The sequence below is a fragment of the Burkholderia sp. AU39826 genome, assembly GCF_020419965.1.
Lineage (GTDB): Bacteria > Pseudomonadota > Gammaproteobacteria > Burkholderiales > Burkholderiaceae > Burkholderia > Burkholderia semiarida.
This window is the reverse complement of the sequence record NZ_JAIZQG010000001.1, coordinates 626,033-683,703: the sequence shown is the minus strand read 5'-3', so window position 1 is coordinate 683,703 and position 57,671 is coordinate 626,033. Positions and strand designations below refer to the sequence as shown.

The following is a 57,671-nucleotide window of genomic DNA, read 5'->3' as shown; positions in this document are numbered from 1 at the left end:
CCCGTAAGCGCTGTCCACCAGATCGTAGCCGGCCTGTTCGATCCAGCGGCGCACGCGCGCCTCTTCCGGGTAGCCGATCTCGATCGCGAGCCGCGTGTGGCGAATGCGCTCGACGCGTTCGGCATCGAGCAGCGCCGATGCGATCGCATCGGTGTACGCACGCACCAGCCCGCCCGCGCCGAGTTTCACGCCGCCGTAGTAACGCACGACCGCGCCGAGCACGCCGTCGAGATCGTGATGGCGCAGCACTTCGAGGATCGGCCGGCCCGCCGTGCCGGACGGCTCGCCGTCGTCCGACATGCCCGACTGGCCGCCCGCCAGCAGCGCCCAGCACACATGGGTGGCCGCCGGATGCTCGTCGCGCAGGCGTTGCAGTACCTGCATCGCGGCATCGCGGTCGTCGACGGGAACCGCGTACGCGATGAAACGGCTCTTGCGGATCTCGAGTTCGCGGACGTAAGAGGTGGCGAGCGAGTAACTCATGCGTCGCGACGCGGAAAGTGTAGGGAAATCAAGGCGATGATGGCTGGTCGATGCGTTTGGCGTTGGCCTGCGGACGGACGGATATCGTCTGCATGAGCGGAGGGCGAAGACGGAATTTTACCGCGGCGCGCGCCGAAGCATTTCGGTGACGCGCGGCATCAACGTACGCCGATCGACGAGCGCAGCGCCGCGGCCAGCGTGCGCAGCGCCTGCCGGGCACGCGCATCGGTCAGGCTCGAGTAGAGCACCACGTCGCGCGTCGGCAACGGCGGGAGCCCGTAGCGCATCCCCACGTCGACGGTGCCGGCGGGCGCGACGCGATGCCCGAGCGCCGCGACGGCCAGGCCCGCGGACACCGCCGCGCCGATCGTCGCCACGCCGCCGCCGACAAAGACTTCCGTCCACGCGACGCCGGCTTCGTCCAGTGCGCCGACCGCCATGCGGCGCACGCTGCACGGTTCGGCCTGCGTGGCGAGCCGCAGCGGTTGCGGCGGATGGTACTCGAAATCGGCCGCCGCCATCCAGCCGAACGACTCCGACAGGATTGTTTCGCCGTCGAGCCGCCGGCTGTCGTGCTGCAATGCGACGGCCGCATCGAGCTGGCCGCGATCGAACGCATCGAGCACGTCGCGCGACGTGGCGACGCGAATCTCCAGCACGAGCGCCGGCTCCGCTTCGCTCATCCGCCGCAGCAGCATCGGGAGATCGGCGCCGACGACATGGTGACTGACGCCGATCACGAGCCGTCGCTGGCTCGTGCCGAACGCGCTGATCGCACCATGGTGAGCGGCCACCAGTTCGCGCGCCGGTTCCAGGAACGCGGTGCCGTCGGCCGACAGGCGAACCTGCCGCGGCGTGCGTTCCAGCAGGCGGCGGCCCAGCCCGTCTTCCAGCCGCTTGATCTTCAGGCTCACCGCCGACTGCGTCGTGTCCAGCGCTTGCGCGGCCCGCGTGAAGCTCCTGAGGTCGGCGGTCAGCACGAATGCCTGCACGGCTTCGATGTCGAGCGTTTTCATCGCACCCTTCTTCATTTCAGAATCGAATCATTGAAATATTCTGCCATCTACTTTTTAAATGATTCAAGGTCTTTTACGCTGGCTCCACGTCGTCCGGAATACCGTCCGTTTCTTTCGCCAGGAGTCGATCATGCTGACCGCGTACTACGTGCACCGCCTGCCGGCGGATTACGACCTCGACATCATCCGCCATCGCGTGCGCGAGCGCGGCCGGCTGTGGGACGACACGCCGGACCTGTTGTTCAAGGGCTTCCTGCTGCGCGAGGCCGGCCGCCACGGCGCGACGGAAAACGGCTACGCATCGTTTTATCTGTGGCGCAACGAACAGGCGTTCGCGCGGTTCGTGACGGACGGCCGCTATCGGGTCGTGACGGACAGCTTCGGCCGCGCGCCGATCGATACGCGGGTTGCGCTCGATGCACGCAAGGGCAGTGCGTCGGCGGGACGTTTCGCGCGTCTCGAAACCATCGAGATTCCGGCGGACGCCGATCTCGATGCGGCATTGGCGCGGGAGATCGCACGCAATCGCGAAGCGGCGGCTCGGCAGGGTGTGGTCGCGGCGGCCGTCAGTCTCGATCCGCTGTGCTGGCGGCTCACGCGTGCGCTCGTGACGGAACATGAGCCGGACGACGGCGGCGCGGGCACGGTGTACCAGGTCCTGCATCTGGCGACGCCGTTGCTCGACACGCTGGAAGCGGGCGGCGCGTGATGGCCGGCATCGCGTCGCGATTGCCGACCGGCGTGGTGATTGCCGCGCATCTGGCGGGTGTGGTGGCGGGCATCGCCGCGATTGCGGCGCTTGCGACGATGCTGGCGCTGCTGTTCAGATAACGCGCTTCAACGCAGTGGTGGTTCACGAGGGGCGCCGCGCTTGCGATGCACGGCGCCCCCGGTCGCTTCATCGCCGCTCGCTCAGTGGCCCTGCAAGCGGATATCGCGCGACGACGCGCCGACATACACGGTCCCGCCCGAGACGACCTTCCAGCCGTTGCGCGACGTATCCCATACGCTCTGCATCCGCGGCGACACGATCACGCGTACACGCCGCGCCTCGCCCGGATTCAGTCGGATCTTCTCCCAGCCGACCAGCCGCTTCGGCGGCTCGTCCTTGTACGGCACGCCGAGATAGACCTGTGGTGTTTCCGCGCCGGCGACGCGCCCGTCGTTGCGCACGGTGAATGCGACGCTCAGCGAGCCGTCCCATTGCTTCGACACCGACAGGCCCGAATACGTGAAGTGCGTATACGACAGGCCGTAGCCGAACTCGAACATCGGCTTGATGTTGCGCGCGTCATACCAGCGGTAGCCCATGTTCAGCTTTTCCGCGTACACCGGGTCGGTGTCGAACGCGCCGTTTTGCCCCCACGTCGGCGAATCCTGATCGCGCGCCGGGAACGTCACGGGCAGCTTGCCGGACGGATTGACCGCACCGAACAGCACGTTCGCGATCGCCTTGCCGCCGGCTTCGCCCGGATACCACGCCTCGACGATGGCCGACACGTTGTCCTTCCACGGCATCAGCACCGGGTTGCCGCTCTGGACGACGACGATCGTATGCGGATTCGCGCGCGCGACGGCTTCGACGAGCGCATCCTGGTTCGACGGGTTCGCGAGGCTCAGGCTCTGCAGATCGCCGAAATCCTCGCCGGCCGGCTGCGCGACCACGACGATCGCGACGTCCGAGCGGCCCGCGAGCGCCGCGGCCTGGTCGATTTCCTGCTGCGTGTACGCGCGGAACGGCGACTGCTGGTCGCTGTTGCCCGCATACGTGACCTGTGCGGCCGGCGCCAGCGCGCGAATCGCCGCGACGATCGGCACGTCGACCTTGAGCCACGGATTGCGCCACCAGCTGCACCCGGTCGACGACCCGAACGTCAGGCCGCCGCAACCGGCGAACGAACCCGATACCGGATCGCGCGTGTTACCCGAGCCGCCGCCGGACAGCACGGCCGAATCCGCATGGCCGCCGATCACGGCGATACGCGACAGCGCCGACGCGACGAGCGGCAACTGGTTTCCGTCGTTCTTCAGCAGAACGATCGATTGCTCGGCGGCCGCCTGCGCGAACCGGTTCCCGGCCGCGAAATCGATCGTGCCGCCGCCCTGGGCCGGATCGTCCATCACGCCGACGCGGATCATCACGGCGAGCTTGCGGCGCACCATGTCGTCGAGGCGCGCGGTCGACACCGAGCCGTTCGCGATCGCCTGCTTGACGGCCGCCGGCGTCAGGTACACGCTCGGCCCGACGTCTTCTTCCTCGTCGAGCCCGGCATTGATCGCGGCGGCGGTGCTGTGCGTGGCGCCCCAGTCGGACTGCACCTGGCCCTGGAAGCCCCATTCGTTCTTCAGCACGTCGTTCAGCAGGTGGGGGTTCTCGCACGCATAGGTGCCGTTCAGGCGGTTGTAGCTGCACATCACGCTGCCGGGACGGCCGCGCTTCGCGGCGATCTCGAACGGCAGCAGGTACAGCTCGCGCAGCGTGCGTTCGTCGATCTGCGTATTGCCGCCCATCCGGCCGTGCTCCTGCTCGTTGCCCGCGTAGTGCTTGATCGTGGCGATGACTTTCTGCCGCTGCGTGGCGAGCGTGCGTTCGGCGAGCAGGTCGCCGGCGAGCAGCGGATCCTCGCCGAGATACTCGAACAGGCGGCCGCCGCGCGGCTCGCGCGCGAGGTTGGTGCCGCCGGCCAGGCCCATGCCGAATCCTTGCGCACGCAACTGGATCGCGACCTGCTTGCCGTAGTCGTACGACAGCCGTCGATCCCAGCTCGCGGCGACCGCGATCGTGGCCGGGAACGTCGTGCTGGCCTGCGACGTGCTGCCGGAGCCGGTCGCCGAATCGACCATGTTGAGATCGGGAATGCCGAGCCGCGGCACGCCCTGGATGTAGCCGGCGCCGCCGCCCGGCACCTTGGACATTTCGTATTGCGAATGAATGAACTGGAGTTTTTCGTCGAGCGTCATCTTGCGCACGAGCAGGTCGGCGCGCCGTTGCGCGGCGGCTGACGCGAACGTGTCGGTCGCGTCAGCCTGCGCATTGAAATCGGCGTCGCCGGCGTAGGCGGTGGTGCAGAGGGTCGCTGCCAGCACGACGGCCGGCCAGAGTGTGTCCCGCATGTTGCTCTCCTGATCGTATTGCCGGTTGTTGGAATGATGTCTGGAGCTGCGTACGTCCGGCGGATTCGCACCGGACGCATTCGGCTGGCGATGCAGGGTGGTTGCGCGTCGGCATGCCAGCCAGGCGGGGAATCGTTACGGCCGGTTGGGCCCCGATCGAACCAGACGGACGGCGACGCGGACCGCCCGGCACTGTCGAATCGGATGTAGCGGTTCTCTGCTGCGGCTAATGGTATGAATGTAGTTTGACTACAGCATCGGTGTTTCTACCGATACGTGTGATCTTTATTTCGTAGGGGCGCGCGGCGGGGTGGAAAGGCGGTCATCGTTCCCGATCGGACATGCACGGCGGAGTAAGAAGTACCTGCGCGCGAGCGTTCCGACGGGCGGGAGGTCGGGAAGCGTGTGCCCGCGCGATACGGTTGGTTGCGCAAGCATCGAATGGAACGTCGGCGGATGCCGGCCGCGTCGGGGCGGAGCCGGGCAGCACCGACGGCGTGCTAGCCGCGTCGCGCGACCGGACTGCCGGGCATCGGAATTCCGGCGCGATAGACGACGGTCGCGAGTGCCGCGGCCACCGCGGCCTCGGCCGTCAGCACGGCGACGGCAGCGCCCAGCTCGGCGAAGTACTTTGCGAGCACGGGTACCAGCACGATGTTCAGAATACCCGATGACATCAGGATTCGCGTGAATGCCGACTTCATCCCGAGCGGCAGCATCGTCTGCACGCCGAACAGGTCCGTCATGCCGGCCATGAACGGAATGAAGGCCATCCAGCGCAGCACCTGGACCGTCGGTTCGTACGAAGGCCCATAAAGGATGCGCACGGCGAGCGGCGCACCGAAGAAGATCGCGAGCGAGATGCCGAGCACCATCGCGACCTGCACGACGAACAGCTTGCGCAGGAACGAGAACGCGTCGTTGCGCGCGTGCCGCATCAGGTAGCTGATGCGCGGATAGGTGGCGGCCTTCAGCGGCTGCAGCATGCTGAGCGCCGCGCGGATCAGCTTGTCGCCTGCGGCGAAGTAGCCGGCCGCGACGTTGCCCGAGACGAAGCCGAGCAGCACGGTGTTGGTCGACGCGTAGAAGGCGATCGACGTCGACGCGAGAAACACCTGCCAGCCGCCTTTCAGCGATTCGGCGATGTCGGCCGCGCCGACGCGCACGAAGTCGATTTCGCGGTTGAAATACAGATAGGCCGCCAGCGCGATCGCGGACAGCGTCGGCACCGCCGCGTTGACGATCATCGCACGGTCGATGTCCGCCGGGCTGTGCACGAGCGCGAACATGGCCGGCAGGCTCAGGATGCGCCCGATGAACAGGATCACGCTGAGCGCGCGCAGCTTTTCCATTCCCTGGAAATACCAGCCCGGCGTGAACGCCACGCCGGCGACCATCCCGAAGCCGATCAGCAACAGATCGCGGTCTTCGCCGAAGCGGCCGACCAGCATGATCAGCCCGACCAGCACGATGAAACAGATCACCGCGATGCCGATCTGCGCGTACAGCGTCGCCCAGAAGATGCGCGAGCGTTCGGCGCGGTTGTCGCGCGCGAGCGCGATGCGTGGCGTGGCGGTCAGGTCGAAGCTGTAGCTCGTGCAGTTGGTGAGATACGCAATGACGGCGAGCGAGAACGCGAGCTGCCCGTAGCCTTCGGGCCCGAGTGCGTGCGTCAGCAGCGGTGCGATCAGGAGCGGCACCGCGTACATCGAAATCTGCAACGTCAGCAGCAGCAGGAAATTCTTCTTGAGGTTTGACATTCGCTCGGTCGGCGCCGTGGGTGTCGCAGGGCGGCGGCATGGGGCCGCGGTGCGCGCGTGCATCCGGTCGGCGCTGACCCGGTTGCATGGGTGGGTGGCGCGTCCGGCGTCGCCCGGTATGGCCACATCGTATGGCGGCCATGATACGGGCCGCACGGGACGGCTCTGTTCGCGAGCCTACCGTTCGCGGATTCCGTTCGTGCGCGCGGCATGCATCCCGACACCGCGCGCCGTTGCCCGTCGTCGTACCGCGATAGCGATGAAGCTATTTGTAAGCTGGCGCACCGAAGGACGCTCGAACCGGGTGCTTTAATCGAGTGCACTGTTTTGGTTCACGGTGCGAGCCGTCCGATGGCGCCTCGGGCACGCAACGTCACCTCCCGCGGGCATGGGGAGCAGGGCAACACATGGAACCGGGCGGGAGCCGCGCAGGGGCGCGGCCGGGCCGCTGCCGCGCATTCGTCGAGCAGTCGCACGATCGTGGAATCGCTCGTTCCGGTGGAGCCGCCGGAACGCGTGTCCGCGTCCGATAAAAATACCGATCCGAGGAGTACCGATTGAAGCCCATTACGTTCGGCAGCTGCGTGGGGTGGCTGCACGAAGGACAGACGACACAAGGGGTGATCCTGTGCGAATCGTTGGGACACGAGGCATCGTGGACGCACAAGCTCATGCGGGCGATCGCCGAGCGCCTTGCCCGCCACGGCGTCACGGTGTTGCGATTCAACTATCCGTGCACCGGCGATTCCGCGGGCGACGATCGTGACGCCGATCGGCACGCCGCCACCCTCGGCAGCATTCACGATGCGATCGATCTGCTGCGCGACCAGGTCGGTGTCGCGTCGCTGACGCTCGTCGGCATCCGCGCGGGTGCGCTGTTCGCGATGCTGGCCGCCGCAGGCGACGGGCAGCACCCGTCGCCGCGCGTCGACGCCTTGGTGGCGCTCGCGCCGGTCGTGCGCGGGCGCGCTTATCTTCGCGAGCTGTCGTTCGTGCATCGCCAGTGGCTCGACGTCACGTCGCCTGCGATTCGCGCCGCACATCGCGACGAGCCGTGCATGAACGTGCTCGGGCACCGCTTTCCCGACGATTTCGTCGCTGCATTGAAGGCGGTCGATCTGTGCGACGTCGTGCGCGACGCACCGACGCTGCCTCGCGCGGTGCTGCTGATTCAGCCCGATCAGGACGAGCCCGCGTTGCGCGATGCGCTGCTTGCGCGGGGCGTGAACGTGGCGGCCGAACCGTTCCGCGAATGGCCCACGACGATGCTGGACGGTACACGCTCGCGCCTGCCGCGCGCGGCCATCGATACGCTCGCGAGCTGGATCGTCGAACGCGCGCCGCACACGGCCGCCGGCGTCGACCCGACGTGGCGGCCGGATCCGCCATGGAACGGCGAATCGGCCGCGGCGCTCGACATGATCGACATGACCGAGCAGGTCGTCGCGGTCGGGCCGGACCGGTTGGTCGGCGTGCTGTGCCGTCCCGCCGATACGGGGCCGGCGCATCCCGTCGCGCCGGCGCTCGTGATCGCGAACACGTCGACGAATCCGCGAAGTGGCGAAGGACGCTTCAGCGTGCGCCTCGCGCGGACGCTCGCGCGCGCCGGCGTCACGACGCTTCGCCTCGACGTGAACGGCGTCGGCGACAGCGGGGCCGCCGCGCCCGACGACCAGTCTCCCGTCGTGTATTCGGCGCGGTCAAGTGACGACGTGGCGGCCGCCGCCGACTGGCTGCGTGCGCTCGGTCATCCGGACGTGGTCGCGGCCGGCATCTGTTCCGGCGCCTATGCGGCATTGCATGCGGCCGTGAAGACGCCGTCGCTCGGCGGCGTGATCGCGATCAACCTGGCGCGCTTCGTGTGGCCGACCGGCCTCTCGCTGGACGCGGTGCAGAAGCAGCGGAACAACTCGGTGCGCGGCTACTGGCTGTCGGTACGCGACTGGCAGAAGTGGAAACGCCTCGTGCGAGAACGGCGCGATTTACGGCCGATCGTGCGGGCCGTCGCCGCCAATGCGATCGCGCGGGTCAGCGTACCGGTGAAGGAGGCGGCCGCGCGCGTCGGCTGGAAGCCGCGCGTGGGCACACCACGCGGCGTGATGCACGTGCTTGCGCAACGCGATGTCCGGACGACGCTCGTCTATGGCGCGCTCGATCCCGGCATCGACGATGTCCGCCGCCATTTCGGCGCGATCGAGCATGCGTTCAGGTGCTCGCGTCACGTACGGCTGCACCTCGAGCCGCAGGTCGATCACGCGGTATACGGCGCGGTCGGCACGGATATCGTGATCGAGCGGTGCTTGCAGGCGCTCGGTCGCGACTTGACGAGGCCGGTCGTGCACGCCGCCGATCCTGTCGCGCTCGAAGCGGCGGGCGGATCGTACGCAAACGTGTCGGTCGGCAGGCCGTGATGCGCGTCGTGCCGCATGCGTCGGCGCCGCGGGGCGCGATCCCGGCATCGTATGAAGATCGACGTTCGGTGGGGTCGCTCACAGACGCGCGGCTCGCCGTAGTGTCCAATCCCTTATCGATGCATGCACGGTTGTGCCCCGACCAGCCGGATGTGTCAGTTCCGATCGCCCGGCTCCGCATAGGGTGATTTCGCGTAGGGCGATGCGTACAACGTGTCGCTGCGCCATACGTCGTCGGTGGGCGCATTGGCCACCTGCGGGCGATGCGGTCTCGCCGGCACGAGCGGCCGGCGCAACGTGATGCGGGCCCGCGTGTCGGGCTGGGCGGCGGTGCTCGCGGCTGAACGAGCGAGCGCGGGCGCCACGGCCGCGGATGCGGTCGCGGCCGCGCCGACGGCTTGCGCCGAGCGTTGTGGCGGCACGGGCGCAACGAGTGTCGACGATGCGAGGAGCGGTGTGTCGGCCGGTGTGCCGGACAGCGTTTGCGCACCGGCGGCACAGACGAAGCCGGCCGACGCGATGTAGAGGAACGGCGCAAGCGACGAAGAGAAGTTCATGACGAATCGCAGGGAGTGACGTGCGGTGAAGAGGGTGGTGCGGCACTGCAATGCAAGCCGCGCTGGGCAAGCGTAATGCCGGAATTCGCCGCGTTCGGCGGGTTACCGCACAGTTTTGGAAGGACACCATGTCAATCACCACGCAACCGGAATCGACGCGCGGCACGCGGCGGCCATGCGGGGCCGGCGCCGGCCGTGCGCCGTGGCTGTCGCGCATGGCGATCGTGGCGGCCGCGTGCGCGCTGAGCGCATGTGCGCTGTCGCCCGGCATGACTTACCGCGCGCCGGCGGAGCGCGACGCGAATGCGCGCGTGAGCGCCGACGCATCGGGCTCGGGCGGCCTCGACGGCGTGCAGAACGTGTCGAGCGAGGATCTGATCGAGATCACGCCGGCATTCGTCGCACAGCACCATGCGGGGCGGCCGGCCAACGTCGACGCGGAGATCCGTCAGTTGTTCGGCAAGCCGACGCCGTACACGATCGGCCCCGGCGACGTGCTGAGCATCATCGTCTGGGATCACCCCGAATTGAACCTGCCGACGACGCAGACGGTCGGCGGCGGCGACGGCGTCGGCGCCAGCTCGGTCGCGACGGGCTACACGGTCGACGCGGCCGGCAACGTCCAGTTCGCGTATGCGGGCCTCGTGCACGTGGCAGGACTGACCGAGGCACAGGCGCGCGCGCTGCTGATGAAGCGGCTCGGCGAATACGTGCGCAAGCCGCAGCTCGCGCTGCGCGTGCAGAGCTACCGCAGCAAGCGCGTCTATCTCGACGGCGAAGTGCGCACGCCGGGTTTGCAGATCGTCAACGACATGCCGATGACGCTGCCCGAGGCGATCGACCGCGCGGGTGGCTTCACGCCGACGGCGGATCGCTCGCAGGTGTCGGTGACGCGCGGCGACACGACCGTGAACGTGAGCCTGCCCGCACTGATCGCGGCGGGCGTGAATCCGTCGAACATCCTGCTGCGCGACGGCGATCTCGTACGCGTGCGCGCGGCGAGCGACGCGAAGGTATTCGTGCTCGGCGAAGTATCGCGGCCCGCGACGCTGACGTTGACCGACGGCCGGATGAGCCTCGGCGAAGCGCTCGGCGACACGGGCGGCGTGAGCCAGTACACGTCGGACGCGCGCCAGGTGTTCGTCGTGCGCCGCGGCCCCGACAATCGTCCGCGGGTGTACCACCTCGACGGCAGCTCGCCCGCGTCGTTCGCGCTCGCCGACCAGTTTCCGCTCGAGCGGCGCGACGTCGTGTTCGTCGATGCGTCGTCGCTGGTGCGCTGGAGCCGCGTCGTGAACCTGCTGATTCCGTCGTCCGCGCAAGGTGCGCTGACGGCGAAAGCCATTTCGCCGTGATGCCCGAGGCGGATTTCGTGACCGCGACCGTGCGTCGCGCCATACGGGACTGATGCTGCATGAACACTTCGACCTTGCCTGAGCCGCCCAGCGGGCGCATTCCGCGGCCGTCCTATCCGGTGCGCCGCTACTGGAGCATGCTGTATGGCGGCCGGCGCCTGATCGCGTGCACGGCGCTCGTCGGCGCGCTCGCGGGCGGCCTGTATGCGCTGTTCGCGGCCCCCGTCTACCGCTCCGACATCCTGTTCCAGGTCGAGCAAAGCCAGACCGATTCGAAGCAGACGTCGCCGCCCGGCGATCCGTCGTCGGTGTTCGATCTGAAGACCGATGCATCGACCGAGATCGAGGTGCTCAAATCCCGTGCGGTGCTCGATCGCGCGATCGAGAGCACGAACCTCGCCCTCGACGCACGGCCGCATTACCTGCCGCTGATCGGCTGGCGGCTCGTGAACGCGGCCGACGGGCTGTCGTCGCCGTTGCCGGGCGGCTACGTGTATGGCACCGAGCGCATCGACGTGCCGACCTTCGACGTGCCGAAGCGGCTGCTCGGCAAGCGCTTCGCGCTGACCGTCGGCGACGACGGCGCCTACACGCTGCAGCGCACGGGCTTCTTCGGTCGGAAAGGGCCGGTATGGCGGGGCCGCATCGGCCAGCCGCTGCACATCGAGACGCCGCAGGGGCCGATCGACGTGTTCGTGCGCGACGTGGCCGGCCAGCCCGGCGCACGCTTCGATCTGACGCGCTACAGCGACGAGGAGGCGACGGCGTGGCTGCAGAAGAACGCGCTGATCTCGGAGCGCGGCAAGCAGTCGAACATGATCGGCGTGACGCTCGACGGCATCGATCCCGTGCATGACAGCCGTGTGCTGAACGCGATCGGAGATGCGTACCTCGCGCAGAACACGCAACGCAAATCCGAGGCGGCCGACAAGCTGATCCGTTACATGGACGGCCAGTTGCCGCAACTGAAGGCGCAACTGGAAGCGGCGGAGAACCGCTTCAACGCATTCCGTGCATCGCACGGGACGGTCAATACGAGCGACGAGGCACTGGCGTTGCGTCAACAGTCGGTCGACATCGAGACGCGTGTGCAGACGCTGCAGCAGCGTCGCGAGGAACTGCTCACGCGCTTCATGCCGAAGCATCCGGCCATCGTGGCCGTCGATGCGCAGCTCGCCGATGCGCAGCGCTCGCTCGACACGGCCCGCAAGCAGATCCAGCAACTGCCGACCGTCGAGCAGGGCGTGCTGCAACTGCAGCGCGACGTGGCCGTCGACACCGCGCTGTACACGAACCTGCTCAATACACGCCAGCAGATGGTCCTCGCGCGCGCCAGCAAGACGGGCACCGTGCGGATCGTCGATACGGCGAAGGTCGCCGAGCAGCCGATCGGGCCGCATCGCGGGGTCGCGGTGGTCGGCTTGCTGATGGTCGGCCTGCTGGCGGGCGCGGCGATCGTGATCGCCCGGCAACGCGTCGTCGGCACGATCGGCGACGCGGAGGAAATCGAATGGGCGACCGGGCTGCCCGTGTTCGCGACGGTCCCGCACAGCGCCGTCGCGGCGGCCGCTGAACCGAGGTCGAAGGGCGGCCGGCGCGGCCCGCGCATGTCGACGGCGCCGATCGACGTGCAGGACGCCGCGCTCGAAAGCCTGCGCAGTTTCCGCGCGTCGCTGCAATTGTCGATGCCGGCCGCATCGAATCCGGTCGTGCTGATCTCCGGGCCGACGACGGGCGTCGGCAAGTCGTTCGTCGCCGCGAACATCGCATCGCTCGTCGGCGCCGCGAAACGGCGCGTCCTGCTGATCGATGCCGATCTGCGCAAGGGTTCGCTGCACGACCGGTTCCGCTATAGCCGCGCGCCGGGGCTGGCGGACGTGGTGGCGGGCACTCACACGCTCGACGAGGCAATCAGGCGCGGCGTCGCACCGGGCCTCGATTTCATCGCGATGGGCCATGTCGTTCCCGATCCGGGCGAACTGCTGCTGCAACCCGCGCTCGCCGAACTGATCGCGCAGGCCGCGTCCCGCTACGACATGGTCGTGCTCGACGGCCCGCCGTTGCTGCCGGTGGCCGACGCGCTGGTGCTCGGCCGCCTCGCGGGTACCGTGTTCCTCGTCGCGCGTAGCGGCGTGACGACGTTGACGGAGCTCGACGAAAGCGCGCGGCGGCTCGAGCACGCGCATATCGATGTGCGCGGCGTGATCCTGAACGACTACAAGGGCGCGCCGGGACGGTACGACTACGGCTATACGGGCGCGAACACGCATCAGGCCGAGGCAGGGTTGACGGGGATGATCGCACCGCGGCAACGGGCGGAACGCGCGTCATGAATCGGAGAGCAGGCGGTGCCGGGCCGCGACCGGGCGCGGCGACGGCGCGCAGGATGGCACGCGTGCGCGGTGTCGCGGGCGGTTATGCAGGCTACTGGTGGGAGGATCCGGCACGGCTCGTGCCGATGTTCATCCTGCCGTTGTATGGATTGCTGTCGCTCAGCCTGCTGGGCGACCAGAAGTCGATCGCACGAATCTATTTCGACGGTTACTACGCATTTGCCGGCGCGTTGTTCCTGATGGTGGTGGCGGCGACGGCGTGGCTCGCGACGACCGAAGCGCGGACGCGGCGCGGGCCGGCTGAAACGCCCGTCGAGGTGCCGCCGCGCGTGCTCGATTGCCTGTTCGCGCTCGCGCTGTTCGGCAATCTCGTGATGATGAGCGGGATCATCGCGCGGCCGGCGCTGCTGATCGAATTCCTGCATGGCCAGGCTACCGCGTACGACATGCTCCAGCAGATCGGCCGCGTCACCGGGTTGAGTTCGTTCACGCAGGCGACGTCGCCGTTCGTCGCACTCTATTTCTACGTGTTCCGAACGCCGGTGAAAGGCCTGAACCGCTACAAGATCTACATCGCCGTGCTCGCGGTGCTGACGGTGCTGCGCAGCTTCCTCTTCGCGGAGCGCCTGGCGTTGATCGAGATGGTGATGCCGCTCGCGCTGATGGTCGTGCGGTTCCGGCTGCACGGCCGGTATGCGCGGCTGCTCACGCTTGGGCCGTACGCGGCGATCCCGCTGTTGTTCGCGCTGTTTATCGCGAACGAGTACAACCGGTCGTGGGAAGCCTATTACGTCAACATCTACGACAACATCTTCGACTTCGCGCTCGAACGGCTCGGCCTGTACTATTCGACGTCGTTGAACAACGGCGCCGGGATGCTTGCCGTGCTCGGCTGGGGGCAGGGCCATCCGATGTTCACGTTCGACTGGTTGATGCGCTTTCCGGTGATCGGCGAGACGTTCCGGCCGTGGATCGATTCGAGCGACAGCTTCAACCTGTTTCTGAACAGCTACGCAGACCCGGAATTCAACAATCCGTCCGGTATCTTCGTCCACTTCTACGAGTGGGGCTGGTTCGGGCTGCTCGACGCGGCCGTGCTCGGCTGGATGGTCGGCCGCAGCTATGCGGGCTGGCGCAGCGGCAACGGGTTCTGGTGCTGCGCGCACGCGGTGCTCTACGTGTCGTTGATGGAGATCATGCGTACGCCGAATCTGTTCAGCGGACGCAATTTCCTGCCGATCGTGCTGCCGATCATCGTGTTCCATTGGTTCGGGAACCGGCCGGCGAGCGTTGCGCCTTCCGCCACGCGTGCGGTATCCGGACCCGGGACGCGCGCCGCCGACACCAACGAGCGGGACGGCGGCGCGACGGCATGGCCACTCGCACCCGCACCGCATCGACGACGCACTATTCCACGCGCGACGCGAAATCCGGAACGGTAGGCTCGCGAACTGTGCGCGGCCGCGCGATCCGTATCATGACCAGGATTGTCCGCGCGCTGCTCGTCCGACTTCCGCACATGACCGACCTGACCATCGCAATTTGCAACTACAACCATGGTGCCTACCTGCGCGAAGCGATCGACTCGGCGCTCGCGCAGACCGTGCGCGACGTCCGCGTGCTGATCGTCGACGACGGGTCGACCGACGATTCGCGCGACATCATTCGCTCGTACGGCGAGCGCGTGACGGCGGTGTTCCAGGAGAATCGCGGCCAGGTAGCCGCGTACAACCGCGCGCTCGAGCATGTCGCGTCGCGCTACGTCATCCTGCTCGACGCGGACGATCTGCTCTATGCCGACGCCGCGGCACGCGTGCTCGCCGCGTTCGCATCCGGCGATTTCGTCAAGGTCCATTTCCGGCTCGACGTGATCGCGCACGATGGCGTGCGGACCGGCGCCAGTGTGCCGCAGTCCGCGGTCGATACGGATTGCGGCCGCCTGTTGCGCGCAGGCTGGCTGTATCCGTCGCCGCCTGCATCGGGCAACGCGTATCGCGTCGCCGCGCTGAAGCGCATCTTTCCGGTACCCGTCACCGCCGACAATCTGCATGGCGCCGATTTCTACGCGATCTACGGCATCGCGCTGCTCGGGGCCGTCCACATGATCGACGCGACACTCGGCGGCTATCGCGTGCACCAGCAGTCGAACGCAAGCGCAACCGACGCCCCGGCCCTTGCACTCGCCAATTCGGAAGACGCGGCCACCGGTGCGCTGAAGGCCGAACGGCGCTGGTCGATCCTGCGCACGCTCGCCGGCGCGCGGCTGCAGGAAGCGCTACCGATCGCCCCGCTCGACTTCGCGATCGAGAAGGCGCGCTTCGCGAGCACGCTGTATCGCGCGCCGTTGGCGCGGCGCTGGCGCTGGTTCCTGTGCGAATCCGGACGCTACTGGCATACCGTGCTGCGCAATCCGTTCTGGCGTCCCGCCAAGAAGGCAGCGGTCACCGTGCTGTCGCTCGCATGTTTGCTGCCGTCGTCCGCGCTGAGCAATCGCGCGATCCGCTACCTGTCCAATCCGCTTGCGCGCGTGCGCAAGCTGCCCGCCGCACGCACCGACGTGCAATGAGCACCGCGCGCTCGCGGCTGCGCCGGCCGAATCGCCTGTTCGGTTAGCCATCGCACCCAGTGCGTCCGGCATGCGCTGCACAATGGTCCGGACCGTTGAGGAACGCGTAACGACGGATATCGGTGGCCGCGTGGCGCGGCAGCGAGGCCCGCCATGACGGACGCGAAGCAATGTCCGTGACGGCCACGTGTTCATCAATGAGGAATGCGTAATACATCGGGATTCCGATGTGTATGGATCGCTCGCGACTTGACGATGCGCCGCCTCATCGGCGCGCTGGGCAACGAACAGTGCGATCGAATCGACCAATCCAGAGATGACCAAAGAAAAGATCGTTCATATTGCCGAGGCGTTTGGCGGCGGCGTGCTGTCGATGCTGACCTATCTCGCCAACCATGCCGCGGCAGCGGGCGTCGACGTGACGGTACTTCACTCGATCCGGCCGGAAACCCCGCGCGATTTCGCTACGCTGTTCCGGCCCGACGTGAAGCTCGTTTACGTCGACATGGTGCGCGAGGTCGACGTCCGGCGTGATCTGCGGAGCTTGCGCGCGCTGGTCCGGAACCTGCGTGACTGCGGGCCGACCGCGGTTCATCTGCACTCGTCGAAGGCAGGCGTGCTGGGACGCATCGCCGCCCGGATCGCCGCGCCGACCGCGACGGTGCTTTACTCGCCCCACGGTCTGTCGTTCCTGCGCTGCGACGTGTCTCGCATGAAGCAGTTCGCGTATCTGAGCTTCGAGCGCATCGCGGCGCGTATCGGCGGCACCATTGTCGCGTGCTCGGGCAGCGAGCTCGGCGAGATCAACCGCAAAGTTCGCGCGAAATCCGCGGTCATGGTGGAAAACGGGGTGAACGTGGCCGAGATTCCGCCTCGCCGAACACGCGACGATCGCAAGGTCGTCATCGGGATGAGCGGTCGCGCGTCGTTCCAGAAGAATCACGAAGCGTTCGTACGACTTGCCGACGAGCTGCGCGGCGCCGACGTCGAGTTTCTCTGGATCGGCGGCAACGTGGCGGAGATTCCCGATTCGTCGCGGCGCCAGGCCGTCGCCTGCAGCGGCTGGGTGACCCGCGAGCGTGCGCTGACGCTCACGTCGGAACTGGACATCTATGTCCAGACCTCCCGCTGGGAGGGGATGCCGGTCGCGCTGATCGAAGCGCAGGTTGCCGGGATCCCGGCCGTGGTGACGAACGTCGTCGGCAATCGCGACGTGGTGATCCACGGCGTGACCGGCTACGTCGCGTCGACCCCCGCCGAGATGGTCGGCTACCTGAGCACGCTCCGCGACGACCGTCGGCTTCGCGAGCAGATGGGCGAAGCCGCGCGAAAGCGCGCGATTCAGCGGTTTTCGATGAGCGCGATCTTCCGGCAATGGCATGCGCTTTACGGACTGGGCCCCGATGAGCCGCGCGTTGCCACGCGCGACTTCGAGCCGGTTGCAGTGGATCACGTCAAAGCCTGATTTCGATATCCCCTTAGTGACATGAGCGCTTCCAAGAAACCGAGGCAACTCGTATACAACGGCCGATTCACCACGCAGAAGACAACCGGCGTGCAACGCGTCGCACGCGAGCTGATCGCCGCGTTGATCAAGTTTCAGCCGCAGGATCCGGTAACCGTGCTGGTGCCTCCGCAGCCCGGTATCGAGGTGAGTGGAGCGAGGACGGTCAAGGTCGGCTTTTACAAGGGCGTGGTCTGGGAGCAACTGGTGCTCCCGTTGTTCGCGCGCCGCGGCCGCGTCGTCAATCTCAGCAATTCGGCATCCATTTTCATCGGCAACCAGATCATCTACATGCACGACGCGGCGGTATTCGACACGCCCGCGCATTTCTCGCGCCCGTTTCGCGTGTGGTACCGGATCATGTTCTGGATCCTGGCGCGAACCTCCGTCCGCGTGCTGACCAACTCGTATTTCTCGCGGGATCGCCTCGCGCATCACTGCGGGGTTGCCGCGGAGAAGATCAGCGTCGTGCCGCTCGGTGCGGATCATCTCGACACGCTGGAACCGGACACGAGCGTGCTCGACAAGCATGCGCTGACACCGAACCGGTTCGTGCTCGCGGTCAGCAGCATGAATCCCACCAAGAACTTCGGCCGGCTGATCGCGGCGTTCAGGCAGATCGACGATCCGTCGGTCGATCTCGTCATCGTCGGGATGCAGAACGCCACCGTGTTCGGCAAGCAGGACCCGATGGCGGCGGCCGCGGAGCCGAACATCAAGTACGTCGGCTATATCAGCGACGAACAGTTGAAGGCGCTGTATCAGAACGCGGCGTGCTTTCTTTACCCGTCGATCTACGAAGGCTTCGGCATACCGCCTCTCGAGGCGATGCGCTACGGCTGCCCGGCCGTGGTCGGCAAATCGGCAGCCCTGCCGGAAGTCTGTGCGGACGCGGCGCTGTACTGCGATCCGTATTCGCAGGACGACATCGCGCGGAAATTGCGGAGCCTGCTCGATTCCGACGAACTCAGGGCCGAGCTCAAACGCAAGGGGCGCCTGCACGCGGACAAGTATCGCTGGAGCAGAAGCGCCGAGATGATGAAGGAGATATTCGAGGGGCTGTAGAACATCCGCCGGGCGGCACGACGACCCACTGTTCCCCACCGCACTGTCCCGCGCGTCGGCCATCCATACAGTGAACGACTATCCGATATCTCGGCCGGTGCGGAACCTGACGGCCGGCCACCGCTTCATCATGACTGCACGCGAAACCCACCTCGATGTCGCCCGCGGCGCGGGAATCATTCTCGTCGTATACGGGCATGTGCTGCGCGGCGCCGTTTCCGCCGACCTCGTGCCGGCAGGCGCGGCCGACACGGCATTCGCGTGGAACGACTACGTGATCTACACGTTCCACATGCCGTTGTTCTTCTTCCTGTCCGGCCTGCACGTCTGCAGCTCGCTGCGCCGCACGCCGCACGGCTTCCTGTGGTCGAAGATCCGTACGATCGTGTATCCGTACCTGCTGTGGTCGATCGCGCAGGGCGCCGTGCAGATTGCGATGGCGTCGCACGGGACCAATCATCCGTTTACGCTGAACGACCTGCTGGCGATCGGCTGGCGACCGTTCGCCCAGTTCTGGTTCCTGTACGCGCTGATGCTCTGCATGCTGGGCATCCGGGCGTTCGCGGCGGCCGTGCCGGATGTGACGCGCGCACCCATGCCATCGCGGGCGCGCGGCTGGCTCGCCGGATGCGCGGTGCTCGGGCTGGCGCTCGGCGCGGCGACGCAGTGGGGCATCCTGTCGATCACGCTGATGAACGCACCGTTCTTCGTGGCGGGTGTGCTTGCGTCGCAGGCATTGCCCCGGTGGCTCGCGCGCCATAGCGGGCCGACCGCATGCGCCGCCACGGCAACGGCGTTCGTCGCCGCGGTCGTGTTCGCTCACGGCGTCGGCAGCGCGACGAGCATCTGGGCGCTTCCCGCCGCGTTCTCGGGCATCGCACTGGCGCTGCAACTCGCGCATCGGTATGCGTCGCAGCCCGCACGCGCGGGATGGCTGGCGGCGATCGGTTGCGCATCGATGCCGATCTACCTGACCCACATCTTCGCGATGGCGGCCGTACGGATCGTGCTGATGCGCGCCGGCATCACCGGTCTGGCAGTCCACCTCGTGCTCGGCACGCTGGCCGGTGTCGCGATCCCGATCGCCGTCTATCTGGTCGCATTGCGGACGGGGTTCGCGCATATTGCCGGCTTTCCGTCATGGCCGGGGCGCGATACGGCGGTACGAACGCGTACCGCTTGAGCTTGGGCATCATCGTCGGGCCCGGACGTTGCGCGCTTGGTCTGATGACGCACCGAAGCCGATCGGCGCCCCTGATCTAATCAACGGCGAAGCGTCGCCGCTTTCGTCGGTCTCGCGGACGGGCCATGCAGTCGGCCGTCGACATGTGCGGTTCAACGCGCGCGAAAACCTGCCAGGGAAACGATACGCCATGCATGAATTGCAACGTCTGTCGCGCGGCGTGATCGCCGCGATGTGCATCGCGGGCGGGCCGTCGTGGTCGGAACCCGCGGTATCCGCAACCGCCGCGGGCGAACCGGCCGTGATTCATGCGGCCGTACCGGACGCATACGTGCGTCCGGATCCCGCCGCGGCCGATCAGGGCGACGCGTTGCAGCGCGCGCTCGATGCGTTGCGCCCGGGGCAGCGGCTCGTATTCGCACCAGGGCGCTATGTCGTCGGCCGCTCGCTCGTCGTACGGCAGGCGCGTGTGGTGCTGTCGGGATTCGGCGCGACGCTGATCGCCACCGCGCCGAACGATCAGACGATCGAGCTGCGCGGCGACGGTACGACGCTCGTCGGGTTCCGGCTCACGGGAACCGGCACGACGCGCCTGACGACGCCGGAATCGACGAAGGTCGAGGTAACCGGGCGAGACGTGCAGGTGCTCGACAACATCGTCGACGGCGGCGCGGGTGCCGGCATCTTCGTGTTCGGCGGTGCGGATATCGCGATCGTCGGCAACGAGGTACTGTCGACGCTGGCGGACGGCATCCACATGACGCACGGCTCGCGCAACGTGCTGGTACAGGGCAACGTCGTGCGCGGCACCGGCGACGACATGATCGCCGTGGTGAGTTACCAGGCGGAGGGCGTGCTGACCCGCAACGTGATGATTACCGGCAACTCGCTGGAAGGCAACCCGTGGGGGCGTGGCATCACCGTCGTCGGCGGTGCGGACGTGACGATTTCGAACAACATCGTGCGCAACGTGCAGGTCAGCGCCGGGATTCTCGTCGCGCAGGAGGACAGCAACCGCACAGCCGGCTCGTCCGACGTCCGGATCGAGCGCAACGTGATTGCCGATATCCAGACTGCGACAGGGCGGACCGATTCGCGCCCGCTCACGCAGCAAGCGGCGATCGAGGTCAGCACGTGGTCCGGTTCCGTGTCGCGGGTGACCGTGATCGGCAATCGCGTGTCGAATGCGAGATTCGACGGCATTCGGTTGTGGGGCAACGTGTCGGACATACGGCTGGCGGACAATCGGCTGTCCGGGATCGGCGGCATGCCGGTGCGGGTCGGACCTGAACCGGAGTGCGCGGCTGGCGCGCCCGCGGACCCTTCCGCGAACGATCGGTCGAGGAGCGTTCCGTGTGCGCGCGCGCGCCAGTCCGCGCCGGGTGCGCCCGACGCGCTCGGCGCCGATACGGCGCTGCTGCCGCGCGTGCGCGAATCCGTCAGACGGCCGCGCTGGTCTCAGCGCGGCACGGATTAGGGTGAACAGACCCTGATCGAGCGGTGCGCGGCGTGCGCGCCGACGCGATTCGCACGCACTTGTCGCATGGCGTCGCGTTCCTCCGCATTCTCTTGACGCGCGTCCGGTCAGCCCGGTTCGCCGGCGGAGAGCGGTACGACCGGCGTCGGCTGCGCGGACGTCGTCCCCGAGCGCGGCGGAGCGGCGCCGACGATTGCCCGCCCGTACTGATCATCGAACCGCACGATATCGTCTTCGCCGAGATAGTCGCCCGATTGCACCTCGATGATTTCGAGCGGAATCCGGCCGGGATTCTCGAGTCGATGCACTTCACCGACGGCGATGTACGTCGATTCGTTCTCGCACAGCAGGAACGTCTCGGCGCCGCGCGTCACCTTCGCGGTGCCGCGCACGACGATCCAGTGCTCGGCGCGGTGATAGTGCATCTGCAGCGACAGCCGCCTGCCGGGTTCGACGACGATCCGCTTCACCTGGAAGCGCGCGCCGAAATCGATCGAATCGTAATGGCCCCACGGCCGCTGCACCTTGCGGTGCTCGCTCGCCTGCGGGCGCCGGTCGGTCTTCAGGCGGGCGACGACGTTTTTCACGCGCTGCACGTCGTGCTTGTTCGCCACGAGCACGGCATCGGCCGTCTCGATCACGACGACGTCCTTCATCCCGACGCACGCGATCAGGCGGCCTTCCGAGCGCACGAAGCTGTCCTGCGTGTCCTCGAACACGATCGGGCCTCGCGCGACGTTGCCGTGATCGTCCTTTGGCATGATTTCCCAGATCGCGTCCCACGTGCCGACGTCCGACCAGCCGGCCGCGAGCGGCACCACGATGCCTTCGATGCCGAGCTCGCGGTGTTCCGCGAGGCGCTCCATTACCGCATAGTCGATCGAATCCGACGGGCACGCGTCGAAGGCCGCCGCATCGATCCGGAAAAACGGATCGTCCGCGACACCCGCGCGCCACGCGCTTTCGCAAGCGGCGTGGATGTCCGGCGCGAGCGCGCCGATCGCCTTCAGCCAGACCGATGCGCGCGTGACGAAGATCCCGCTGTTCCACCAGTAATCGCCCGATTGCAGATAGCGTTCGGCGAGCATCGCATCGGGTTTTTCGACGAAACGCCCGATCGCGTAGCCGCCTTCGCTGCCATGGCGGCCCGCGCGCGGCTCGCCCACCTGGATGTAGCCGTAGCCCGTCTCGGCACGGCGCGGCAGCACGCCGAGCGTGACGATCGCGCCTTCCTGCGCATAGCGCGCCGCGCGGGCGATCGCGTCCTGGAATGCACCGACATCGACGATCACGTGGTCGGCCGGCATCACGGCGAGCACGGGATCGTCCACGAGCGCGCTCGCGTCGAGCGCGGCAAGCGTCAGCGCGGGCGCGGTGTTGCGCGCGGCCGGCTCCAGCAGGATGCGGGCGGGCGCCGACCGGCCTTGCACCTGCTCGGCGCTCATGAAGCGATGCTGTTCGCCGCATACGAGCAGCAGCGTGTCGCCGAGCGACGCGTTCGCGATGCCGTTCAGGCGGCGTGCCGTCGCCGACAGCGGCGATTCGTCCGAAACCAGCTCGATCAGCTGCTTCGGATACTGCTCGCGCGACAACGGCCACAGCCGCGTGCCGGAGCCGCCGGCGAGAATCACCGGCAGGATGCTCGGCAGATCGGGTTCGGGAACCGGGCGAAGGGTGGGGGTCATCGGTTCGCTCCGGTATCGACGGGCAGCCGGGTGCGAGCGCGGCCGTCGGCGCGCGCGTCGTCGTTGCGCGAGACGGAAACGGCCCGCGACAGCAGGTAACGCAGCGCGCCGGCCGCACGGTCGGCCGAGCGTACCAGGCCGACGAACGGCGCACCCTGTTCGAGATACGGGCCGTAGGCCTTGCGGAATCCGAACTGTTTGTAGAACGCCTGGCGCGGCGCGGGGACGTGCGTGCGCACGGCGGTGTCCGGCCATGCGGCCTGCGCGGCGGTGAGCGCGCGTCCGATCAGGCGTTCGAGCGTGTCGTCGTCCCGACAGCTTTCGCTCGTCAGCACCTTGTCGATCACGACGTCCGGATCGATGTCGTCGCCGGGCAGGATGCGCGCGTAGGCCACGACTTCCGTGGCGTCGCCGTTGCGCATGCTCGCATAGACGTGCAGCGCGCCGGCGTCCTTGCCGTCGATGTCGAGATGCGTGTGCGCGTCCTCGACCACCAGCACGGCGTTGCGCGCGCGCAGGATTGCATAGAGATCGACGGCGCTCAGATGTTCGAATTCACAACAATGCCATTCCATGATGCTGTCCTCGCGTGATGCCTTCGGCACGCCGCACCCTACGGACGCGATCGATCCGTGCGGCGCGGCGATCTTCATCATCCTGATGCGCGATGTGGCGGTCTGTTCGAAAGCGCACTCACGCTCCGGATTCGCAGGCACGGCGCGGGATACGAGGCGACGCGCGCGTCGCGGGAGCGTCGCAATGTGCGGTAGCACACACCGTCGGGGCCGGTGCTTTTTCATAATTGATTCATCGTGGCGGCCGGCAATGAAGCGCGGCCGCGCCCGGCACGGCGCATCGTCGATCGCGTGGTGCCGACCGGAGGATGCGATCTCACCGTGTCCCGTCAAAATCGCGCGCGCCCCCGCGGCGTGCACCCGTGAGTCGGCACGCTGCCGGTCGCGCGTTTGCACCGCCGTGGTGATCTTCCGGCGTGCCGGCTTCGGGTCGAGACGGGCGGGTTGGCGGTCGCGCGAGGAGGGCCATCGTGCTGCACCGCACGACGCGCGGGCCGGCCTCCTGAATCCAGGCCGCTCGGCGGGAATGCCCCGAAAACGCCTGCGCGGCGCGATGCTGGTGATTACGGCGTGTAACGACCGGGCGGCCGGCGCACCGGCGTAACGCAATGCGGTTACGCGGCGGCCGGCGCGATTATGCGGCCCGTGGAGCACTGTTCCATGTATTTTTGGGAGATTTCGGCGGAAATCGCAGGTAATCGACAGGATCAATATTGCGGAAAAGTAGTATTTGCCACTGATTGACGGCAATGGTCGTAGATAATCAAATCTCGGTGGTCAAACGCGCATGGCGCGCAACCCGGGGCAGCGTAACCGCCTGATTCAGGTTTATCTTTTGGTAACAAGGTCAACTCGAAACGGGGTGTAAATTCAGGTGCGGATGAAATGGGGCGGCCAATCCGGCGACGGTTTGGCGGCCGTCCGGTTCCGCGGCGGGCGCGACTGTCGCGTACGACGCGCCGTACATGCGGACGGGGTCTCCGTTTGCCGACGTGCCCCGCCTGACGGCGGGTCGCTTCAAAGCCGGAATGTCATGGCTCCCGAAGCCGCGCATTCCGTTCGAGTTCGATGACAACGAGGCCGGATGACATTCGGCTCGACCTCCGGGGGTGTTCGCCGTGTGCAGTTTCGATCTTCGCCAACGCTGCGCAAACGCAGCGCGGAAAGGCGGCCATGCGCCGCCGGTCGCAGCGCACGCGAACGGTTCGCGGAGTGCGGAAAGTGACGGTTCGTTATGAATATGCCAATAACGCGCGATAAGAGCGCCGGCGTGGGGAGCGGTAACGGGCAGCGTCCGCTGATTTACTGGACGCAGTCGCCGTCCGTGATGCTGCGAAAGGAATTGTCGCGCCGCGACTGGAAAGTGACGGTGGTCGCGCATGCGAGCGAACTGCGCGACACGTCGGGCGAAATTACCTGCGGCATTCTCGACCTGAGCGGCGGCCACGCCGATGCGATCGGCAGCATCGCGTCGACCTGCGCGTCGATGCGCGACGTCGTCTGGGTGGCGCTCGTGGACGTCGGCCAGACCGCGTCGCCGAACGTGCGCGCGCTGTTGCGCGACTACTGCTTCGACTATGTCACGTTGCCGGCGTCGCACCAGCGGATCGCCGATACGGTCGGCCATGCGTACGGCATGGAATGCCTGTTCGCGCGCGATCGCGAACAGCTCGAATCGGAGGAAAAGGGTATCGTCGGCACCTGCAGCGCGATGCTGCGGCTGTTCGACACGGTGCGGCGTTTCGCGCGCACCGACGCACCGGTGTTCGTGTTCGGCGAAACCGGCACCGGCAAGGAACTCACGGCCGTCGCGATCCATCGTCATTCGGAGCGGCGCAACGGCCCGTTCGTCGCGGTCAACTGCGGTGCGATTCCGCCGCATTTGCTGCAATCGGAGCTGTTCGGCTATGAGCGCGGCGCGTTTACCGGCGCGAACGCGCGCAAGATCGGCTACGTCGAAGCCGCGAACGGCGGCACGCTGCTGCTCGACGAAATCGGCGATCTGCCGCACGAGAGCCAGGCAAGCCTGCTGCGGTTTCTGCAGGAGCGCTCGATTCATCGTCTCGGCGGCAGCGATCCGGTGCCGGTCGATGTGAGGATCGTGTCGGCGACGCACGTCGATCTGCGCGATGCGATGGAGGAAGGGCGTTTTCGCGCCGACCTGTTCCACCGGCTGTGCGTGATGCGCATCGACCAGCCGCCGCTGCGCGCGCGCGGCAAGGACATCGAGCTGCTCGCGCATCACATGCTCGAGCGTTTTCGCGGCGATGCGCGCCATCGCGTGCGCGGGTTCTCGACGGATGCGATCACGGCGCTCTACAAGCACGACTGGCCGGGCAATGTCCGCGAACTGATCAACCGCGTGCGCCGTGCGGTCGTGATGACGGAGGGGCGCCTGATCACCGCGCAGGACCTCGAGCTCGAATACTGCCTCGATGCGGCGTCGCCGTCGGTCGCCGATATCCGCAAGTCGATCGAGCGCGAGGCGATCGAAACCGCGTTGCTGCGGACGCGCGGGCGCGTCGCGGCTTCCGCGCGCGAGCTCGGCGTGTCGCGCGCGACGCTGTATCGCTGGATGGAGGCGTACGGGATCGAGCGACCGCGCGGGACGGGCTCGTCCGACTGATACGGGAAGCATGACGCTCGCGGCGGCCGCGAGCGTCGCATCATCCGGCCGGCGTGGCCCGCACGGCGCGCGCGGCGTTGACGGCCCGGATTTCCACCGCAGGCGGTGCGTTATCGTCGGCCGCCGCAGGCTTCCCGTCGATTCTCGACGGAATGAGCGCGATGCGCGCCGGCGTGCCGGGCGCGAGATGGAACCAGTCGTCGCTCGGCATGAAGCCGGGCGCGTCGATCTGCACGTGGCGGGCGACGTGTCGCGTGTCGATGTCGACGTGCCAGGTCCCGCCGGTGCGCGACACGCACGCCTCGATCCCGGGTTCGCGCCGCGCCAGCACGGCCGGATGCGTGCGGGACGGGAAATGGAACGCCTGCGACAGCGGCGTGCCGTCGTCGGCGCGCAGCGTGGCGACCACCGTATCGTGTTCGCACGGGCCGAAGCGGTACGCGTAGGTCCAATCGAAGAAGCGGCCGAGCAGTTCGGCCGAGCCGAGCCGCACCGTGTCGTGCGCGGCGATCCGCACCGCGCAGCCGGCCCGGGCGACCGGCGTGCGGCCGTCGCGCAGCGCGACCAGCTCGATCGCGGCCGACAGCGGCGCCGGGCGCTCGTTGACCACATGCACGTCGAGCCCGTTCAGCCCTTCGTCGACGAGCAGCACCTGGACCGGCTGCAGCACCTGGCGCAGCGCATACCATGCCGATTTCGGCCGGTGCGCGGCGTCGATCACGCCCCATCCGGCGCCCGGCATCACGTCCTGGAATTGCCACACGAGCGCGCCGGCGCACCGCGAACCGATGCGTCGCCATTCGGAAAACGTCTCGCGCATCACGTCCGCGATCACCGCGCGCGACAGCTCGACATAGCGCGCAGGATCCTCGCGCCGCAGCCGGTCGGGCGCGACGTCGTACAGCGTCTGCAGATAGTGGTCGCGGATATCGTCGAAATCCCACGACGTGCCGGGGTCGCGCGGCACGGCCGCCTTCCAGCGCGGTTCGTGCACGCCGGGCCAGCCGAGTTCGGCGAGCGTCGCATCGCATGGCAGGTTCGCGAATGCGAGGCATTCGCTCGCGAAGCGCACGTCCGCGCGGCGCGCGTCGTCGAGCGGGCGCAGGTACGCGCCGACGCCGTAGTAGTGCGACACGCGTTCGCGCGGCGTGAACGGCAGCACGCCGCCGTCGGGCGAATCGGGCACGTACGGGACGTCGGGGCGGTGCGCGGCCGCGTGAGCGGCCAGCCGGTCGGCCGTCAGCTCGAGAAAGCGCTGCTTCGGCCCGAGCCCCGACATCGCGGCCTGTTGCGCGATCTCGCTGCCGCCGCACAGCACCGCAAGCGACGGCGAAGCGCCGTGACGCGAGAGGAACTGGCTCGCTTCGCGGTCGACGTTGGCCGCGAACGCGGGGTCGTCGAGCGCGTAATCGAAGTTCGCGAAGCCGAAGTCCTGCCAGACCAGCAGCCCGAGCCGGTCGCACCATGCGTGGAAGGCGTCGGCCTCGTAGGCCATCGTGCCGCCTACCCGGATCATGTTGAAGCCGGCGTCGCGCGCGAGCCCGAGCAGGCGGCCGTAGGTCGCGTCGTCCGCGTGCAGCGCGAGCGGCGCGGCGCTGCTCCAGCATGCGCCGCGCGCGAATACGGGCACGCCGTTGACGCGCAGCCCGAAACCCTTGCCGTCCGCGCCGGAATCGACGTCGATCGTGCGGAAACCCGTCGAGCCGAGCGGCCGGCGCGCATCGCCGATATGCAGCGCGATCTCGTAGAGCGCCGGCTCGCCGTGCGTATGCGGCCACCAGCGACGCACGTTCGGTACCGGAACGCTTGCGCGCAGTTGAGCGGCGCCGGCACGTTCGAGCGTCGCGTGATGGTCGCCGCACGACAGCCGCGCCGCGAACGTGTCGGGCAGCGCCACGGCGAACGTGAGTTCCGCGTCGAGCCAGCCCGTGTCGCCCTCGACGCGTGCCTGCAGTGTGCAATCGGCCAGAACGGGCCCGTCGGCCGGATCGAGCACGTCGACGGGCCGCCACGGGCCGGTGGGCACATACGGCGGGAACCAGCCCGGCATGTGCCCGAACAGCGACGTGCGGATCGTGCGCAGCGCGGCCGGCTCGGCGAGCCGCGTGCGCCAGCGCGCACGGCGCGGCGCGCGCGCGTCGCGCAGGTGCGGCGCGAGGGCGCGGAAACAGACGGTCAGCCGGTGCGTGCCGTCGAGCGACACGGGCACGTCGTGCGCGACGAACATGCTGTCCGAGCTGTGGATCGGCGTGTCGTCGAGCCACGCCTGTGCAAGCGTCGCGAGGCCGTGAAAGCGCAGGATGCGCGGCCCGCGCCCGCGCAGCGCGAGCCGGTACCAGTGGTCGCGCTCGTCGAGCGACGCGGCTTCGTCGAGCCGGCCGGCCAGCGCGAGCGCCTGCGCGACCGTGCCCGGCACCGGCGCCGCGATCCAGCCGCCTGGGTCAGCCGGGAGGTCGCGCGGGTGCTGCACGGCGCCCGCGGGCGTCGCCAGCATCGACCACGCGGGCAGGGGGCGCGCGCGCGTCACCGCATCGCCGACACGGGCTCCGTGTCGCAGCGCACCGGCGTCACGTGCCGCAGCGGCGCGCCGATCTGCCGCGCGCACGCGACGAGGTCGCCATACGCGGCCTCGATCGCGTCGAGCGTCGAATCGCCGCGCTCTTCCTTGCCGCGTGCGCACGCGCGCGCGAGCCGGAATTCGAGCACCATCGCTTCCGACGCGATGCGATCGCACGCGGCGCGGATTTCGGCGAACGGCCCGGTGCAGCCGCTTGCCTGCAGCCAGCGCGCATAGTGGCCGAACAGTTCGAAATTCGCGCCGAGCTGCCGCACCGAATTGAACGAGTACGCATGGAAGCGTTCGAGCGGCGCTTCCGCGAGAATCGGTGCGTCGGTCTGCAACTGCCGGCGAAATGCCGCGACCGGATCGACGACCGGCAGGCGCCGCAGGTGGCGCTGCAGCGCGGCGAGGGAGGCATCGCAGAGCGCGCGCTCGTCGAGCGGCGCAAAGCGTCGCTTCGCGCATTCGACGTACGGCGGCAGCGCCATCGGCGAACTGCCGCCGACGAGCCCGCTGTAATCGACATCCTCGGCGACGTAATAGCCGCTGTTGTGGAAATAGCCGATCTGGTGCTTCCCGCGGTCGATCGCGTCGATGCCGATCGTCGTCTTCGTGTGCTGCGCGCGGTAACTGCTGCCGCGCGTATCGGGCAGGAACCACGCATCGACCTCGACGATCATCAGGTGGCCGCGCGCGACCTGCGTCTCGATGTGCTGGTCGAGCGGCTCGTAGATCGAATGTTCCTGCACGACGATCCCGTAGAGTCGCTCCAGCTCGTCGTGCGGAAACTTGAAGAAGGTGAACTGGTCGCCCTCGAAATCGAGCGCGATCGTAAACGGCAGCGCCGCGTACGGATTGAGACCCCACCACCGGAGCACCTCGAGCCACATGTCGACGTAGCAGTTGGTCTGTTTCCAGACCATCTCCTGACTATGCAGCGGATGCGGCCGGTAGTGGCGCGCGCGATGGCGCACGCTCTCGAACGACGCGTCTTCGCCGTCGCGGGAAACGAACCTCATCGCGTACCCCACAGCACGTCGCGCACGTCGCGCGGCCACGCGTCGATATCGAAGCCGTGGTGGTGGAACAGCGCGAGCGTGAGCCGCTCGAGGCCGAAACCGACGCAGCCCGTGTGCGCGACGTCGCCCGTCGCGGTACGGATGTCCCACAGCAGCCCGAAATGGTCCATGTGGTAGTTGAAGCTCAGGCACGCGGTCTGGCGGTCGTCGTGCTCGATCGGGATCAGCAGCTCGAACTTCAGGTTCTGCTCGCGCTGGCTGTCCGCGACGATCTTGCCGCCGCGCCCGAAGAACGGGTCGTTCGCGAGATCGATCGCATTCGGCAGGCGCAGCGCTTCGATCATCCGCGTGCCGCGTTCGATCCACGTCTCGCGGAACGAGACGATCTGCTCGGGCGTGCCGATCCGCACGTACTCGCGCATCCGGAACAACTGCATGCGGGTCGGGTCGAGCGACGGTTCGTGACGGAAGCAGTACGAGAACACGTCGACGATGCGGCCGTCCGGGTGCAGCGCGCCCGCGCGCGCGACGACGGGATACACGGGGTAGCACGCGGCCGGCGTCATCACGACGTAGGTCGGCTTCTGGTTCTCGGTCCAGTCGTCGCCGCGATCGAGGCATTGCAGCACGCGCTGGTGCTGGCGCTCGTCGCCGCAGAACGCATGCACGCTGCCCGCCAGTTGCGGGAAGCTCTTCATGTATTCGCTGCGCTCGAACTCGGTGCGGCTCATCGCCGGCGGGAAGCGCAGCACTTCGGCCTGCTGGTCGGCGCCGATGCGCGTGACGAACGCGTCGAGCGCTTCGACGACGCGCTCGAATCGCTCGCTGCGGCCGAACAGGCCCTGGATGCCGGTCGAGACCAGCAGGCCCGCGTCGATCAGCGCGTCGCGCAGCGGGTTGACGCCCGCACGGTCGAGCGGCGCGTCGGCGGGAACGGAGGCGGCGGAGGGCACGGCGAGGCGATCGTTCACGTATGTTTCTCCAGCGTCGCGGGACGCAGCGCGAGCAACAGGCTCGCAGTGTTGGCGGCAATGCGGTCGTTGCTGATCATCAGCGGCGCCGCGTGCAGGTCGCGAATGTGGCGGCCGATGCTGAACGGCGTGCCCTGCTTGTAGCCGGCCATCCCGCAGATCATCATCGCCTGCTGCGCGACTTCGAGCGCGGTCGCCGACACGTAGGTCTTCAGCGTATTGATCTCGGCGGCCCAGGCCATGCCGGCCGACCACGAGCGGGCCCGCGCGTTCGCGTGGAGGCGCAGCACGTTGTCGACGCGGGCCTGCATCGCCTGCATCAGCGCCAGCGATTCGGCGATGCGCCGCGCGGCGGGCGACGGCGCGCCGTCGGTCTGGCGCGCCTGCGCGCGGAAGAACTGGTGCGCGCGATGGAACGCGTCGCCGGCCACGCCGATCCACACCGCGGCCCACAGGATGTGCGAGACGGGCACCATCGTTTCCTCGGCGATCTTCGCGAACGGCACCGGCAGGCATTGCACGGCGGCGCCCTGCGCGTCGAGCACGAAGCCGTTGCTGCACGTGCCGCGCATGCCGAGCGTGTCCCATTCGCCGCGGCGCGTGAGCGTATAGCCGTCGCGCAGCAGCGTGACGAGCACCTGCTCGGAAGCCGGCGCATCCGCATCGCGTCGCGCGGTGGCGAGAATGCCGTCCGCGTAGTCGCCGTACGAGATCGTCGGCGCGGCCTTGTGCAGCCGGAATCCGCCGCCGTCGATTTCGAGCGCGCACTGGCTCGCGCGCAGGTTGCCGCCGACGCCGTCTTCCGACGTGGCCGACGCCAGCAGCCACTGGTGACGCACGAGCTGCTGCAGGAACAGCTTGTGCCAGCCCTGGTCGGCGGCGTGGTTGACGATGCACGCGACCTGGATCTGGTGCATCGCGAACACCATCGCCGACGACGCGCAGGCCTGGCCGAGGATCGAGCAGGCCGACGCGATGTCTTCCAGCGACGCGCCCGCGCCGCCGAGATGGGTCGGCACCATCGCGCCGAGCAGGCGGCGCGCGCGCATCGCCTCGATCGCCTCGACGGGGCAGCGCGCGTCGCGATCGACCGCATCGGCATGCTGGGCGGCGATTTGCGCGACGGCATGCGCGGCCTCGTCGAGGCGATGCGATTCGCTGTCGGGCGCGAGTTCGGGAAGCAGCGCGCTCATGCGGAGTGCTCGGTGCGTTGCAGCGTGGCGATCGTGTCCGCGAGCGCGTCGATGCTGCGGAACAGGTTGCGGTTCAGCATCTCGTCGGGAATCTCGATGTTGAACTGCTTTTCGATCGCGAGCATCAACTGGATCGTATCGAGAGAGGAGAGGCCCGCTTCGTAGAGGTCGTCCCCGTCGCCGATCGAATCGATCGCGGCTTCGAGATGGGCGACGTGCTTCAGGATGGTTCTGATTTCGTTTTTCACGTGCTGCTCCGGCGTGCGTGGTGTCGTCCGCTCGGGCGAACGCGCGATATGCGCTGACATCCCCCCGGCAGTCCGGCATCAGTAGACCACTGGCAGACACGGCGTTCTGTTCGCCACCCTACAAACAGCTGAACCGGTACGCGTGCGGCGCCGAAGCGCCGTCCCGGTCCGGCACGCCGGTCACGCGCGCGATGCTGCCGGCACGCCCGAGTCGGCCGACAGGATGCGCTTCATCTCGTCGCGCACGATCGCGCGGCAGCCGCACGACATTTTTTCGAGGCCGCCGAGGTCGGCGAGCTCGATCGAGCTGCGGTATTGCCGGATCAGGCCGAGCTTCTGGATTTCGCCGGCGGCGTCCGTGACCGTTTCGCGCCGCACGCCGAGCATTTGCGCGAGCATGCTGTGCGTCACCTGGATCTCGATACTGCGGGTGCGGTCGAACGCGAGCAGAAACCATCTGCATAACTGATGTTTGAGCACGTGATGACGGCTGCAGAACGTGATCTGCGAGACCTGCGCCATCAGCAGCCGCACGCAGACGAACACGAGATGGCGGATCACCGGCGACGCATCGAACGCGGCCGCGAAGACGCGCCGGTCGAGCCGGTAGACGAACCCGTCGCGGCACGCGAGCGCACGACACGGCATCTGGCCGCTGCCGCCGATCACGTCGTCGCAGACCACGCTTTCGCTGCCGATCTCCGCGACTTCCAGCGTCATGCCGCCAGACGACACGTACTGCAGCGAGATCGCGGTCGTGACCGGCAGGTAGACAGCGGCGAGCATTTCGCCGGGTTCGCAGAGCACCTGCCCGGATTTCAGGTGAACGAGTTGAAGGTGGGGCGTCAGCGTGGCGAGTTCGTCGCGGTCGATGGCCGCGAGAAAACGGTTGGCATCGAAGCTGTGGGAAAGCTCGATCATGCCGTTCGCATACGCGACGGCGTCGGGAGCCTGATGAGTCACGGCGCATCCTCGCAGAATGACGGTCGCGCGTCGTCCGCGCGAACTCCGGAACGGAAATTTCGCACGACCGTGCGGACTTTTGTTGATCAAAAACCGAATGACGATACTCGCAAAAAAGGCTAGCACGCAATTGAATTCACATAATTGCGCATCCTGCCATTTCACAAAGTTTGACGGTTGAGATTGGCCGCAAACGTTATGTCGATTTAATGATTCGTTTCCCTGAAATTAATCATCCGGAAATGGAATCGTGTGCTTTCTTGTCATTCAATGCCGACAGGGAATCAATCGAACGACGTTGCGCATCGTACCGCGAAGTGCCGGAAAGTCATTGAACATTGTTTGACAAAAAAATGGGGATCGCCTGATTTTTCAATTGGATCAATGGTTTGTAAGCGATATGTGCGCTAACCGACAGAGGTCTGAATTAGTGTGCCGATTCAAATTTGAGACAGTTTGAAACGAACGTGTGCGGCGCGCCGACGTTGGGGAATGCTGCGCTGCACATCATGGAAACAATTGAAAATCGGCCGTAAGTATTTGAACGGTAAGCATCGTGGTCCCACGCGACCATGCCGGCCCGATGCGTGGGGATTGATCGATCGAATGCCTGCTGTGTCCGTTGCGCGGGCGAGTGTCCGGAAATGAGACGTTTTTTTGCTTTTGGGGCCGGTTATTCGCGGGCTCTAAATCGAATGTGATTCATATATTAAGGATGGACGGGTATTGGCACGTAAATCGCTTATTCGGGCTGGCGTGTCGAAACGTGGCAGTGGACTCAATCCGGCGATGACAAGCCGATGGTCAGTCGGATTCGGGGTTGTGGGCCGCAACCGCATCAATGTCCGGACGCGCATCGCGATAACGAGTTCCGTGCACGCGGCTGCAGGCGGCGCGGACGATAAAGGGATACAGACATGCTTCATCTTCACTCGAGCTACTCGGCGAACGCCATCCTTGCTGCCCTCCCGGAGGACAGCATCCGCACCATCGCACCGCATCTCGAACTGGTCAGGATCAAGGCCGGGATGCTCGACCGGGTCGGCGAACCGATGCGTCATCTGCACTTTCCGACGACGGCGATGATGTCGGTGCAGCACCTGATGGAGGACGGTGCGATGGTCGAGGTGGCGGTGGTCGGCCGCGAGGGGGTGGTCGGGCTGGGGACGCTGGTGGGCGGCATCGCGGCGTCGAGCCGGGTCGAGGTGCGCATCGGCGGAATGGCCTATCGCGTGCCGAGTTGCGTGATGCGCTCCGAGTTCGAGCGGTCGCCGCAGACCTACCGGCTGCTGCTGAACACCTGCCAGGCGACGATGGCGCAAATCTCGCGCAGCGCGCTGTGCAACCGCCACCACTCGGTCAGCGAGCAGCTCAGCCGCTGGCTGCTGCTCGCGCATGACCGGATCGACGGCGACGAGCTGACCGTCACGCAGCAGACGATCGCGAACATGCTCGGCGTGCGGCGCGAGGGTGTGACGGAGGCGGCCGGCAACCTGCAGGAAGCCGGGCTGATCCGGCAGCGCCGCGGCCGCATCACGGTGCTCGACCGCGACGGCCTCGAACATCACGCGTGCGAATGCTACGACCTGATTCGCGCGGACTATCGCCGGCTGCTCGGCACGCGCGGGAATGCGAGGCCGGCGACGGTCCACCCGCGCATGCTGGAGAGCCGTCGCGGATTCCCGGCACACGGTGCGTGACGATGCAGCCGATGTCCGGTGGAACGAATGCGATGCGGCGTGCCGCGATCGCGGCGGCCGACGTCGTGCTCGTGCTGGCGGGGGCGCTCGCCGCACAGGCGGCGTCGGGCCTCGGCTGGCATGCGCTGTCCGACGCGCAGCGCGGCGCGATCGCGCTGCTGTGCGTGCTGACGGTGGCACTGCTGCCGCGCTACCTGCGCACCGTGCGCGGCGGCGTGGCGGTGCAGGGCGGCGCGCACGTGCTGACGCACACGCTGGTGGCGGTGATGTGCGCGAGCGTGCTGACGGTGGCCGGCACGGTATGGATGATGAATCGCGGCGGCACGGTCACGACGCGCTGGATCGTGCAAACGGTGCTGGCTGGCGACGCGACGCTGCTGCTCGGGCGCGCGGCGCTGCTGGCGCTCGCGCTGACGCGCGGCGACCCGCGCGCACGGCAACGCCGCGTCGCCGTCGTCGGCGCAACGGCCTACGGGCGCGTGGCGATCGAGCGGATGCAGCTTGCGCCGAACGGCCCGTTCGTGGCCGCGTGCGTATTCGACGACGATGCGGCGGCCGCCGCGAGCGGCATCGGCGGCGTGCCGGTGATCGACGACTGGAACGCGTTGCGCGACCGGATTCGCGGCGGTCACATCGACGAGGTCTGGCTCACGCTGCCGATGTCGCACGAGTGGCGGATCCAGCGCATCGTGCGCGAACTGCGCGACGAGTTCGTCGAGTTGCGGCTGTTGCCCGACGTGCGGCAGATGGCGGTCGTCGATCGCTCCGCGACCGACGTGCTGGGCATGCCGGCGATCAATCTCGCGACCACGCCGCGCTCCGCGCCGGAGCTGTGGGCGAAGTTCGCATTCGACCGGCTGTTCGCGTTCGCCGTGCTGATTCCATTGCTGCCGCTGCTGACGATGCTCGCGATCGCGGTCAAGCTGTCTTCGCCCGGGCCCGTGCTGTTCAGGCAGCGCCGCAAGGGCGTCGACGGCCGTGAGTTCGACATCCTGAAGTTCCGGACGATGCGCGTGCATCGCGCGCAGCCGGGCGTCCTGCGGCAGGCGTCGCGCAACGATGCGCGCATCACGCGCGTCGGCGCGTTCCTGCGGCGCACCTCGCTCGACGAGCTGCCGCAGTTCTTCAACGTGTTGTTCGGGCAGATGTCGGTGGTCGGCCCGCGTCCGCATGCGATCGAACACGACGACTTCTATCGCCAACTGGTCGACTGCTACATGTACCGCTACCGTGTGCGGCCCGGCATCACCGGATGGGCCCAGGTGAACGGCTATCGCGGCGAGACGCGCAAGGTCGAGGCGATGGCGGCGCGCGTGAAGTTCGATCTGTTCTACATGCAGAACTGGAGCTTCTGGTTCGACATCAAGATCATCCTGCTGACGGTGGTGCGCGGCTTCATCGGGCGCAACGCATTCTGAGGAAAACGAATGATCGAGTCGGCGCCGCGCGAGCGATCGTACCGACGGCCTGATGCCGGTTCGCGGGCACGGGAAGACGCGATGCGGCGGCGCGGAAAATTGCTGCACCGCGGTTGCGCCGACGGGCCGCGCGGCGCGCGCCGCACGTCGGGATTGCGCGTCCGTCCCCGGTTTCCTCACCGCTGACGCTGCGTGACCGGCACGCTGATTCGGGTCAACACACGCGTGTTCAATGGGTTTATCCTGCGTCGAATGCGTCCGGCGTTCTGCACGTCCGGCCGCGTATCCGGATGCGGCGGCGCAGGTCATGCCTGCGCGCCGCGTACCGGCGCGATACCGCGCGCCTTACTTTTTCGCGCGGAACCCGGAACAGGAGAGACGGCCATGTCGCTCGACCAACAACAACGGCAGACGCTGAAACAGCGGCTGAACGAGAGCGAGCAGGCGCTGCGTGCGGAGATCCGCGCGAGCGAGGACCAGCGCGCGCTGGAATCCTATGCGGACCTTGCCGGCGCGGCGCCGGACGAGGGCGACGAGGCGAACGCCGATCTGTTCGTCGACGTCGATCACGCGTTGATCGGCATGAAGCTGACCGAGCTGCGCGCGATCGGCCGCGCGCAGCGGCGGATGCGCGACGGCAGTTACGGCGAATGCATCGACTGCGACGGCTCGGTCGGCTACGAGCGCCTGCTGGCGCGCCCGACCGCCGAACGCTGCACGCATTGCCAGTCGCTCTACGAGCGCCGTTACGCGACGACGCCGCGCGCGTCGCTCTGACGTCGCGGTTTCCACCGCGCTGCACGCGCCGGGCGGCCGGCGCAGGATGACCAACGGGCGCCCGGTGCCGTCGACACGCGGCGCCGGGCGGGCAGACGCCGTCGCGCCGGCGCGCGGCGCCATCCACGTGGAAGGGGGCACGCCGATCATGCCGATCCACAATGCCGAGTGCGCGGCCGTGTTCGCCGAAATCGGCGACATGCTCGAGATCCAGGGCGCCAACCCGTTTCGCGTGCGGGCATACCGCAACGCCGCCCGCACGATCGCCGACTACGGCCGCGATATCCCGACGATGATCGCGAACGGCGACGATCTCGGGAAGATTCCGTCGATCGGGGCCGATCTCGCGTCGAAGCTGCGCGAGATCGCCGCGACCGGCACCTGCGAACTGCAGCAAACCTTGCGTCATGCGTTGCCGGGCGCGATCGTCGCGCTGCTCGACGTGCCCGGGCTCGGCGCGAAACGCGTGAAGGCGCTGCACGACGCGCTGCACGTCGATTCGCTCGAGCAGTTGCGCGCCGAAGCGAAGAGCGGGCACGTGCGCGAACTGCCGGGCTTCGGTGCGAAAACCGAAGCCCATCTGATCGAGGCGATCGACGATCGCCTGCAGCGTGAGCCGCAACGCTTCCTGCTGCCCGACGCCGCGCATGCGCTGACGCCGTTGCTCGAACGCCTGCGTGCGGTGGCCGGTGTCGGCAAGGCCGTGCCGGCCGGCAGCTTTCGCCGCCGCCGCGAGACGGTCGGCGATCTCGACATCCTCGTCACCGCACGCGATGCTGCCGCGGTCGCCGACGCGTTCGTCGGCTACGGCGACGTGGCGCGCGTGCTCGCACACGGCAAGACCCGGTCGAGCGCGATGCTCGCCAACGGGTTGCAGGTCGACCTGCGCGTCGTCGATGCCGATGCGTTCGGCGCGGCGCTCGTCTACTTCACCGGATCGAAGGCGCACAACATCGCGCTGCGCCGGCTCGCGCAGGCCGGCGGCCTGAAGATCAACGAATACGGCGTGTTTCGCGGCGACGAGCGGATTGCCGGCGCGACGGAGGCATCGGTCTACGCGGCCATCGGGCTGCACGAGGTGCCGCCCGAGTTGCGCGAGGATCGCGGCGAGGTCGATGCGTGCCGTGCCGGCACGCTGCCGGCGCTGGTGGAGCGCAAGCATCTGCATGGCGACCTGCACGCGCATACCGACGTGTCGGCCGGCCGCGACGGCCTGCGCGCGATGGCCGCGGCCGCGCGTGCGCGCGGGCTCGCGTATCTGGCCGTCACCGATCGCGTCCCGCCTGGCGACGGCGCTCGCGGCGGCTTCGAGTGGCTCGCGCGGCAGCTCGACGACATCGATCGCGTCAACGCGACGTTCGACGATTTCGTGTTGCTCAAGGGCGTGGAAGCGGGCATTCGCGAGGATGGCAGCCTGGACGTGCCCGACGCGATGCTCGGCCGGCTCGATCTCGTCGTCGGCGCGGTGCGCGACGGTTTCGACCTGCCGCGCGGCGTGCAGACCGATCGCATGCTGCGCGCGATGGACCATCCGTATTTCACGATTCTCGCGCATCCGACCGGTCGCATGCTCGGCGAGCGCGACGCCTGCGAACTCGATGTGCCGCGCGTGCTCGCGCAGGCTGCCGCGCGCGGCTGTTTCGTCGAACTCGATGCTCAGCCGCGGCGCCTGGACCTGCCGGACGTCTGGTGCCGCGAGGCCGCGAAGGCCGGCGTGCCGGTCGCGATCGGTTCGGATGCATGCAGCGCGGACGAACTCGACAACCTCGCGTTCGGCGTCGACCAGGCGCGGCGCGGCTGGCTGACGCGGCACGACGTGCTGAACACGCGCACGCTCGCGCAACTGCGGCCGCTGCTGGCGCGCACGATGGGCGGCGGCAAGCGGAGCCGGTCGAAGGGCGCGTGAACGCCACGCGGCCGGCCGCGTTGCGTTCGGTTCATGCCGGCACGGTCATGCCAGCACGCCGGCGGCCGGGACGTACGGCAGCCCGAGCGCCTGCGCGACGGCTTCGTACGTGATGTGGCCGTCGCACACGTTCAGGCCCGCGCGCAGGTGCGGATCGTCGAGCATCGCCTGTTTCCAGCCCTTGTCGGCGAGCGCGAGCGCATGGCCGAGCGTCGCATTGTTCAGCGCAAAGGTGGACGTGCGCGCGACCGCGCCGGGCATGTTCGCGACGCAGTAGTGGACCACGCCGTCGACGACGAAGGTCGGCGCCGCGTGCGTGGTCGCATGCGAGGTCTCGAAGCATCCGCCCTGATCGATCGCGACGTCGACGACGACCGCCCCCTTGCGCATCGTCGCGATCATGTCGCGCGTGACGAGCCGCGGCGCCGACGCCCCCGGCACGAGCACGGCGCCGATCACGACGTCGGCATCGCGCACGGCTTCGTCGACCGTATGCGCATTCGAGCAGACGGTCGCGATCCGGTTGGCGAACACGAGATCGAGCTGGCGCAACCGGTTCACGTTGTTGTCGAGCACGGTGACGCGCGCGCCGAGGCCCACCGCCATCTGCAGCGCGCCGGTGCCCACGACGCCCGCGCCGAGCACGACGACGTGCGCGGCCGGCACGCCCGGCACGCCGGCCATCAGCAGGCCGCGGCCGCCGCGCGGGCTTTCGAGGTGGGTCGCCGCGACCTGGATCGACATGCGGCCGGCGACTTCGCTCATCGGCGCGAGCAGCGGCAGGCCGCCGCCGGGGCCCGTCACGGTTTCGTACGCGATGCACACCGCGCCGGATTTCACGAGCGCGGCGGCCTGATCGGGATCGGGCGCGAGATGCAGGTACGTGTAGAGAATCTGGCCGCGCCGCAGCATCGCGCATTCGGCGAGCTGCGGCTCCTTCACCTTGATGATCATGTCGGCCCGCTCGAAGATCTCGTCGGCGCCGTCGCTGAGCGATGCGCCGGCGGCCGTGTAGTCGTCGTCGAGCAGGCCGATCGCCGTGCCCGCGCCGCGCTGCACGAGCACGCGATGGCCGTGCCGCGTGAGTTCGCGCGCGCCGGCCGGCGTGAGGCCGACGCGGTATTCGTGGTTCTTGATCTCTTTCGGCACACCGACCAGCATGAGTCGCCTCCATGGCCTTCGTTATCGTCGTCGTGCGGGCGCGCAGCCGGTTGCGCGGCGGCGTGCCGACCGCAGTACTGGAATAACAGCGTAGTAGCGCGCGGAGGGAAGTCAAGCGTGCGGCATGCGCGCAATGCATGCGCACTGCGACGCAGCATGCGCGGCCGCCGATTGCGACCGGACGTCGCAATGCGCGCGTGATCGGGTTTCGGTATCGTCATGCGTGTCGCGGGCCGAACGTTTTTCGGCAAGACGACGAGACAACGACACGAGGACATCGATCGACATGACCGGGGCGTATTTCAGCGTGCCGACGCTTTGCGCCCTCGCGCTCGTGCACGTCTACTGGGCGTTCGGCGGGCGGCTGGGCAAGCGTGCGGCCATTCCGGAGCAGGACGGCGTACCGCTGTTGCGGCCGACCGCCGTCGGCACGCTTGCCGTCGCGGCCGCCCTGCTGGGCGGCGCGTGCGTGGTCGCCGTGCGTGCCGGCTGGCTCGGGTGCAACGCGTATCCATGCACGATCGCGTTCGCGACCGTTGCGCTCGCATTGATCTTCGCGGTGCGGGCCGTCGGCGATTTCCGCTACGTCGGCTTCTCCAAGCGGATCCGCGGGTCGCGTTTCGCGCGGATGGACACGCTGTATTACTCGCCGCTGTGCGCGGCGCTGGCGCTGTCGATCGCGTCGATGTTCTGGCCGTGGTGAATGGCGACTGGCGCACGGCTCACTCGGCGCGCGTATCGATCAACTCGAGATATTCGGCCGGCACGGCATCGGTCAGCCAGACACCGTTTTCGGCGACGAAGAACGCATGGCCCTGCCCGTGCATGCGCCGCGCATCGACTTCGAGGATCACGGGCACGCCGTAGCGCGCGCCGACGGCCAGCGCCGTCCGCCGTCTTCCCATCCTTGCACATTCCGGCTTCTCAATTTCCCATTATTGCTGATTTCGATGCACTGAATTGCATCGATCCCTCTAGTAATGGAACCGGTTCCATATATAATTCGCCGCACTCGTCGCCGGACCCGAAAGAGGGTCGTGCACGTTGCGCTTGCCGTGGGCACACGTGAGGTCTAAGTTGAACAAGGGTCATGGGCGATGACGGAGAGATGCAGGCTGATGCCGGTATTTGTCCGACGATAGGGCCCGCGAAGAGGTCGATCCGCACAGCGCCGCCGGTACCGGAGCGGGGTGCGGCTGCAATGACGGCGCCACCGCGGAGCGCGGCCGGGCGCCTGCAATCGAGGTTGTGCGCAACACACGAAAGAACAGGGCGACCGGCCGCGTGCGGCACGGCTGCCTGCCGGGCACGTGGCATGCGGAATGCGCGCGTCCGAACCCCGATCCCCAACGATCAACATCCGACCATGTCCACGCCACCTGACAAACCCAATTCGCGTCGCCGTTTCCTGCGCACGTCGGTCGCGCTCGTGCCGATCGCGTCGGTCGCCGGCTGCGACCTGCGCTCGTCGTCGCCGTCCGCGACGACGGCTGGCAATGCATCCGCCGCGTCGGCCGGCGCCGAGCGCGCGCCGTACAAGCCGACCTTTTTCGATGCGAAGGAATGGGCGTTCGTCCAGGCCGCCGTCGACCGGCTGATTCCGGCCGACGCCGAAGGCCCCGGCGCGCTCGAAGCCGGCGTGCCCGAATTCATCGATCGCCAGATGGAGACACCGTATGCGCACGGCGCGACGTGGTACATGCAGGGGCCGTTCCAGCAGGGCGTGCCCGAGCTCGGCTACCAGTTGAAGCTGGTGCCGCGCGACATCTACCGGCTCGGCATCGCGGCCGTCAACCGCTATTGCGAAAAGGCGCACGGCAAGGCGTTCGCGGATCTCGACGCACCGACGCGCGACACGGTGCTCGGCGCGCTGGAGAAGGGCGGCGCGCAGATCGACGACGTGCCGCCCGGCGTGTTTCTCGGCCAGTTGCTGCAGAACACGCGCGAGGGCTACTTCTGCGATCCGGTGCATGGCGGCAATCGCGACATGGCCGCGTGGAAGATGATCGGTTTCCCGGGCGCGCGCGCGGACTTCATGGATTTCGTCAACCAGAGCGGCAAGCCCTATCCGTACGGCCCCGTCTCGATCAACGGGGAGCGCAGCTGATGGCCGCAGACAAGAAGCCGCATGTCGACGCGGTGATCGTCGGGTTCGGCTGGACCGGCGCGATTCTCGCGAAGGAACTGACCGAAGCCGGTTTGAACGTCGTCGCGCTCGAGCGCGGCGAATATCGCGACACCTACCCGGACGGCGCGTACCCGAACACGATCGACGAGCTGACCTACAACATCCGCAAGAAGCTGTTTCTCGACCTGTCGAAGACGACCGTGTCGATTCGCCACGGGCTGCAGGACACCGCGCTGCCGTACCGGCAGCTCGCCGCGTTCCTGCCGGGCGAAGGCGTGGGCGGCGCGGGGCTGCACTGGTCGGGTGTGCACTTCCGGATCACGCCGGAAGAGCTGCGCCTGCGCAGCCACTACGAAGAGCGCTACGGCAAGAAGTTCATCCCCGAAGGGATGACGATCCAGGACACGGGCGTCACGTACGAGGAACTCGAGCCGCATTTCGATTTCGCCGAGAAGGTGTTCGGTACGTCGGGGCAGGCGTACAAGGTCGGCGGCAAGGTGGTCGGCGACGGCAACGTGTTCGAGGCCGACCGCAGCGACCACTTCCCGCTGCCCGCGCAGCTCAATACGTATTCGGCGCAGCGCTTCTTCGATGCGGCCCGCTCGCTCGGCCTGCATCCGTACCGGCTGCCGTCCGCGAACACGTCGGGCCCGTACACGAACCCGTACGGCGTGCAGATGGGCCCGTGCAACTTCTGCGGCTACTGCAGCGGCTACGCGTGCTACATGTATTCGAAGGCGTCGCCGAACCTGAACATCCTGCCGGCGCTGAAGCAGGCGCCGAACTTCGAGCTGCGCTCGAAGTGCCACGTGCTGCGCGTCGATCTCGACGACACGAAGAAGCGCGCGACCGGCGTGACCTACGTCGATCCGGCCGGGCGTGAAGTGCACCAGCCGGCCGATCTCGTGATCGTGGCCGCGTTCCAGTATCACAACGTGCACCTGCTGCTGCTGTCGGGCATCGGCAAGCCGTACGACCCGATCTCGGGCGAAGGTGTGGTCGGCCGCAATTTCGCGTACCAGAACCTGTCGACGATCAAGGCGTTCTTCGACAAGGACACCTACACGAATCCGTTCATCGGCGCGGGCGGCAACGGCGTCGCGGTGGACGATTTCAACGCGGACAACTTCGACCACGGCCCGCTCGGCTTCGTCGGCGGCTCGCCGCTGTGGGTGAACCAGGCCGGCGTGAAGCCGATCAGCGGCATCGCGACACCGCCCGGCACGCCGCAGTGGGGTTCGGCGTGGAAGAAGGCCGTCAAGGACAACTACGCGCACACGATCTCGATGGATGCGCATGGCACCAACATGTCGTACCGCGACGTGTATCTCGACCTCGATCCGACCTATCGCGATTCGTACGGCCAGCCGCTGTTGCGGATGACGTTCGACTGGAAGGACAACGACATCAGGATGGCGCAGTACGTGACCGGCCAGATGAAGAAGATCGCGGAGGCGATGGGGCCGAAGGCGATCGGCGTGTCGACGCGCGAGTTCGGCAAGCACTTCGACTCGCGCCAGTACCAGACCACCCATCTCGTCGGCGGCGCGATCATGGGCACCGACCCGAAGACGAGCGTGCTGAACCGCTACCTGCAGTGCTGGGACGTGCACAACGTGTTCGTGATGGGCGCGTCCGCGCTGCCGCAGGGCATCGGCTACAACCCGACCGGGATCATCGCGGCGCTGGCCTACTGGTCGGCACGTGCGATCCGCGAGCAGTACCTGAAAAATCCCGCTCCGCTGGTGACCGCATGAAGAGGACGATGAACCACAACGTCGCGCGCCGGATGTCGCGCGCGCTGGCGGCCGGTGCGGCCTGGGCCGCGTTCGGCTTCGCGGGCTCGGCGGCGCTTGCGCAACCGGCGGCCCCCGCGGCAGCCTCCGGCCCGGCGGCCGCACCGGCCGCCCAATCCGCCGACGCGGCCCTGATCAAGCGCGGCGAATACCTCGCCCGCGCCGGCGACTGCATCGCGTGCCACACCGCGAGCGGCGGCAAGCCGTTCGCGGGCGGCCTGAAGTTCGACACGCCGATCGGCGCGATCTACTCGACGAACATCACGCCGGATCCGAAGACGGGCCTCGGCGGCTGGACTTACGCGGACTTCACCCGCGCGGTGCGCGAAGGCGTGCGCAAGAACGGCGACACGATGTATCCGGCGATGCCGTTCCCGTCGTATTCGCGGCTGACCGACGACGACATGAAGGCGCTGTACGCATACTTCATGCACGGCGTCGCGCCGGTCGAGCACGAGAACCGCGCGGTCGACATCGTGTGGCCGCTGTCGATGCGCTGGCCGCTCGGCATCTGGCGCAAGATGTTCGCGCCGTCGCCGAAGCCGTTCGACGCGGCGTCGTACAGCGACCCGGCGGTCGCACGCGGCGCGTATCTCGTGCAGGGCCTCGGCCACTGCGGCGCGTGCCACACGCCGCGCGCGCCGACGATGCAGGAGCGCGGGCTGACCGACGCGGACGGCCTCGACTTCCTGGCCGGCGGCGCGGCGATCGACGGCTGGGTGCCGACGAGCCTGCGCGGCGAGCCGCGCACGGGCCTCGGCACGTGGAGCGAAACCGAGATCGTGCAGTTCCTGAAGACGGGCCGTACGCTGCGCACGGCCGCGTTCGGCGGGATGACGGACGTGGTCGGCCACAGCATGCAGCACATGACCGACGACGATCTGAACGCGATCGCGCGCTACCTGAAGACGTTGCCGCCGCGCGTGCAGGGCGAGCAGCCGCACGTGTACGACGCGGCCGCGGCGAAGGCGCTGCAGACGGGCGACGCGAGCAAGCCGGGCGCGGCCGTCTATCGCGACAACTGCATGGCCTGCCACCGCAGCGACGGCCACGGCTACACGCGCGTGTTCCCGGCGCTCGCCGGCAACCCGGTGGTGCAGGGCGACGATCCGACGTCGCTGATTCACGTCGTGCTGGAAGGCAGCGCGCTGCAGGGCACGCGTACCGCGCCGTCGACCTTCACGATGCCGCCGTTCGGCTGGCGCCTGTCGGACCAGGAAGTCGCGGACGTGTCGAACTTCGTGCGCACGAGCTGGGGCAACACGGGCGCGCCGGTGACGGCCGCGCAGGTCGCGAAGGTGCGCAAGAGCGTGCCGTCGACGCGGCCCGAGCCGCCGCCGGGCGCGCGGTTCCCGCAAGCGTCCCGCTGACGGCGCGGCGGCGGGGCGCCGGCCCCGCCTGTCACCCGGTCCGCGTCGATGCGTGACCGGGCCCGCGACGCCTCAGTCTTCGCCGGGGTCGCGCCCCGCCAACCCGCGCCGCCGCGTGAAATTTTCGCGGCCGCGCGCCCATTCTTCCGCCTCATCCCGTATCCTTTCACTCTTGAACCTTACTAAATCGTTACAAGAGCTTGGGAGGGGGGATGCCTCATGACGTCAGCCTGATTGCGTTGCTCGCGGCCGGTTTCGGCCTCGCGATGATTTTCGGCTACCTCGCGTCGCTGCTGAAAATGCCGCCGCTCGTCGGCTATCTGCTCGCCGGGATCGTGATCGGCCCCGGCACGCCCGGCTTCGTCGGCGACCTGTCGCTCGCGCAGCAACTCGCCGAAGTCGGCGTGATGCTGTTGATGTTCGGCGTCGGCCTGCATTTCTCGCTCGGCGATCTGCTCGCGGTGCGCAAGATCGCGCTGCCGGGCGCCATCGTGCAGATCACCGTCGCGACGCTGCTCGGCGGCGGGCTCGCGCTCACCTGGGGCTGGAGCCTCGGTGCGGCGCTCGTGTTCGGGCTGGCGCTGTCGGTCGCGAGCACCGTCGTGCTGCTGCGCGCGCTCGAGGGGCGCGGGCTCGTCGAGACGGTCAACGGGCGCATCGCGGTCGGCTGGCTGGTCGTCGAGGATCTCGTGATGGTGCTCGTGCTGGTGCTGCTGCCACCGGTGGCGGGGCTGCTCGGCGGCACGCCGCCCGGCGACGCGCAGGCGGCCGGCGGCAGCGTGTGGGGCACGCTCGGCGTCACGATGCTGAAGGTCGCCGCGTTCATCGCGCTGATGCTGGTGGTCGGCAAGCGCGTGTTCCCGCGCATTCTGTGGCTCGTCGCGCGCACGGGCTCGCGCGAGCTGTTCACGCTGTGCATGATCGCGGCCGCGGTCGGCATCGCGTTCGGCGCCGCGAAGCTGTTCGACGTGTCGTTCGCGCTCGGCGCCTTCTTCGCCGGGATGATGATGCGCGAATCGGAATTCAGCCGGCGCGCGGCCGACGAAACGCTGCCGCTGCGCGATGCGTTCTCGGTGCTGTTCTTCATCTCGGTCGGCATGCTGTTCGACCCGAAGGTGCTGCTCGACGAGCCGCTGCACGTGATCGAGGTCGCGGGCATCGTGCTGATCGGCAAGACGCTCGCGGCCGTCGCGCTCGTGATCGCGTTCCGCTATCCGCTGAATACCGCGCTGACGGTGGGGGCCGGCCTCGCGCAGATCGGCGAATTCTCGTTCATCCTCGCGGGGCTCGGCCGCGCGCTCGGGCTGCTGTCCGCCGAGGGGCAGAGCCTGATTCTCGCGGTCGCGCTGATCTCGATCGCGATGAACACGCTGCTGTTCGCGATGATCGATCCGGCGCTCGCATGGATCCGCAAGCATTCGGCGTTCGCACGCAAGCTCGAGGCGCGCGACGATCCGCTCGCCGCGCTGCCGATGTCGACGCCGCAGACGCACCTGACCGGGCAGGTCGTGATCGTCGGCTATGGCAAGGTCGGCACGCGGATCGCGCATGCGCTGGACGAGCGCTCGATTGCGTATGTCGTCGTCGAGCAGAATCGCGAGCTCGTCGAGAAACTGCGCGCGGACGGCATCGCGGCCGTGTCGGGCGACGCGATCGAGCCGATCGTGCTCGTGCAGGCGCATATCGCCCGCGCCGGGATGCTGGTCGTCACGCTGCCCGACGTATTCGACGTGCGGCAGATCGTCGAGATCTCGCGCACGCTCAACCCGACGCTCGAGGTCGTGCTCTGCACGAACAGCGGCGACGAGGCCGCGCTGCTGTCGAACGAGGGTATCGGCACCGTGTTCATGGGCGAGACCGAACTCGCGCGCGGGATGACCGAGCACGTGCTCGGCCGGATGGCGAAGCCGGTCGCGGCCGCGCATTGACGGCGCGCGGCGGCGCGCCTGGCTTCGTCAGCCCGCGGTGGCCACTTTCGCGGGCGCGGGGCGGGCGGATTGCGCGGCCGTCGTTGCCGGCGCCGCCGCTTTCGGCGCCGCGACCGTCTTCTGCGGCGCGCCGGCCTTCGCCGGCGCATTCTCTTCCGGTTCGACCGGTGCATCGGGCGGCACGCCGAGCAACTGCAGCGCGCCGCTCGTGACCGACGCGAACACCGGGCCGGCCACCGTGCCGCCGTAGTAGCCCTTGCCGCGCGGCTCGTCGATCATCACCGCGACGATCAGGCGCGGGTTGCTCATCGGCGCCATCCCCGCGAACAGCGCGCGGTACTTGCCCTTCGCGTAGCTCGCGCCGACCTGCTTGCGCGCGGTACCCGTCTTGCCGCCGATCCGGTAGCCGTCGACGCGCGCGCGGCGCCCCGTGCCGCCTTCACCCACCGCCATCTCGAGCATCGAGCGGATCGCGGCGGCCGTTTGCGGCGACGTCACGCGGTGGCCGCGGTGCGCGTCGATCGTCTGCTGGTCGGTGCCGTTCTTCAGCAGCGACACCGGATGCAGCGTGCCGTCGCCCGCATAGGCGGTGTAGGTCTGCGCGATCTGCAGCAGCGACATCGACAGCCCGTAGCCGTACGCCATCGTCGCCTGTTCGATCGGCCGCCAGCGCTTGTAGCCGCGCAGCCGGCCCGATGCGACGCCGGGGAACGTCAGTTCCGGCGCGCGGCCGATCCCGTATTCCTGGTATTTGTTCCAGATGGTTTCGGCGGGCAGGTTCAGCGCGAGTTTCGCGAGCGCGACGTTGCTCGACTTCTGCAGCGCCTGCGACACCGTCAGCGACCCGTGGTTCGACGTGTCGTGGATCACGGCCGGGCCGATCTTGTACGTGCCCGGCGACGTGTTGATGATCGTGTTCGGCGTGACCTTGCGCTCGTCGATCGACAGCGCGACGACGAGCGGCTTGATCGTCGAGCCCGGTTCGAACGTGTCCACCACCGCGCGGTTGCGCAATTGCTGGCCGGTGAGGCGGGCGCGATCGTTCGGGTCGAAGGTCGGATAGTTCGCGAGCGCGAGAATCTCGCCGTTCTGCGCGTCGAGTACGACGACGCTGCCGGCCACCGCGTTGTTTTCGATCACGGCCGCCTTGAGCTGACTGAAGGCGAGCTGCTGGATGCGACGATCGATCGTCAGTTCGATCGTCGCGCCGTGCTGCGCGGGCACGAGCGGGCGCGTGTCCGACACGATGCGGCCGAGCCGGTCGCGGATCACCTCGCGCTGGCCGGACGTACCTTGCAGGCGCGCATTCGCCGCCAGCTCGACGCCTTCCTGGCCCTTGTCCTCGACGTTCGTGAAGCCGACCACGTGCGCGGCCGATTCGCCTTCCGGGTAGAAACGTTTCGAATCGGCGATCTGCGTGATGCCGTCGATCGCGAGCTTGTCGAGCCGGCTCGCGGTATCCGCATCGACCTGCCGCTTGAGCAGCACGAACGTCTTGTCGTTGCCGAGACGCCGCTTCACCTCGACGAGCGGCATGTCGAGCAGCTTCGCGATCTGCGGATAATCGGTGTCGGCGACCTGTTTCGGGTTCGCCCAGATTTCATAGGTCGACAGGCTGACCGCGAGCATCGCGCCGTTGCGGTCGACGATGCGCCCGCGCATCGCGTCGAGCTCGATGGTGCGCTGGTAACGCTTCTGGCCCTGGCCGACGTAGAAATCCTGGTTCGCGACCTGCACCCAGAAAGCGCGGGCGATCAACGCGGCGAACGCGAGGAACACGACGACCACGATCAGCCGGGAGCGCCACATCGGCAGCCGCGACGCGAGCATCGGATTCTTGGTCGCCGCGGCGTACGGATCGGCGGGGTGGGTCTTTTTTTTCACGCTCATGCAAAGGCCGGGTCGGGCCGCCGGACGGCGGCGAGTCAGTCTGAATAATACGATTGTAATAAATGAGTAAACAACGTGTGGGGAAAGTATGTTCCGGCCCCGCAAAAAGGCGAATGGGAGTGATCCCGAGAATGGAGCGAAAGGGGGCAGGGCGGCGCCGTAACGGAATTCGGCGGCTGCGGCGGCGGGGGAAACACGGACGATTCGCCGTGCGCCGAGGCAGGGCACGGGGTGACCGGCATCGATCGATCGCGATTGCCCCGCACGCGATCAATTGCCCGTGCTCCGGTTATTTCTTTAATCTCGAAAATGAAAAGCGCCTCGAGCCGAGGCGCCATTCATGCTGAATATCGAAATGAATATCGTGGATGTCGGAATAAACCCGAAAACCGCAGACGATTCAGGTCAATAATACCTATCGGGCCACGGAAATAAATTCGCGGTATTCCGGCTGGGTCGTGCAGGTATCGACCGCCTGCAGCCGCCACGCGCCTGCGGGATGCTCGCCGGCGAGCACCGCGGGGCCCTGTTCGCGCCGCATCGCGTCGAACGACAGCCCCTTCAATTGACAGACGGCATTGCCGCTGTCGGCCGCGCAGAGCGCCATCGCGCCCTGCACGTCGCGGACCTTGCCCCAGGTCGGAAGGTCGATGCCCTGATGTGCCTCGCGCGACCACAGTCCCTCGTCGGTATCGACCCACAAGACCGCGAAGGAATGCCGGGTTGCCGATTCGCTGCCATTAATCCGAATGGTGAGGCGCATTGGATCCGCTCCTGAAAAGTTGAAACGTTCGACCGATTTGACTTGAACAGTCTAGATAGACTGGTGTGAAACGCAAGTGATAAACCGCAATAAATCCGTATTGCGTCCATTTCGGTTTCAGATGAAAGGACGTCTGACGATGCATGGTCATTCCCGATGCGTCAGCACACACGGGCGATAGCGGCGATCGCGGCGCCCGGCCGGACACGCGCGGCGGTCAAGAGATGGGATGACGGGGCGGCCGCCCGCGTCGATCTGTCGCGCGCCGGCCGCGTTCGAATCGGGGCCCCGGCGCCGTCGGGCACCGCCCGAACACAGCCGCACCGAACGTTTCAGCGTTCCGACGCGGCGGCCGGCACGACACACTGCGACAATCGCGTACAAATCGGCACACTTTCACGAAACTTTCGGGACAGACTTGCACGCGTTCGAGCCCCACACTGGGCACTTCCCGATCCTGTGCGCGGACGCCCGTCCGCGCCGGCTGCCGCCGCCTCGTGCCAGCGCGCGATCGACGCGATCGCAGGGCGTCCGCCCGATCGGGAGCCGCCGGGGCGCGCGTCAGCCCCGGCCCGGCCGGTGAGCCGTGCGCCGGCCCGCAACCGCGGGCGCCGCGCCGCCCGGCCGATTCTTCGAAGGAGACTATCGTGCTGATCTGGAAAACCGCGTTGTCGCTCAACTGGCGCACGAGCCTCGTGTCGCCGGCCAGCGCGCCGGTCGCGGCGGCGAACGTCGGCCGGCTCGTGCTGACCGGCGCCACGGGCTTCATCGGCAGTACCGTGCTGACCGCGCTCGTCAATGCAGGGCTGCTCGAACGCGTGGTGTGCGTCGTGCGCGCGCAGGACCGTGGCCATGCGGTCGCGCGGCTGCGTGAAGCCGCGCTGCGCGCGGGGCTCGCGCCGTACTGGGCATCGCGCCTGACCGAAGCGAACGTGATCGTCGGCGCGCTCGGCGACGTGTGGCACGGCGCCGACGCGCCGCGCCTGGCCGGCGCGACGCACGTGATTCACTGCGCGGGCCACGCATCGCCGGCCGACGGCGCGCACCTGCAGGCCGACATCGCCGATGCGGTGCGCTTCGCCGAACGCTTTGCGCGCGCGCCGCGCCTGCAGCGCTTCGTGTACGTCGGCACGGCCTACGCGCACGCGGGCCGCGGCGGGATCGTGCAGGAGGAAGCGGAACGCGCCGCGGGCAACGATGCCGCGCCGGGCGCTGAAGGCCTGCCGGGCGCAGTGCTCGCCGCCGACTACCTGCACGCGAAGGCGCAAACGGAGCAGCGCCTGCGCGCGCTCGGGCTGCCGCTCGTCGTCGTGCGGCCGTCGCACGTGGTCGGCCACACGGTGCTCGGCACGCGGCCCGCGCCGAATTCGTTCTGGATGTTCCGGCTCGCGCATGCGGCGCGCCGCTTCACCGCGCGGCCGATGACGCGCATCGACATCGTGTCGGTGGACGACGTGGCGCGCGCGACGATGCTGCTGGCCGTCAAGCCTACGCTCGCGCACGACGTCTATCACGTGTCGGCCGGCGACGAGGCGCCGCAGGTCGCGCAGATCGTGCGCGCGATGGACGAGGCGGCGGGAATGACCGGGGCGCCGCGCTACGCGGCATGCGCACCGGCCGAACTGCCGCTCGTCGTGCGCGACGTGCTCGGGCGCCGCGATCCGGCCCTGGAGCGCGTGATCGGCCGGGCGCTGCAGCGCTGCGGGGAATTCGCGACGGTCGATCGCGTATTCGACAATCGCCGCGTGCGCGATGAAATCGATTTCGAACCGTTGCCGTTCATCGATTACGTCGAGGAGTGCATGCGCACGTCGCGCGGCGTGGCCGTGACCGAACTGATGCGCGGCGCGTTCCACTGATCGTCCGCGCCGCACCGGCGCCCGTTGCCGCAGGCCGCGGAAGCGGGCGCCGCCGTCACGCGTCGCTGCCGAGCTCGATGAGCCGGTCGAGCGCGCGGTAGATGTCCTCGAGGCCGTCCTCGCCGAACCGCGACTCGAGTTGCCGGTATTGCTCGTCGATGCGCGGACCGATTTCCGTCACCAGTTTCCTGCTTTGCGGCGTCAGGCTGACCAGCAGCCGGCGCTGATCCTCCTGCGCGCGCGTGCGCGTGATCAGGCCGTCGCGCTCCATCCGTTCCAGCACGCCGGTCAGGCTCGGGCTCAGGATGCAGCAGCGTTTCGCGATCTGCCCGGCTTCGAGCGCCTGCGCCGGTTCGCCGTCGAGCACGCGGATGATCCGCCATTGCTGTTCGGTCAGCGAGAATTCCTTGAGAATGGGGCGAAACAGACCCATCAGCGTTTCGCGGGCCTCGAGCAGCAGCATGGCCAGGTTGCGATGGTCGAGCGTACGGTTCATCGGGGTGGGCAGAGGTCGGGGACGCATCAATCTTAACAGCCGAAGCTGATGAATTTCGCGTATCAGGGTAATCGAGGTTGCCAGCGCACGATTGTTTACTTAAGATATTAACTATTGACGATGCGCCGCGACGCGCGGCAGGGGAACGACGCATGGAGCTGTCTTGCACGAACGCCGCGGCGCCGCCGTTGCCGGTCGCCATCGGTACCGTCTACGGCGCGTTGCTCAACGAGCGCGCGGCGCTCGACGCGCTCGGCGACGCCGTGAACGCGCCGCCTTACGGCCGCCCGCCGCAGGCGCCGATCCTGTACATCAAATCCGCCAACACGCATGCGGCCGACGGCGCCGCCGTCGTCGTGCCGGCCGGCGTCGACGCGCTGGAGATCGGTGCGTCGGTGGCCGTCGTGTTCGCGCGGCGCGCGACGCGCGTGCCGGCCGCGCAGGCACTCGACTACGTGCACGGCTTCACGCTCGCGAGCGACGTATCGGTGCCGCATCCCGATTACTACCGCCCGGCCGTGCGCTTCAAGTGCCGCGACGGCTTCTGCCCGCTCGGCCCGGCGGTCGTGCCGGCCGCCGCGCTCGCCGATGTCGACGCGATCGGCCTGACGGTGCGGATCGACGGCGCGGTGGCCGCGTCCGCGTCGACCGCGACGCTGATTCGCCCGGTGCGCGCGCTGATCGCCGACGTGACGGCCTTCATGTCGTTCGACGCGGGCGACGTGCTGCTGCTCGGCGTCGCGGGCGGCGCACCGCGTGCCCGCGCGGGCAGCACGATCGAGATCGCCGCGGCCGGCATCGGCACGTTGCGGCATACGCTGATGGCGGAGGAAGCACGATGAAGACGGCGCGCGTGATCTACAACGGCGCACTCCACGCGGCCGAACCGGCCGGCGACGGCGCGATCCGCCTCGATACGGGGCGCGTGGTGGCCGAGGACGCGGTGGCATGGCTGCCGCCCGTCGCGCCCCGCACGACGTTCGCGCTCGGGCTGAACTATGCGGACCACGCGAAGGAACTCGCGTTCAACGCACCGAGCGAACCGCTGATTTTCCTGAAGGGGCCGAACACGTTCATCGGCCACCGGTCGCTGACCGTGCGCCCGGCGGACGCCGCGCACATGCACTACGAGTGCGAACTGGCCGTCGTGATCGGCCGGCCCGCGCGCCACGTGAGCCGCGCGCAGGCGATCGACTACGTGGCCGGCTATACGGTCGCGAACGACTACGCGATCCGCGACTATCTCGAGAACTACTACCGGCCGAACCTGCGCGTGAAGAACCGCGACACCTGCACGCCGCTCGGGCCGTGGTTCGTCAGCCGCGACGAGATCGGCGACGCGGGCGACCTCACGCTGCGCACGACGGTGAACGGCCGCGAGGCGCAGCGCGGCAGCACGCGCGACATGGTGTTCGACGTGCCGGCGCTGATCGAGCACATCAGCAGCTTCATGACGCTCTCGCCGGGCGACCTGATCCTGACCGGCACGCCCGAGGGGCTGGCCGACACGAAGCCGGGCGACGAGGTCGTGACCGAAATCGAAGGGATCGGCCGGCTCGTGAACACGATCGTCGGCGAAGCGGACTACTATCGCGCCGGCTGAAGCCGTCGCCCAAGGAAGGAGAGCACATGACCATCAAGCACTGGATCGGCGGCCGCGAAGTGGAGAGCCGCGACACCTTCACGACGCTGAACCCGGCGACGGGTGAAGTCATCACCGACGTCGCGTCGGGAGGCGAGGCCGAGGTCGACGCGGCCGTGCGCGCGGCGAAGGAAGCGTTCCCGAAATGGGCGAACACGCCGGCGAAGGAGCGCGCGAAGCTGATGCGCAGGCTCGGCGAGCTGATCGAGAAGAACGTGCCGATGCTCGCCGCGCTGGAGACGCAGGACACCGGCCTGCCGATCGCGCAGACGAGCAAGCAGCTGATTCCGCGCGCGTCCGAGAACTTCAACTTCTTCGCCGAAGTGTGCGTGCAGATGAACGGCCGCACTTATCCGGTCGACGACCAGATGCTGAACTACACGCTGTACCAGCCGGTCGGCGTATGCGCGCTGGTGTCGCCGTGGAACGTGCCGTTCATGACGGCCACGTGGAAGACGGCGCCGTGCCTCGCGCTCGGCAACACGGCCGTGCTGAAGATGTCGGAGCTGTCGCCGCTGACGGCCGACCAGCTCGGCCGGCTCGCGCTCGAAGCCGGCCTCCCGCCGGGCGTGCTGAACGTCGTGCAGGGCTATGGCGCGACGGCCGGCGACGCGCTCGTGCGCCATCCGGACGTGCGCGCGGTGTCGTTTACCGGCGGCACCGTCACCGGCAAGCGGATCATGGAGCGCGCGGGCCTCAAGAAATATTCGATGGAGCTTGGCGGCAAGTCGCCGGTGCTGATCTTCGACGACGCCGATTTCGACCGCGCGCTCGACGCGTCGCTGTTCACGATCTTCTCGATCAACGGCGAACGCTGCACCGCCGGCTCGCGGATCTTCGTGCAGCGCACGATCTACGACCGCTTCGTGCAGGAATTCGCACGCCGCGCGAACAACCTGGTGGTCGGCGACCCGACCGATCCGGGCACGAATCTCGGCGCGATGATCACGCGCCAGCACTGGGAAAAGGTGACGGGCTACATCCGCATCGGCGAGCAGGAAGGCGCGCGCGTGGTCGCGGGCGGCGCCGACAAGCCGGCCGGGCTGCCCGACCATCTGCGCAACGGCAACTTCGTGCGGCCGACCGTATTCGCCGACGTCGACAACCGGATGCGCATCGCGCAGGAAGAGATCTTCGGGCCGGTCGCGTGCATCATCCCGTTCGAGGACGAAGACGAAGGGCTGCGGCTCGCGAACGACACGTCGTACGGCCTCGCGTCGTACATCTGGACGCAGGACGTCGGCAAGGTGCATCGGCTCGCGCGCGGCATCGAGGCCGGGATGGTGTTCGTGAACAGCCAGAACGTGCGCGACCTGCGCCAGCCGTTCGGCGGCGTGAAGGAATCGGGCACCGGGCGCGAGGGCGGCGAGTACAGTTTCGAGGTGTTCGCGGAGATCAAGAACGTGTGCATTTCGATGGGTTCGCATCACATTCCGCGCTGGGGAGTGTGACGGAAGCGGGTGGTGTCGCCGCAAGAACAAACGATTCCTTGGCCGGCACGCCGGCCAAGCATGGGGCCGGAGTAACCGCTAAAGCGCTAACTCCGGCCGACTGGGAGACTTGAACGATGGGCAAACTGTCCCTCGCCGCGAAGATCACGCACGTGCCGTCGATGTACCTGTCGGAACTGCCCGGCAAGCATCACGGCTGCCGTGATGCGGCGATCCGCGGCCACCGGCTGATCGGTGAGCGCTGCCGTGCGCTCGGCGTCGATACGATCGTCGTGTCGGACGTGCACTGGCTCGTCAACGCGGGCTATCACGTGAACTGCAATGCGCGGTTCGCCGGCACCTATACGAGCAACGAGTTGCCGCATTTCATCCGCGACATGCAGTACGCGTACCCGGGCAACCCGGCGCTCGGCCGGCTGATCGCCGAAACGGCCACCGAGCGCGGCATCGCGACGCGCGCGCACGAGATCGACAGCCTCGAGCTCGAGTACGGCACGCTCGTGCCGATGCGCTACATGAACGGCGACCAGCACTTCAAGGTCGTGTCGATCGCCGGCTGGTGCATGTGGCATCAACTCGACGAGAGCCGGCGCTTCGGCGAGGCGCTGCTCGAAGCGATCGAGAAGAGCGATTCGAACGTCGCGTTCCTCGCGAGCGGTTCGCTGTCGCACCGCTTCAACGACAACGGCAGCCCCGAGGAATCGATCCACCAGATCAGCCGCGAATTCTTCCGGCAGGTCGACCTGCGCGTGGTCGAACTGTGGAAGCAGGGCGATTTCAGGACGTTTTGCGCGATGCTGCCCGAGTACAACGTGCATTGCCACGGCGAAGGCGGCATGCACGACACCGCGATGCTGCTCGGGCTGCTCGGCTGGGATCGCTACAACAAGCCCGTCGAGATCGTCACCGACTATTTCGCGAGCTCGGGCACCGGGCAGATCAACGCGATCTTCCCGCTGCCCTGAGCATTGCCGCGCACCACGACTTCGAATCCGACCGGAGACTTGCCATGCCACACATCGTCGTCGAATACACCGCGAACATCCGCGACGACGCACGCATTCCCGCGCTGCTGCGCACGATCAACGCGACGCTGATCGCGCAGGGCGGCGTGTTCCCGACCGGCGGCATTCGTTCGCGCGCGATCGAGCTGCACGACTACTGCATCGCCGACGGCGCGGAGGACGACGCGTTCGTCCACGTGACGCTGAAGATCGGCGCGGGCCGCAGCGACGAAACGAAGCAAGCCGCATGCGACGCGCTGTTCGACGCGATCAAGGCGCATTTCGCCGAGCTGTACGCGAAGCGTTATCTTGCTCTGTCGATGGAATTGATCGAGTTCAGCGAAAGCGGCTCGTACAAGCACAACAACATTCACGCCCGCTACAAGCGGGCCGGCTGAACCCCATTTTCGATCCGACCATGCTCGAACCCGCCATCATCGACCAGCTCGCGCACCGTCTGCACGACGCCGAGCGCGCGCGCACGCAGATCCGCCAGATCTCGCTCGACCATCCCGACATCACGATCGACGACGCGTATGCGATCCAGCGCGCGTGGGTGACGCTCAAGCTCGCGGAAGGCCGCACGCTGAAGGGGCACAAGATCGGCCTCACGTCGAAGGCGATGCAGAACACGTCGCAGATCGACGAGCCCGACTACGGCGCGCTGCTCGACGACATGTTCTTCGAGGACGGCGGCACGATACCGACCGGCCGCTTCATCGTGCCGCGTGTGGAAGTCGAACTCGCGTTCGTGCTCGGCAAGCGGCTCACCGGCCCGAACTGCACGATCTTCGACGTGTACGACGCGGTCGATTACGTCGTGCCGGCGCTCGAGATCATCGACGCGCGCAGCCAGTCGATCGACCCCGATACGAAGCGGCCGCGCAAGGTGTTCGACACGATCGCCGACAACGCGGCGAACGCGGGCGTCGTGATCGGCGGCCGGCCGGTGCGCCCGCGGGACGTCGATTTGCGCTGGGTCGCGGCGATCATGTCGCGCAACGGCGTGGTCGAGGAAACCGGTGTCGCGGCCGGCGTGCTGAACCATCCGGCGAACGGCGTCGCGTGGCTCGCGAACCGGCTGTCGCGTTTCGACGTCGCGCTGGAGCCCGGGCAGATCGTGCTCGGCGGGTCGTTTACGCGGCCCTGCGCGGCGCGTTCGGGCGATACGTTCAGCGTCGACTACGGCCCGCTGGGGACGATCCAGTGCTACTTCGAGTGAGGTGAGCGAACGATGCGGATTCCGTCGAATGTCTTCAAGGCCGCGCTCGCGCGCGGCGACGCGCAGATCGGCCTGTGGCTCGGCCTCGCGAATCCCTACAGCGCGGAAGTGGTCGCGGGCACCGGTTTCGACTGGCTGCTGATCGACGGCGAGCATGCGCCGAACACGGTGCCGACGATCCTCGCGCAACTGCAGGCGATCGCGCCATATCCGTCGCATCCGGTCGTGCGCGTGCCGTGGAACGATCCGGTGATCGTCAAGCAGGTGCTCGATCTCGGCGCGCAAACGCTGCTCGTGCCGATGGTGCAGAGCGCGGACGAGGCGCGTGCGGCGGTGGCCGCGACCCGTTATCCGCCGCACGGAATCCGCGGCGTCGGCAGCGCGCTCGCGCGCGCATCGCGGTGGAATCGCGTCGGCGAGTACCTGCATCGCGCGAACGACGAGATGGCCGTGCTCGTGCAGGTCGAGACGCGGGCCGGGCTCGACGCGATCGATG

The 57,671-nt window shown here is 67.9% G+C and carries 47 protein-coding genes (2 of these 47 running past the window's edge); 29 read left to right on the top strand and 18 right to left on the bottom strand.

Going from position 1 to position 57,671, the window contains the following annotated elements:
* Both LGM42_RS03030 and LGM42_RS03025 read right to left on the bottom strand, forming a co-directional pair.
* Positions 1-483: the 5' portion of an IMPACT family protein gene (locus tag LGM42_RS03030; protein ID WP_059582223.1), read on the bottom strand. The gene continues 105 nt to the left of window position 1, outside the view; only the first 483 of its 588 coding nucleotides appear in the window; the start codon lies at positions 481-483; its stop codon lies beyond the left edge, outside the window.
* Between the two features lie 158 nt (positions 484-641).
* Complete coding sequence (locus tag LGM42_RS03025) at positions 642-1,499, bottom strand: LysR family transcriptional regulator (protein WP_059583057.1); 858 nt, start codon at positions 1,497-1,499, stop codon at positions 642-644.
* Positions 1,500-1,629: 130 nt separating this feature from the next.
* On the opposite strand from LGM42_RS03025, the gene LGM42_RS03020 reads away from it, so the two are divergent.
* Positions 1,630-2,208, top strand: a complete 579-nt coding sequence (locus LGM42_RS03020) for a DUF4865 family protein (RefSeq protein WP_179231772.1) — start codon at positions 1,630-1,632, stop codon at positions 2,206-2,208.
* Positions 2,208-2,330: a hypothetical protein gene (locus tag LGM42_RS32995; RefSeq protein ID WP_264168066.1), complete on the top strand. Its 123-nt coding sequence runs from the start codon at positions 2,208-2,210 to the stop codon at positions 2,328-2,330. The genes LGM42_RS03020 and LGM42_RS32995 overlap by 1 nt, the downstream gene beginning before the upstream one ends.
* An 81-nt stretch (positions 2,331-2,411) precedes the next feature.
* On the opposite strand, the gene LGM42_RS03015 is transcribed toward LGM42_RS32995, so the two are convergent.
* Together LGM42_RS03015 and LGM42_RS03010 are read right to left on the bottom strand one after the other, a co-directional pair.
* A complete protein-coding gene (locus tag LGM42_RS03015) occupies positions 2,412-4,613 on the bottom strand; it encodes a glycoside hydrolase family 3 C-terminal domain-containing protein (RefSeq protein WP_226231532.1) in 2,202 nt (733 codons plus the stop codon).
* Positions 4,614-5,113: 500 nt separating this feature from the next.
* Positions 5,114-6,373, bottom strand: coding sequence for an oligosaccharide flippase family protein (locus LGM42_RS03010; RefSeq protein ID WP_059574652.1), 1,260 nt, complete (start codon positions 6,371-6,373; stop codon positions 5,114-5,116).
* A gap of 557 nt (positions 6,374-6,930) precedes the next feature.
* Here LGM42_RS03010 and LGM42_RS03005 point away from each other — a divergent pair.
* Entirely contained in the window at positions 6,931-8,784 is a 1,854-nt protein-coding gene (locus LGM42_RS03005; protein WP_226231531.1) for a serine aminopeptidase domain-containing protein, read from the top strand.
* A 155-nt stretch (positions 8,785-8,939) separates the two neighbouring features.
* On the opposite strand, the gene LGM42_RS03000 is transcribed toward LGM42_RS03005, so the two are convergent.
* Positions 8,940-9,392, bottom strand: a complete 453-nt coding sequence (locus LGM42_RS03000; protein ID WP_226231530.1) for a hypothetical protein — start codon at positions 9,390-9,392, stop codon at positions 8,940-8,942.
* Between the two features lie 77 nt (positions 9,393-9,469).
* Between LGM42_RS03000 and LGM42_RS02995 the strand changes: the two genes are divergently transcribed.
* The 8 genes from LGM42_RS02995 to LGM42_RS02960 all read left to right on the top strand — a co-directional run bounded on the left by LGM42_RS02995 (position 9,470) and on the right by LGM42_RS02960 (position 20,824).
* Entirely contained in the window at positions 9,470-10,696 is a 1,227-nt protein-coding gene (locus LGM42_RS02995) for a polysaccharide biosynthesis/export family protein (protein WP_226231529.1), read from the top strand.
* Positions 10,697-10,755: 59 nt separating this feature from the next.
* Positions 10,756-13,029: a polysaccharide biosynthesis tyrosine autokinase gene (locus LGM42_RS02990; protein WP_226231528.1), complete on the top strand. Its 2,274-nt coding sequence runs from the start codon at positions 10,756-10,758 to the stop codon at positions 13,027-13,029.
* On the top strand, positions 13,026-14,471 hold the full coding sequence (locus tag LGM42_RS02985) for an oligosaccharide repeat unit polymerase (RefSeq protein ID WP_226231527.1): 1,446 nt from the start codon (positions 13,026-13,028) through the stop codon (positions 14,469-14,471). Before LGM42_RS02990 ends, LGM42_RS02985 begins: the two co-directional genes overlap by 4 nt.
* Before the next feature lie 77 nt (positions 14,472-14,548).
* Positions 14,549-15,595: a glycosyltransferase family 2 protein gene (locus tag LGM42_RS02980; protein WP_124658162.1), complete on the top strand. Its 1,047-nt coding sequence runs from the start codon at positions 14,549-14,551 to the stop codon at positions 15,593-15,595.
* A 316-nt stretch (positions 15,596-15,911) separates the two neighbouring features.
* On the top strand, positions 15,912-17,060 hold the full coding sequence (locus LGM42_RS02975; RefSeq protein WP_226231526.1) for a glycosyltransferase: 1,149 nt from the start codon (positions 15,912-15,914) through the stop codon (positions 17,058-17,060).
* Between the two features lie 21 nt (positions 17,061-17,081).
* Positions 17,082-18,164 (top strand): glycosyltransferase family 4 protein, encoded by a 1,083-nt coding sequence (locus LGM42_RS02970; protein WP_104012810.1) that lies wholly within the window; start codon positions 17,082-17,084, stop codon positions 18,162-18,164.
* A gap of 130 nt (positions 18,165-18,294) precedes the next feature.
* Positions 18,295-19,347, top strand: a complete 1,053-nt coding sequence (locus tag LGM42_RS02965) for an acyltransferase family protein (protein WP_226231525.1) — start codon at positions 18,295-18,297, stop codon at positions 19,345-19,347.
* Positions 19,348-19,537: 190 nt separating this feature from the next.
* Complete coding sequence (locus LGM42_RS02960; RefSeq protein ID WP_226231524.1) at positions 19,538-20,824, top strand: nitrous oxide reductase family maturation protein NosD; 1,287 nt, start codon at positions 19,538-19,540, stop codon at positions 20,822-20,824.
* A 107-nt stretch (positions 20,825-20,931) separates the two neighbouring features.
* Here the strand turns inward: LGM42_RS02960 and LGM42_RS02955 are convergent, their stop codons facing one another.
* Together LGM42_RS02955 and LGM42_RS02950 are read right to left on the bottom strand one after the other, a co-directional pair.
* Entirely contained in the window at positions 20,932-22,509 is a 1,578-nt protein-coding gene (locus tag LGM42_RS02955; RefSeq protein WP_226231523.1) for a mannose-1-phosphate guanylyltransferase/mannose-6-phosphate isomerase, read from the bottom strand.
* Positions 22,506-23,084 (bottom strand): hypothetical protein, encoded by a 579-nt coding sequence (locus tag LGM42_RS02950; RefSeq protein ID WP_060311721.1) that lies wholly within the window; start codon positions 23,082-23,084, stop codon positions 22,506-22,508. Before LGM42_RS02950 ends, LGM42_RS02955 begins: the two co-directional genes overlap by 4 nt.
* Before the next feature lie 1,234 nt (positions 23,085-24,318).
* Between LGM42_RS02950 and LGM42_RS02945 the strand changes: the two genes are divergently transcribed.
* Positions 24,319-25,710 carry a sigma-54 dependent transcriptional regulator gene (locus tag LGM42_RS02945; RefSeq protein ID WP_060311058.1) on the top strand — a complete coding sequence of 464 codons (1,392 nt, stop codon included), beginning with the start codon at positions 24,319-24,321 and terminating at the stop codon, positions 25,708-25,710.
* A gap of 40 nt (positions 25,711-25,750) precedes the next feature.
* Here LGM42_RS02945 and LGM42_RS02940 read toward each other — a convergent pair whose 3' ends face one another.
* The 6 genes from LGM42_RS02940 to LGM42_RS02915 all read right to left on the bottom strand — a co-directional run bounded on the left by LGM42_RS02940 (position 25,751) and on the right by LGM42_RS02915 (position 32,664).
* Positions 25,751-28,204: a glycoside hydrolase family 2 protein gene (locus tag LGM42_RS02940; protein ID WP_226231522.1), complete on the bottom strand. Its 2,454-nt coding sequence runs from the start codon at positions 28,202-28,204 to the stop codon at positions 25,751-25,753.
* A gap of 29 nt (positions 28,205-28,233) precedes the next feature.
* On the bottom strand, positions 28,234-29,289 hold the full coding sequence (locus tag LGM42_RS02935) for a DUF1839 family protein (RefSeq protein WP_226231521.1): 1,056 nt from the start codon (positions 29,287-29,289) through the stop codon (positions 28,234-28,236).
* Positions 29,286-30,260, bottom strand: a complete 975-nt coding sequence (locus LGM42_RS02930) for an amino acid--[acyl-carrier-protein] ligase (protein ID WP_226231520.1) — start codon at positions 30,258-30,260, stop codon at positions 29,286-29,288. Before LGM42_RS02930 ends, LGM42_RS02935 begins: the two co-directional genes overlap by 4 nt.
* Positions 30,257-31,453: an acyl-CoA dehydrogenase family protein gene (locus LGM42_RS02925; protein WP_226231519.1), complete on the bottom strand. Its 1,197-nt coding sequence runs from the start codon at positions 31,451-31,453 to the stop codon at positions 30,257-30,259. Before LGM42_RS02925 ends, LGM42_RS02930 begins: the two co-directional genes overlap by 4 nt.
* Positions 31,450-31,701, bottom strand: a complete 252-nt coding sequence (locus LGM42_RS02920; protein WP_006490451.1) for an acyl carrier protein — start codon at positions 31,699-31,701, stop codon at positions 31,450-31,452. Before LGM42_RS02920 ends, LGM42_RS02925 begins: the two co-directional genes overlap by 4 nt.
* Positions 31,702-31,881: 180 nt before the next feature.
* Complete coding sequence (locus LGM42_RS02915) at positions 31,882-32,664, bottom strand: Crp/Fnr family transcriptional regulator (RefSeq protein WP_179231773.1); 783 nt, start codon at positions 32,662-32,664, stop codon at positions 31,882-31,884.
* 917 nt (positions 32,665-33,581) lie between these two features.
* Here LGM42_RS02915 and LGM42_RS02910 point away from each other — a divergent pair.
* The 4 genes from LGM42_RS02910 to polX all read left to right on the top strand — a co-directional run bounded on the left by LGM42_RS02910 (position 33,582) and on the right by polX (position 38,465).
* Positions 33,582-34,364, top strand: a complete 783-nt coding sequence (locus LGM42_RS02910; RefSeq protein ID WP_060311054.1) for a Crp/Fnr family transcriptional regulator — start codon at positions 33,582-33,584, stop codon at positions 34,362-34,364.
* A gap of 11 nt (positions 34,365-34,375) precedes the next feature.
* Complete coding sequence (locus LGM42_RS02905) at positions 34,376-35,782, top strand: undecaprenyl-phosphate glucose phosphotransferase (protein ID WP_060311716.1); 1,407 nt, start codon at positions 34,376-34,378, stop codon at positions 35,780-35,782.
* Between the two features lie 384 nt (positions 35,783-36,166).
* Positions 36,167-36,559 carry a TraR/DksA family transcriptional regulator gene (locus tag LGM42_RS33150; RefSeq protein WP_059574623.1) on the top strand — a complete coding sequence of 131 codons (393 nt, stop codon included), beginning with the start codon at positions 36,167-36,169 and terminating at the stop codon, positions 36,557-36,559.
* A 148-nt stretch (positions 36,560-36,707) separates the two neighbouring features.
* Positions 36,708-38,465, top strand: coding sequence for a DNA polymerase/3'-5' exonuclease PolX (polX, locus tag LGM42_RS02895; protein WP_226231517.1), 1,758 nt, complete (start codon positions 36,708-36,710; stop codon positions 38,463-38,465).
* Between the two features lie 45 nt (positions 38,466-38,510).
* On the opposite strand, the gene ald is transcribed toward polX, so the two are convergent.
* Positions 38,511-39,626, bottom strand: a complete 1,116-nt coding sequence (gene ald / locus LGM42_RS02890; protein ID WP_226231516.1) for an alanine dehydrogenase — start codon at positions 39,624-39,626, stop codon at positions 38,511-38,513.
* A gap of 286 nt (positions 39,627-39,912) precedes the next feature.
* Here ald and LGM42_RS02885 point away from each other — a divergent pair, with 286 nt between their 5' ends.
* Positions 39,913-40,329, top strand: a complete 417-nt coding sequence (locus LGM42_RS02885) for a DUF3995 domain-containing protein (RefSeq protein ID WP_226231515.1) — start codon at positions 39,913-39,915, stop codon at positions 40,327-40,329.
* Positions 40,330-40,348: 19 nt separating this feature from the next.
* On the opposite strand, the gene LGM42_RS02880 is transcribed toward LGM42_RS02885, so the two are convergent.
* Complete coding sequence (locus LGM42_RS02880) at positions 40,349-40,531, bottom strand: RNA 2'-phosphotransferase (protein WP_226231514.1); 183 nt, start codon at positions 40,529-40,531, stop codon at positions 40,349-40,351.
* A 461-nt stretch (positions 40,532-40,992) separates the two neighbouring features.
* On the opposite strand from LGM42_RS02880, the gene LGM42_RS02875 reads away from it, so the two are divergent.
* The 4 genes from LGM42_RS02875 (at position 40,993) to LGM42_RS02860 (ending at position 46,848) form a co-directional block, all read left to right on the top strand.
* Positions 40,993-41,733: a gluconate 2-dehydrogenase subunit 3 family protein gene (locus LGM42_RS02875; protein WP_059574615.1), complete on the top strand. Its 741-nt coding sequence runs from the start codon at positions 40,993-40,995 to the stop codon at positions 41,731-41,733.
* Positions 41,733-43,511, top strand: a complete 1,779-nt coding sequence (locus tag LGM42_RS02870) for a GMC family oxidoreductase (protein WP_060311048.1) — start codon at positions 41,733-41,735, stop codon at positions 43,509-43,511. Before LGM42_RS02875 ends, LGM42_RS02870 begins: the two co-directional genes overlap by 1 nt.
* Entirely contained in the window at positions 43,508-44,920 is a 1,413-nt protein-coding gene (locus LGM42_RS02865; RefSeq protein WP_226231513.1) for a c-type cytochrome, read from the top strand. The genes LGM42_RS02870 and LGM42_RS02865 overlap by 4 nt, the downstream gene beginning before the upstream one ends.
* 212 nt (positions 44,921-45,132) lie before the next feature.
* Positions 45,133-46,848, top strand: a complete 1,716-nt coding sequence (locus tag LGM42_RS02860; RefSeq protein WP_059574609.1) for a cation:proton antiporter — start codon at positions 45,133-45,135, stop codon at positions 46,846-46,848.
* Between the two features lie 27 nt (positions 46,849-46,875).
* Here LGM42_RS02860 and LGM42_RS02855 read toward each other — a convergent pair whose 3' ends face one another.
* Both LGM42_RS02855 and LGM42_RS02850 read right to left on the bottom strand, forming a co-directional pair.
* The gene (locus LGM42_RS02855) at positions 46,876-48,738 is read right to left on the bottom strand and encodes a peptidoglycan D,D-transpeptidase FtsI family protein (RefSeq protein WP_226231512.1); all 1,863 of its coding nucleotides are present in this window, start codon (positions 48,736-48,738) and stop codon (positions 46,876-46,878) included.
* A gap of 415 nt (positions 48,739-49,153) precedes the next feature.
* Positions 49,154-49,501: a DUF3564 family protein gene (locus LGM42_RS02850; RefSeq protein WP_059574605.1), complete on the bottom strand. Its 348-nt coding sequence runs from the start codon at positions 49,499-49,501 to the stop codon at positions 49,154-49,156.
* 647 nt (positions 49,502-50,148) lie between these two features.
* Between LGM42_RS02850 and LGM42_RS02845 the strand changes: the two genes are divergently transcribed.
* A complete protein-coding gene (locus LGM42_RS02845; protein WP_059574603.1) occupies positions 50,149-51,360 on the top strand; it encodes an SDR family oxidoreductase in 1,212 nt (403 codons plus the stop codon).
* A 55-nt stretch (positions 51,361-51,415) separates the two neighbouring features.
* On the opposite strand, the gene hpaR is transcribed toward LGM42_RS02845, so the two are convergent.
* A complete protein-coding gene (gene hpaR, locus LGM42_RS02840) occupies positions 51,416-51,856 on the bottom strand; it encodes a homoprotocatechuate degradation operon regulator HpaR (RefSeq protein WP_059574601.1) in 441 nt (146 codons plus the stop codon).
* Positions 51,857-52,008: 152 nt separating this feature from the next.
* Here hpaR and LGM42_RS02835 point away from each other — a divergent pair, with 152 nt between their 5' ends.
* From LGM42_RS02835 to hpaI, 7 genes are all read left to right on the top strand, one after another.
* A complete protein-coding gene (locus LGM42_RS02835; protein WP_226231511.1) occupies positions 52,009-52,698 on the top strand; it encodes a fumarylacetoacetate hydrolase family protein in 690 nt (229 codons plus the stop codon).
* Positions 52,695-53,459, top strand: a complete 765-nt coding sequence (locus tag LGM42_RS02830) for a fumarylacetoacetate hydrolase family protein (protein WP_226231510.1) — start codon at positions 52,695-52,697, stop codon at positions 53,457-53,459. Before LGM42_RS02835 ends, LGM42_RS02830 begins: the two co-directional genes overlap by 4 nt.
* Before the next feature lie 26 nt (positions 53,460-53,485).
* On the top strand, positions 53,486-54,949 hold the full coding sequence (gene hpaE, locus LGM42_RS02825; RefSeq protein WP_226231509.1) for a 5-carboxymethyl-2-hydroxymuconate semialdehyde dehydrogenase: 1,464 nt from the start codon (positions 53,486-53,488) through the stop codon (positions 54,947-54,949).
* Positions 54,950-55,065: 116 nt separating this feature from the next.
* A complete protein-coding gene (gene hpaD / locus LGM42_RS02820) occupies positions 55,066-55,914 on the top strand; it encodes a 3,4-dihydroxyphenylacetate 2,3-dioxygenase (protein ID WP_226231508.1) in 849 nt (282 codons plus the stop codon).
* 44 nt (positions 55,915-55,958) lie between these two features.
* The gene (locus LGM42_RS02815; protein ID WP_059574592.1) at positions 55,959-56,351 is read left to right on the top strand and encodes a 5-carboxymethyl-2-hydroxymuconate Delta-isomerase; all 393 of its coding nucleotides are present in this window, start codon (positions 55,959-55,961) and stop codon (positions 56,349-56,351) included.
* A gap of 20 nt (positions 56,352-56,371) precedes the next feature.
* The gene (gene hpaH / locus LGM42_RS02810) at positions 56,372-57,175 is read left to right on the top strand and encodes a 2-oxo-hept-4-ene-1,7-dioate hydratase (protein WP_059639374.1); all 804 of its coding nucleotides are present in this window, start codon (positions 56,372-56,374) and stop codon (positions 57,173-57,175) included.
* Positions 57,176-57,187: 12 nt separating this feature from the next.
* Positions 57,188-57,671, top strand: partial view of a 4-hydroxy-2-oxoheptanedioate aldolase gene (gene hpaI / locus LGM42_RS02805; RefSeq protein WP_226231507.1) — the 5' portion only. It continues 323 nt past the right edge of the window; 484 of the gene's 807 nt are visible here — the first part of the coding sequence; its start codon is at positions 57,188-57,190; its stop codon lies off the right edge, out of view.

Bases quoted from the DNA above. Each gene is read 5' to 3' on its own strand.
- LGM42_RS03025 (WP_059583057.1), bottom strand. From the start codon at position 1,499: ATGAAAACGCTCGACATCGAAGCCGTGCAGGCATTCGTGCTGACCGCC.
- LGM42_RS03020 (WP_179231772.1), top strand. From the start codon at position 1,630: ATGCTGACCGCGTACTACGTGCACCGCCTGCCGGCGGATTACGACCTC.
- LGM42_RS32995 (WP_264168066.1), top strand. From the start codon at position 2,208: ATGGCCGGCATCGCGTCGCGATTGCCGACCGGCGTGGTGATTGCCGCG.
- LGM42_RS03015 (WP_226231532.1), bottom strand. From the start codon at position 4,613: ATGCGGGACACACTCTGGCCGGCCGTCGTGCTGGCAGCGACCCTCTGC.
- LGM42_RS03010 (WP_059574652.1), bottom strand. From the start codon at position 6,373: ATGTCAAACCTCAAGAAGAATTTCCTGCTGCTGCTGACGTTGCAGATT.
- LGM42_RS02995 (WP_226231529.1), top strand. From the start codon at position 9,470: ATGTCAATCACCACGCAACCGGAATCGACGCGCGGCACGCGGCGGCCA.
- LGM42_RS02990 (WP_226231528.1), top strand. From the start codon at position 10,756: ATGAACACTTCGACCTTGCCTGAGCCGCCCAGCGGGCGCATTCCGCGG.
- LGM42_RS02985 (WP_226231527.1), top strand. From the start codon at position 13,026: ATGAATCGGAGAGCAGGCGGTGCCGGGCCGCGACCGGGCGCGGCGACG.
- LGM42_RS02980 (WP_124658162.1), top strand. From the start codon at position 14,549: ATGACCGACCTGACCATCGCAATTTGCAACTACAACCATGGTGCCTAC.
- LGM42_RS02975 (WP_226231526.1), top strand. From the start codon at position 15,912: ATGACCAAAGAAAAGATCGTTCATATTGCCGAGGCGTTTGGCGGCGGC.
- LGM42_RS02970 (WP_104012810.1), top strand. From the start codon at position 17,082: ATGAGCGCTTCCAAGAAACCGAGGCAACTCGTATACAACGGCCGATTC.
- LGM42_RS02965 (WP_226231525.1), top strand. From the start codon at position 18,295: ATGACTGCACGCGAAACCCACCTCGATGTCGCCCGCGGCGCGGGAATC.
- LGM42_RS02960 (WP_226231524.1), top strand. From the start codon at position 19,538: ATGCATGAATTGCAACGTCTGTCGCGCGGCGTGATCGCCGCGATGTGC.
- LGM42_RS02955 (WP_226231523.1), bottom strand. From the start codon at position 22,509: ATGACCCCCACCCTTCGCCCGGTTCCCGAACCCGATCTGCCGAGCATC.
- LGM42_RS02950 (WP_060311721.1), bottom strand. From the start codon at position 23,084: ATGGAATGGCATTGTTGTGAATTCGAACATCTGAGCGCCGTCGATCTC.
- LGM42_RS02945 (WP_060311058.1), top strand. From the start codon at position 24,319: ATGAATATGCCAATAACGCGCGATAAGAGCGCCGGCGTGGGGAGCGGT.
- LGM42_RS02940 (WP_226231522.1), bottom strand. From the start codon at position 28,204: ATGCTGGCGACGCCCGCGGGCGCCGTGCAGCACCCGCGCGACCTCCCG.
- LGM42_RS02935 (WP_226231521.1), bottom strand. From the start codon at position 29,289: ATGAGGTTCGTTTCCCGCGACGGCGAAGACGCGTCGTTCGAGAGCGTG.
- LGM42_RS02925 (WP_226231519.1), bottom strand. From the start codon at position 31,453: ATGAGCGCGCTGCTTCCCGAACTCGCGCCCGACAGCGAATCGCATCGC.
- LGM42_RS02910 (WP_060311054.1), top strand. From the start codon at position 33,582: ATGCTTCATCTTCACTCGAGCTACTCGGCGAACGCCATCCTTGCTGCC.
- LGM42_RS02905 (WP_060311716.1), top strand. From the start codon at position 34,376: ATGTCCGGTGGAACGAATGCGATGCGGCGTGCCGCGATCGCGGCGGCC.
- LGM42_RS33150 (WP_059574623.1), top strand. From the start codon at position 36,167: ATGTCGCTCGACCAACAACAACGGCAGACGCTGAAACAGCGGCTGAAC.
- polX (WP_226231517.1), top strand. From the start codon at position 36,708: ATGCCGATCCACAATGCCGAGTGCGCGGCCGTGTTCGCCGAAATCGGC.
- ald (WP_226231516.1), bottom strand. From the start codon at position 39,626: ATGCTGGTCGGTGTGCCGAAAGAGATCAAGAACCACGAATACCGCGTC.
- LGM42_RS02885 (WP_226231515.1), top strand. From the start codon at position 39,913: ATGACCGGGGCGTATTTCAGCGTGCCGACGCTTTGCGCCCTCGCGCTC.
- LGM42_RS02880 (WP_226231514.1), bottom strand. From the start codon at position 40,531: ATGGGAAGACGGCGGACGGCGCTGGCCGTCGGCGCGCGCTACGGCGTG.
- LGM42_RS02875 (WP_059574615.1), top strand. From the start codon at position 40,993: ATGTCCACGCCACCTGACAAACCCAATTCGCGTCGCCGTTTCCTGCGC.
- LGM42_RS02870 (WP_060311048.1), top strand. From the start codon at position 41,733: ATGGCCGCAGACAAGAAGCCGCATGTCGACGCGGTGATCGTCGGGTTC.
- LGM42_RS02865 (WP_226231513.1), top strand. From the start codon at position 43,508: ATGAAGAGGACGATGAACCACAACGTCGCGCGCCGGATGTCGCGCGCG.
- LGM42_RS02860 (WP_059574609.1), top strand. From the start codon at position 45,133: ATGCCTCATGACGTCAGCCTGATTGCGTTGCTCGCGGCCGGTTTCGGC.
- LGM42_RS02855 (WP_226231512.1), bottom strand. From the start codon at position 48,738: ATGAGCGTGAAAAAAAAGACCCACCCCGCCGATCCGTACGCCGCGGCG.
- LGM42_RS02850 (WP_059574605.1), bottom strand. From the start codon at position 49,501: ATGCGCCTCACCATTCGGATTAATGGCAGCGAATCGGCAACCCGGCAT.
- hpaR (WP_059574601.1), bottom strand. From the start codon at position 51,856: ATGAACCGTACGCTCGACCATCGCAACCTGGCCATGCTGCTGCTCGAG.
- LGM42_RS02835 (WP_226231511.1), top strand. From the start codon at position 52,009: ATGGAGCTGTCTTGCACGAACGCCGCGGCGCCGCCGTTGCCGGTCGCC.
- LGM42_RS02830 (WP_226231510.1), top strand. From the start codon at position 52,695: ATGAAGACGGCGCGCGTGATCTACAACGGCGCACTCCACGCGGCCGAA.
- hpaE (WP_226231509.1), top strand. From the start codon at position 53,486: ATGACCATCAAGCACTGGATCGGCGGCCGCGAAGTGGAGAGCCGCGAC.
- hpaD (WP_226231508.1), top strand. From the start codon at position 55,066: ATGGGCAAACTGTCCCTCGCCGCGAAGATCACGCACGTGCCGTCGATG.
- LGM42_RS02815 (WP_059574592.1), top strand. From the start codon at position 55,959: ATGCCACACATCGTCGTCGAATACACCGCGAACATCCGCGACGACGCA.
- hpaH (WP_059639374.1), top strand. From the start codon at position 56,372: ATGCTCGAACCCGCCATCATCGACCAGCTCGCGCACCGTCTGCACGAC.